We start from the raw sequence: 49,974 nt of genomic DNA, 5'->3' as shown, positions 1-49,974 counted from the left end.
TAGCTGCACTCGTGCACCCGAATCACTTACTTGAGTAAGCTCATCGGGACTTGCTTACCCGAATGACTACTTGAGTCAGTCATTCGTGGTCAGCTTAGTCTTGATTGACCCGGAAAATATTATCTAAGCGGCTTACACCTAGTCCATTGACTTTCTTCACTTTTATTTGCACCGGAATTCTCTCTTTCATGGCCTCAACGTGGCTGATGACTCCGATGGTTTTGCCCGATGCATTCAGGCTATCAAGTGCATCCAGCGCAGTATCCAGCGTTTCTGCATCCAGCGTGCCGAAGCCTTCATCGAGGAACAGTGAGTCAATGCTGGTTTTATGGCTGACCAGATCCGACAGCGCGAGTGCTAGCGCCAGACTAACCAGAAAACTTTCACCTCCCGATAGTGTGCGGGTATCGCGTATGGCATCGGCTTGCCATGTATCCACCACTTGTAACTCCAGTGCATCACTGGTTTTGCGCTGCAACAGATAGCGGCCATGTAAGCGGTTGAGTTGGTTATTTGCCAAATAGACCAGATGATCGAGTGTCAGCCCCTGGGCAAATTTGCGGAACTTATCACCTTCTTTGGAGCCAATTAAGTGATTGAGATAGCTCCAGTCATCATATTGCTGCTGGCTACGTTCAATTTGTTCAAACAGTGCATGTTGGTTGTGACGGCGAGCCGCGTCACTTTCTAGCTGATTGCGTAGTTCACCTTGGCGCAGTGTATTGGCTTTTAGCTGTGCCAAGAGTTGATCCGACTGCTGCTGCAATACTGCTAATTCAGACTCCTGATCGGCGCCCGGTGGACACTGTTGTAAATGTTGTTCCAGCGCTTCGTTGATTTGCTGCTGGCGAATATGGATTTGTTGTTGCCGCTCACTCAATTGTTGTTGCAATTGCTGCAAACGTTGTCTCTCTTCTTCGCTCAGTAAAGCGGCAGTCAGGGCGGCTTCATCTTCGAACGCACTGATCTCCAGTGCCTGCTGTAACTCAGCTTGAGCTGCTGCCGCACGCTGCTGATTATGCTGATATTGCTGCTCTAATCCCGCCAGTTCACCGGATAACCGATTGAGCTGGGATTGAGTTAGTTGTAGAGCTTCTGCTGCGTTTTGCTGTGCCAGATCCACCTGCTGCTGCTGTAGGCGTAACAACTGGCGCGCCTCGCTAACACTTTGGTTGCCAAACAGGGCATCGCGCTGCTGCTGATATTGTTGTAGTAGGACTTCAGCCTGTTGATGCTGCTGAGTCAGCTCAGCTAATTGATCTACATACGCTTGCAAATGGTGGCGCGTATCTTCAATCCGCGTCTCTAGTGCTTTTTGCTCCAGCACCCGTTGTTGTTGTTCTTGTTGATACTGCTGCCAGCTTTGGCTCTCTTCTTCCCGCAGTGCCAGCCAACTCGACTGTTGGTCAGCGTCAGGTGTTGTGAGCGATAATTCAGCCAGCGCATTATGCAAACCCTGACGCATCAGTGCTAACTCATCCTGCTGGCGCTGATGCTGTGCTAATAACTTCTGGTGAGATTGCTGGGTATCATGTTGGCGCTGCGTGATTAATGCCAACTGTTGCAGATGTTTTTGCTGCTGTTGTTCAGCTTGAGTCAGAACATCCTTAGCTTGCTGATATTGTTGATTGAAACGCTCATACTCGGCCAGTTTTAGCTGACATTGTTGCTCTAACTGTTCCTGCTGTTCCAGCCAGGCCACTAAAGCTGCAGGTTCATTCAAGGCAAAAGTCAGTGCCAGTGGCTGTGCCAGCGTTTGCCAGCGCTGTTGATATTCAACTAGTTGCTGGCGATGGTGCTGTAACTCTTGCTCCACACGCTGATACTGTTGTTGCACACTTTCTACCTGAGTGCGCAATTCCGTTCCGGCGGTGAAGAGTTGTTCGACTTGAAGGCGAAGTTCTTCAACGCGTTTAGCCGTTTCTGAGGGTTTTACCGCCTGATACGCAGTAACGGCGGGATGATCTAGCGCCCCACATAGTGGGCAGGCTTCTCCCGATTGTAGTTTGGCCCTTTCGGCCTCTAATCCAGCTATCTGTTTTTCGCGTTCCCACAAGCTTTCCAGATCTGTCAGATGCTGTTTTTGCTGTTTATATAACTGACGTTTTTCTGCCAACTGCTGTTCAAGCAGCTTTAACTGTTGCTGCAGGCTAACGGATTGCTGTTGTTGTTTATCAAGCAGTGTCTGAACTTGTTGCGCCAAAGGCGATAATGCCGCTAATTGTTGCCGTGTGGTCCGTTGTTGCTGGAGTTCGCCCCATTGCTGGCGTAGCTGTGCTGAAGGCTGTTGTTGTTCAAGCACTGATAATTGCTGCTGGATGCTACCCGCCTGCGAACTTGCTTGTATCAATGTTGCTTGCTGTTGCTTGTCTTGCTCATTCAACGTGGTGATTTGTTGTTGTAACGTGTTCAGCAATGTGACCTGTTGCTGTCGCTGCTGTTCACTTTCAATCGACTGTTGTTGCAGTATTTGCAATTGGCGGAACTGTTCACGCCATAAAGGAAGATTTTTCTCCCAGTGTTGATGGTGGGTATGCAGGTGTGCATATTCCGCCAATTGTTGTAGGCGCTGATGGGTTTTTAGTTGTTGCTGCTCATTGAGCTCAAGTTGTTGTCTCTCTTGTTGTTCTTTGCCCTGTAGCTGTTGCAACTGCGTAGCCAGTTGCGCCAAGGTGTGCCGCTGCTGCGCAATAGTGTTATCCAGTGGGACGACTTTTTGTTCGATCACTGCTTCTTGTTCATGCTGCTTAGCCGCCTGCTGTTGGCGAGCCAAATTGGCTTGCTCTAGTGCTTGAGCCAGCGGTGTCAGTTGAGTCTGAAGTTGCTGCTGTTGTTGGGTCAGTGTGGTGATACGCAGTTGTATCTGTTGCAAATCTTGCTGGCTACGTGAGCGTTCCCGCAGCAAGGGGCGCAACTTTTCAGCGGGTTCACTTCGGGCTAGTCGTTGCAGTTCCGGCTGAGCTTGCTGTAGAGTTTTCTCAATCAGTTTTTGTTGCTGCTGATATTCCAGCGCGCTCTTTTGCTGCTGTTGCCAATGGGTTAGCCAGGTTATTTGGTGTTGATTGACTAACTGTTCTGCGGCGAGCTGTTTCTCTTGTTGATTGAGCAAATCTATCTGCTGCGATAGAGCTGATCGTTGTTCTTCATTTAGCAATTCAATACCGGTTGCCCGTTGGTGCAAGGTATCCAGATCGGTTTTGGCCTGCTTATGCTGTTCGAATACATGTTCTGATAGACGCCCATAGATGTCGGTGCCCGTTAGCTCTTCCAATAGCTCCGCGCGGTCATTGGCGTCGGCATTGAGAAATGCGGCAAATTGCCCCTGTGACAGCATCATGGATTTGGTAAAACGGCCAAAATCAAGACCGGTTATCTCAGCAACCATATCGAGTTTATCACGCACTTTATCGGCCAGAATTTTGCCGCTTTCGCATAACGCAAGTTCAACTTTAGGCGCTTGCAGATTCCCTTCGGGGCTATTTTTTGCGCGACGTTGACTCCAAAATGCGCGATAGCGGGTGCCTTTCACCTCAAATTCAACTTCGGCCAGTGATTCTGCGGTATGGCGTGTCATCAGCTCATTTTGGCTGGGCGTGACATTCAGACGCGGTGTTTGGTGGTACAGCGCAAGACAAATCGCATCTAATAGTGTGGTTTTCCCTGCCCCAGTGGGGCCGGTGATGGCGAATAAGCCGTTGCTGGCAAAGGGCTCAGCAGTGAAATCTATCTTCCACTCCCCTTGCAGAGAGTTAATGTTTTTTAGCCGCAGGCTTAAAATTCTCATATAGATTGCTCCTCTGCGGCATCTTTACCTTGCGTGATCTCTTCCACCACCTGACTGAACATTTGGCGCATCCGCTGCTGGCGTGGTTCGGCTAAATCTGCCTCCTGTGCGAGTCTACGTTCAAATACATCGGCGACACTCAGCTCATTGAGTGTCTCTTTCTCTTGCCGCTCAATGCTGTTGTTGCGCTGCTCTTTACTGCGACGTAATAGTACGACCTCAACGGGTAGATCTACGGCTAGTGCTTGAATCCGCCTTTGAATATCAGAGAGATAGTCTTGGGTGGCAACTTCAATATCCAGCCAGACCGGTAAGCCCTGATGATCAACAAATTTAGCCAACTGCTGCTCTATTTGCAGCAAATCCCCTTTAATGAGCTGCATCGGCTGAAATTGCGGTATGAATAGCGGGGTCACGGATGCCAAGGTCTGTTGGGCAAACTCCACCAGATAGACACTTTTCTCTTTGCTCAATTCATCAAAACTCAGGGCAATGGGGGAACCGCTGTAACGGATATGCTCTGTTTTAGCCACTTGCTGAGCCCGGTGGATGTGGCCCAACGCGATGTAATCTGCTGGTGGAAATGCTTGGGCGGGGAAAGCATCCAGTGTGCCGATGTAGATATCACGAACCGAGTCTGAGGTGGTGACACCCACGGTGGTGAGATGCCCGGTGGCAATAATAGGTAGAGGCAAATCCAGCTCGGTGCGCAGTTCAACGGCTCGTTGATATAACGCCTGATAGTGGCCAGCAATGGCTTCTTGCAGTGCCAGCTGTTTTTGCCCGCCAGATTCACCGGCTTGACTGGTCACCAAATCTCGTGGACGCAAAAAGGGAATGGCACAGAGTAAGGCCGCAGGTTGTTGCTGACGGTTTTTCAGCGTAATGATTTGTTGTTCGAGATTGTGACTGGCACAGGAGATCACCGTGGTATTCAAATAGGAAAGCAAACCACGTGATTCATTTAGTGTTGAGACTGAATCGTGATTTCCCCCTAGAACAACCAACTGGCAGCCCGTGGGTTGGAGTTCAACCACGAAACGGTTATAGAGCTCGCGCGCATAGCTAGGTGGGGAGCCGGTATCAAAAATATCACCGGCGACAATCAGCGCATCTACCTGATTTTCTTCGATCTGCCTAATGAGCCAGTGTAGAAATGCCTGGTGTTCGGCAGCCCGGCTTTTGGTGAAGAAGTGTTGGCCTAAATGCCAATCAGAGGTATGGATAATGCGCATAAATCTCCCACACGGCAGGTTATCAGTCAAAGAGAGTGGCGCTGATTATAAACGCTGACCGCAGGATGTCGCGGCTAAAACAGTCGCTTGAAGTAAATCTCCGAGACGTCTCGCAAACTTGGCTGCTGCATTTTGCAATTACTGTAAAATTTATCACTATGCTTATTGCGGGTAGAAGCGCGATGTTTTTCATAAAAATGTCACAAAACTGACGCATAATGACTCTCGAAATCAAATAGTGACCACTAACTTACTGGCAGGGTTGATGATGGCAAGACGCATATTGGTGGTGGAAGATGAAGCGCCAATCCGTGAGATGGTGTGCTTTGTGTTGGAACAGAATGGTTACCAACCATTAGAAGCCGAAGATTATGACAGCGCAGTCACTCGTCTGTCGGAGCCTTTCCCTGATTTAGTGCTGCTGGACTGGATGCTGCCGGGTGGCTCGGGTATCCAATTTATTAAGCATATGAAGCGCGAAGCATTGACCAGAGATATTCCGGTGATGATGTTGACAGCTCGTGGCGAAGAAGAAGATAGAGTCCGCGGTTTGGAAGTGGGGGCTGATGACTATATTACCAAGCCTTTTTCGCCGAAAGAGCTGGTGGCGCGCATCAAGGCGGTTATGCGCCGGATATCGCCAATGGCGGTGGAAGAAGTGATTGAAATGCAAGGGCTAAGCCTTGACCCCTCCTCGCATCGGGTGATGGCCAACGAGCAAGCTCTGGATATGGGGCCGACCGAGTTTAAACTTCTGCACTTCTTTATGACCCATCCTGAGCGTGTTTACAGTCGTGAACAGTTGCTTAATTATGTCTGGGGCACTAACGTTTATGTAGAAGATCGGACGGTTGACGTGCATATTCGTCGACTACGCAAGGCGCTTGAAGTTGATGGTCATGACCGCATGGTACAAACTGTCCGGGGAACTGGATACCGTTTCTCAACGCGCTACTGAGTTTTCAGTGCCGGAGAATTCGTTGTGTTAGAACGTTTATCATGGAAAACGCTGGCTTTAGAGCTGGCTCTTTTTTGTTTGCCGGCATTACTGCTGGGTGCTTTTATCGGGTATCTCCCCTGGTTATTGCTGGTATCCGTGCTCGCGGCGCTGGTCTGGAACTTCTATAACCAACTCAAGTTATCTCACTGGCTGTGGTTAGACCGCAGCATGACACCGCCTGCTGGCCGTTGGAGCTGGGAGCCGCTATTTTACGGCTTATACCAGATGCAACTGAGAAATCGTCGGCGTCGGCGCGAGTTGGCATTACTCATCAAGCGCTTTCGTAGCGGTGCCGAATCACTGCCGGATGCGGTGGTTATCACCACCATTGATGGCAATATCTTCTGGTGTAACGGCCTGGCTCAGCAATTACTTGGGTTTCGTTGGCCGGAGGATAATGGTCAGCATATTCTCAACTTATTGCGCTATCCGGAATTCAGCCAATATCTGCAACAACAAGCCTTTTCCCGCCCACTGACCCTGCAATTGAATAATGGTTATTACGTAGAGTTTCGCGTGATGCCTTATTCAGAAGGGCAATTACTGATGGTCGCCCGTGATGTGACCCAAATGCGTCAGTTGGAAGGGGCGAGGCGTAACTTCTTTGCGAATGTCAGTCATGAGCTGCGCACCCCGCTGACAGTATTGCAGGGCTATTTGGAAATGATGCATGACCAGGAGTTAGCCGGGCCATTGCGGGACAAAGCGCTAGGGACGATGCAGGAGCAGACCAAGCGCATGGATGGGTTGGTTAAACAGCTATTGACGCTATCGCGTATTGAAGCTGCACCTAATGTGGATATGAATGAGCGGGTGGATATTCCGTTGATGTTAAAAGTATTGCAGCATGAGGTGCAGGCACTGAGTAGTGGTCGTCACGAGATTACTTTTCGGGTGAACGAGCAGTTAAAGGTGTTTGGCAACGAAGACCAACTGCGCAGTGCCGTCTCGAATCTGGTCTATAACGCGGTCAACCACACCCCTGATGGCACCAAAATTGAGGTGTGTTGGCAGCAAACACCACAAGGCGCACAGTTTCAGGTCAGCGACAACGGACCGGGAATTGGCCCGGAACATGTGCCACGGCTGACGGAACGTTTCTATCGGGTGGATAAAGCGCGATCACGGCAAACGGGCGGCAGTGGGTTGGGGTTGGCGATTGTGAAGCATGCATTGAGCCACCACGATGCACGTTTAGAGGTGATGAGTGAAATTGGGCTGGGCACACGATTTATTTTTACCTTGCCGAATCGGTTGATTGTTCCCGCAGTTTTAGTCGAGAATGCAGTCAAATCCTAACACTGCATGGATACTAAGCTGATGAGATGGGGAAAATGGGCGCTGTTCACAGCTATGCTAGGGTTTAGCTGTGGTGTTCTTGCGCAACAGCTGGTGTTATCACCGATGGTGGCCAGGCACTCATCACCGCCAGTTTCAACAGCTCATACCTTGTCAGGTAATCTTTCCAGTGTCGGCTCTGATACTTTAGCCAACTTGATCTCCTTGTGGGCTGATGATTTCAATCAGTACTACCCCGGTGTTAATTTGCAAATACAGGCCGCAGGATCTTCCACTGCGCCTGCCGCGTTGGCGGCTGGGGCTGCCCAACTTGGCCCCATGAGTCGGCCAATGAAAGGCGGTGAAGTTAGCGCATTTATCCAACGTTATGGCTATCCGCCGCTGGCGATCCCTGTGGCCGTCGATGCATTGGTGGTTTTTGTTCATCAAGATAACCCACTGAATAAACTGACCTTATCGCAGTTAGATGCTATTTTCTCGCAAAATCGCCGCTGTGGGGCACCTCGCCCGATTCAGCGCTTTGGTGAATTGGGGTTAGCAGGTGATTGGGCAAATCGCGCTTTGCAACGCTATAGCCGTAATTCAGCCTCAGGAACCTATGGCTATTTTAAGCATCGAGTGCTGTGTGATGGGGATTTTATGAATAATGTTAATGAGTTGCCTGGTTCAGCTTCCGTGGTGCAAGCAGTGGCGGGGTCATTAAATGGTATTGGTTATGCCAGTATTGGTTTTCGTAACAGTGGCGTTAAGCCATTGGCTCTGGCGGCCACTGGGCAGGATTTTGTCTTGCCGACACCCGAAAATGTTAAAGATGGCCGCTATCCCTTGTCGCGCTATCTCTATATTTACATCAATAAGGCACCGGGTCAGCCATTGGAACCGCTGACTGCGGCATTCCTTGAGCGAGTTTTATCGCCTGAAGGGCAAAAACGAGCTACCCATGATGGCTATTTGCCTCTACCTCCTGATGTATTGACTGATACCCGAAAATCATTGGGCTTTGCTGGCTAGCCTGTTTTCAATATCACTTTTCCTCCATGTAATCGGGTGCTATTTCCTGCGAATAAAACTTTTGAGTTACCGATGATATTTTCATCCAATAAGTGGAAGGGGGTGGGTGAGATTGACCATAAATTGTTAATGATTGGGTATAAATGATACAAATCTTGTGGTGCATATTTCTCTAAATCTGGCACGATTAACTGGTTTGGTGAAATTATCTGGATGATGACTCTGCTTTTATGATCCTCACTTGCCTTTCTCCGCTATAAACTGTCTACTTACCGCCGTTGTTGGCCTATTCCACCTGCAAATAACTTCAAAAATACTGCATACTGACGAAATAGATTGCTTATTAACCGCCGGAGTTTGCGTTTATCAGAGCTTTGTATCGTTTCGATCACGTCGGAAAGACCGCAACGTAGGACTTTTTCTTTTGGTCATTCTAACTAGGCAACACACATCACTATGAGTTATCGTTTATCGTCTAAAGATATTATGGCATTAGGTTTTATGACCTTTGCTCTATTCGTCGGGGCTGGCAATATCATCTTCCCGCCGATGGTGGGTTTACAATCGGGTGAACATGTTTGGATGGCAGCACTCGGCTTTCTGATTACCGCGGTTGGATTACCGGTAATTACAGTTATCGCGCTGGCACGTGTCGGCGGTGGTATTGATGCTCTGAGTACCCCGATTGGCCGCGGTGCCGGTCTGGTACTGGCGACGGTTTGCTATCTGGCGGTCGGCCCACTGTTTGCTACCCCCCGTACCGCTACTGTCTCCTTCGAAGTGGGTATTGCCCCTTTGACCGGTGATGGCCCATTGCCACTGTTTATCTATAGCGTGGTTTATTTCGCGCTGGTTATCGGAATCTCGCTATATCCCGGCCGCTTGCTGGATACGGTCGGGCATATTCTGGCGCCACTGAAGATTTTAGCGCTGGCGATCCTGGGTATTGCCGCACTGATTTGGCCTGCAGGCCCATTGATTCCCGCCACAGATGCCTATCAGCAAGTCCCGTTCTCCTCCGGTTTCGTTAATGGATATCTGACCATGGATACCTTGGGGGCCTTGGTCTTCGGTATCGTTATCGTCAATGCCGCCCGTTCACGTGGTGTGGTTTCCTCACAGTTGCTGACGCGTTATACCATTTGGGCTGGATTGATTGCCGGTGTCGGCTTGACGTTGGTCTACCTGAGCTTGTTTAAGCTGGGTTCAAGCAGTGGCGCTCTGGTGCCTGATGCCCAAAATGGGGCGGTGGTGTTACATGCTTACGTTCAGCACACCTTTGGTGGGTTGGGAAGCGTATTCCTGGCTGCCTTGATATTCATCGCCTGTATGGTGACAGCGGTAGGCCTGACCTGCGCCTGTGCTGAATTCTTTGCTCAATACTTGCCGTTATCTTACCGAACACTGGTGTTTATTCTCGGTATCTTCTCGATGATGGTGTCGAATCTGGGGTTGAGCCATCTGATTCAGATCTCCATTCCGGTTCTGACGGCAATTTATCCGCCATGTATCGTGCTGGTACTGATGAGCTTCACTCTACGCTGGTGGCATCACGCCTCACGGATCGTCGCTCCGGTCATGTTGGTCAGTTTACTGTTCGGTATCCTTGATGCGGTGAAAGCCTCCACCTTTGCGCACTTCTTGCCCGAATGGACGCAGCATCTGCCGCTGGCGGCACAGGGTCTGGCATGGTTATCACCTTCGCTGCTGGTATTCGTCGTCGTAGGGTTGTACGATCGCCTCTGCTGTCGTCAGGAAGTTGCTGCTAAGCAATAACGGCACAGCGATAGGATTTTTTTAGCCACGGCTCACCCCCGTGGCTTTTTGCTGAAAAAAGACGGGGCTTTATTCATGGAATTACCAGTCAAAAATAAGCTAAAACGCGGCCTAACGACACGCCATATCCGTTTTATGGCATTGGGGTCAGCAATAGGTACAGGCTTATTCTATGGTTCGGCTGATGCAATAAGAATGGCGGGGCCAAGCGTATTATTGGCATACCTGATTGGTGGCGTGGTGGCATTTATCATCATGCGCGCCTTGGGCGAAATGTCAGTGAATAACCCGCAGGCCAGCTCGTTCTCTCGCTATGCACAAGATTATCTTGGGCCGATGGCTGGCTATATCACCGGCTGGACATACTGTTTTGAGATTCTGATTGTTGCGATTGCCGATGTGACCGCCTTTGGCATCTATATGGGGGTCTGGTTCCCGAATGTAGATCACTGGGTATGGGTGCTGAGTGTGGTTCTGATCATTGGCGCAGTCAATATGATGAGCGTTAAGGTCTTTGGCGAACTGGAGTTCTGGTTCTCGTTCTTCAAAGTTGCCACCATTATCATCATGATTTTGGCCGGTATCGGTATCATCATTTGGGGTATTGGCAATGGTGGGCAGCCAACGGGTATTCATAATTTATGGACCAACGGCGGTTTCTTCAGTAATGGTTTTGTTGGCATGATTTTGTCATTGCAACTGGTGATGTTTGCTTACGGTGGTATTGAGATTATTGGTATTACTGCGGGTGAAGCTGAGAACCCGAAAAGCTCCATTCCGAAAGCCATTAACTCCGTTCCGTGGCGTATTCTGGTGTTCTACGTCGGTACGCTGTTTGTCATCATGTCAATTTACCCATGGAACCAGGTTGGTACTAACGGCAGCCCGTTTGTACTGACCTTCCAGCATATGGGGATTACTGTTGCTGCGGGCATTTTGAACTTTGTGGTTATCACCGCCTCGTTATCTGCTATTAACAGTGATGTGTTTGGTGTTGGGCGCATGTTGAACGGGATGGCAGAGCAGGGCCATGCTCCCAAAGCTTTTGCGGCGATCTCTAAACGCGGTGTGCCGTGGGTTACGGTGTTGGTGATGATGGGAGCCATGCTGACGGCGGTTTACCTGAATTACATCATGCCGGAAAATGTGTTCCTGGTGATTGCTTCACTCGCGACCTTTGCGACAGTTTGGGTGTGGATTATGATCCTGTTCTCTCAGATTGGTTTTCGCCGTTCACTGAGCAAAGAGCAAATTAAGGCACTGGATTTCCCACTGCGTGGTGGCACCTTTACCTCAGTTCTGGCTATCATTTTCCTGGTGTTTATCATCGGCCTGATTGGTTGGTTCCCAACGACTCGAGTCTCACTGTATGTCGGGCTAGTGTGGATTGCTCTCTTGCTGGTGGGGTATTACTTCAAGGTCAACCATCAGAAAAAACAGGCAGAGCCTGCGAAACAAGCGGAATAATGCTGAGTTGAACTGCATATCAAGCAGGGAGGTTTTATCTCCCGGAGGTTGCTGACAAAGTACCCGCGACGGAGAGAACAGGCAGATCGTAAAGACGCCGTAAATACTTCCCTGTAGGCTCGAGCCGCGCCATCCCTGGCGCGGACGCTTTACTCTTCTGTCTGTCCTCGCCGTTCAAGATCGAGTCATTGGGGTTTGTCAACGGTCTGAGGGAGATTTTATCTCCCGCTTTTTTTTTGCTCAATGTAATAGTGTTAAGCCTGCAATTTCATCACTCTGTAACTCAATAAGTCTCTCCGCCCCCGACCTCATCCCCGATATTTATGCGGATAGATGAGGGTAAGCCCCCCATAACGTGGCATTGTTTATACCGGTTACATTTAACAGGTGAATGTGTCTATTACAGGTGAATGTGTCGCGGCGTTAATGTCTGCACCAGATAGCCTTAACAGCAATCGTTTTGGTTAAAGCAGGAGAATTTTATGCTGAGTGGTTGGCATCTACCGGTCCCGCCGTTTGTCCGTCAGCGGGGCGACGCATTACACATCACACTATGGCTGCAAGGTGAAAACTTGCCCACACAGGTTTTCTTACGCTGCGAACCAGATAATGAAGAGTGGTTGCTCACCATGAAGAGGCAGCACCGTGATGGTTTCTGGTGTTATCGCGCGACTTTGCCACTGCATGAAGGCCAACCTACCCGGCGCTACTGTTTCAAACTGCTGTGGAGTGACGACCAACAGTGGTTTGGCCCGTTAGGATTTTCAGTGGTTCCCCCGGCGCAATTGGCGCAGTTTGCCATTGATCTGCCTGATAGCGGCCCTGATTGGGTGGCTGACCAAGTTTTCTATCAAATATTCCCCGATCGTTTTGCCAGTAGTCAGGGTGAGCATGGCGTGCAGGATGGCAGTTATACCCACCATGCTGCGGGTCATCCCGTCTCCCGCCGTGAGTGGCAGCAGCCGCTGGATGATGTGAATGCCGCCTCGACATTCTATGGTGGCGATCTGGCGGGTATTACGCAAAAACTCCCTTATTTGCAACAGCTTGGTGTGACTGCGCTGTATCTCAACCCGATTTTTACCGCACCCAGTGTGCATAAATACGATACGCAAGATTATTATCAGGTTGATCCCTACCTCGGCGGAGAGCCTGCTTTTCTACAACTGCGCGCGGCAACCCGAGATGCGGGAATAAAATTGGTGCTCGATGGGGTGTTTAACCACACCGGTGACTCCCATCATTGGTTTGATCGCCATCAGCAAGGCACCAATGGCGCTTGCCATCATCCGGATTCGCCCTATCGTGGCTGGTTTAATTTCTTCCCCGATGGGCGGGCGCTGGACTGGAAAGGCAATGCCAGTTTGCCGAAACTAAACTTCGCGAATGACGGCGTGGTGAATCAAATTTATCGCGGTGATGATAGCGTGGTGCGCTATTGGTTACGGCCCCCTTACAGCATTGATGGCTGGCGGTTAGATGTGGTGCATATGCTCGGGGAGGAGGGCGGAGCCTGCGGGAATTTACCGCATTTGGCCGGTATCTATCAGGCCGCGAAAGAGGAGAACTCGCAAGCCTATATTCTGGGTGAACACTTTGGCGACGCGCGCAATTGGTTACATGCTGGCGTGGAAGATTCGGCAATGAATTATATGGGATTTGCCTTGCCAGTACGCGGCTTCCTGGCGGGTATTGATGTGGCTTATCATCCGATAAAACTTAAAGCCGAGGATTGTGCCTACTGGATGGATGAGTATCGTGCCGGATTACCGCATGGTCATCAGTTGCGCTTATTTAATCAGTTGGATAGCCATGATACCGCTCGTTTTATCACTCTGCTGAATGGTGATAAAACCCGAATGCAAATGGCGCTGGTGTGGCTGTTTAGCTGGATTGGCGTACCTTGCTTATTTTATGGTGATGAGATCGGCTTAGATGGCGGCAATGACCCATTCTGCCGTAAACCCTTCCCATGGGATGAGTCCCAGTGGGACGCTGAGCTGCTGAAACTCTGCCAACGAATGGCGGCCTTACGCCACAAAAGTAGAGCGCTGCGCCGCGGTGGTTGTCAGGTGATCCACGCCAGTGATGATTCTCTGGTATTTATCCGCAGCGACCAGCGCGAGCGTGTGCTGGTGGCAATTCAACGTAATCATGACGTGAATGTATTACTGCCGACATCGCCGTTGCTCAATGTGGCGGAGTGGCAGCGTCTGGAGGGAGTATCCGGACTGGATGTCACTGAGGCAGGCGTCAATCTGCAATTGTTAGGTGAAAGTGTCACTTTGTGGCGTGGTCAGTCCTAGTTGAGCGCTATAGTGAGTGCTAACTTAGTAGTTAGTGCGCAGTAGAAGATATTCAAGCGGCTAAATGCCGCTTTCTCTTTGGGTGAGATACTATGTATATGACGGGTGTAAACAGTTGGTCGGTAAACTCACCAAAGGGAAAATGATATGAGCACAACTAAAAGACAGGCATTGATTATCGGTGCATCGCGGGGCTTAGGGCTGGGGTTGGTTGATGAACTTAATCGCCGTGGCTGGTCAGTGACGGCGACGACGCGCGGCGCGGCAAAAGATACCGCTGCACATGCAGCCCATTGGTTAACATTAGATATTAATCAGCCAGAGAGCATTAAGCAGTTCCTGCCACAGGTGCAGGGCCAGACGTTTGACCTGATATTTGTTAATGCGGGCATTTCGGGGCCAGAGCATCAATCAGCGGTGGATGCAAAACCCGAGGAGATCCTTGAGCTGTTCCAAACCAATGCAATTTCCCCCATCCGCATTGCTCAGCATCTGCTGGCGCAACGCAATCCAACCCATAGCGTATTGGCCTTTATGTCTTCGCAGTTAGGCAGCCTTGGTCACAATGCTTCCGGCCATAAGCCGCTGTATTCAGCCAGTAAAGCAGCACTGAATATGATGACCCGCAATCTGGTGGCTGAGGTAGCAGACCCAACACTGACCGTGCTATCTATTCATCCAGGTTGGGTAAAAACGGATATGGGCGGGGATGCGGCACCACTGACGATAGCGACCAGTGTCAAAGGGGTGGTTGACCAAATTGAACACGCTGCTGGCAAAGGAGGTCACGGTTTCATTGATTATCAAGGGCATACATTGCCGTGGTGATAGATGTGATTGTGATGTCAATCAGTGAATAATTTCCCCCATCGATGCGTTGATGGGGGATGTTTTACACGTCAATGCATCAGTTGTAGATGCTGGTTAGCCTCAGTCACAGTCAGTAACCAATAGCTGCACCCGCAGGGCGGCGAACATCGTTGGCGCCGTAGAGATAGCCTTCGCGCACTTTACCGGAGACGGCAGAGTCATTCCCCGAGTTGGCAGGGCTGACACCCTCAACGCCAGCCAGGCCGACGAGAATCAGCTCAGTAGCGCCCCACGGATCCTGTTCAACCATCTTATATCCCATATTTTTCAGCAGATTAAGAGTATCTGCTGAGACACCACGTTGCTCGTAATAAACTTCGTCGGGTAACCATTGGTGATGAATACGCGGGGCATCCACCGCCTCTTGAGGGGCCATACCGTGATCAATCACATTCAATGCGGTTTGTAAGGTAATAGTGATGATTCGCGAACCACCCGGTGAACCTAACACCATAAAGGTCTTACCATCCTTAGTCACCAGTGTCGGGCTCATGGATGATAGTGGGCGCTTACCGGGGGCGATGGCATTAGTTGCTCCCTGCACCAGGCCGTACATATTTTGTTCGCCCACTTTCACCGTAAAATCATCCATTTCATCATTGAGGAAGAAGCCGGTACCGGGTGCAATGACCACGGCACCGAAGCGACCATTCACCGTGTAGGTGGTTGAGACGGCGTTACCTTCATGATCGACGATGGAGTAGTGGGTCGTTTCCGGTTTTTCATGTGGCTGCATACCCGGCTGAACTTCTACCGATGGGGTCGCTTGGTTGGCGATAATCTGCTTGCGAATATCAGCGGCATAACTTTTGCTTAGCAGGCGGTCAATCGGGTTTTTAACATACTCCGGGTCGCCGAGGAAGGTATTGCGGTCCATATAAGCATGACGCATCGCTTCTGTCAGCGTATGAATGTAAGCGGCGGAGTTAAAGCCCATACTTTTCAGGTCATAGCCCTCAAGCACATTCAATGTTTCACATAAGGTCACGCCACCGGAGCTAGGTGGAGGGGAGGAGACAAATTTATAACCACGATAGCTACAGGTAATGGGCGCAGTTTCCGTGATTTTATAGTTGGCAAAATCGGCCGCCGTTAGGATCCCACCACCTTTTTTCGCTGCCGCTTCTACTGCCTGGGGTATTTTGCCCTGATAAAATGCATCTGTTCCCCGCTGTGAGATGGCGCTCAATGTATCCGCCAGATCTGTCTGAATCAGACGATCGCCCGGTTGCAGAGCTTCGCCATCTTTACGTAGGAAAATACGCGCAGACTCTGGGTCCTGACGAAAGCGTTTGACGGTGGTATCCAGAATGTCGGTATCGGCGCGGGTCAATACAAAGCCTTCGCGAGCCAACTTGATAGCGGGTGCCATGACTTGCTGGCGGGTCAGTTTGCCGTATTTCCTTTGTGCGCTGTCCATCCCCAAAACAGTTCCGGGAACCCCTGCAGCCAGATAGCCATACAAACTGGCATCTTTGGTCACTTTCCCCTCTTTATCCAAATACATATCTGCACTGGCAGCGGCTGGTGCGGTTTCACGGAAATTGATAAATGTATCGGTTCCATCAGCAAGGTGAATGGTCATAAAGCCGCCACCGCCGATATTACCGCAGCATGGATTCACCACCGCTTGCGCATATCCCACGGCAACTGCGGCATCAATCGCATTTCCACCCATTTTCAAAATATCGGTCCCTACCTGTGAAGCCAGATATTGGGAAGTCACAACCATGCCATTTTTCGCTTCTACTGCTGGTGTTGAAGCCGCATGTAGCGTGCCACTCACCAGTAACGCCAAAACAGCCAAGGGTTTATTCCATTTTTTCAATAGCATTCTGACTCCTGTGATTTCCTGCTCGCCAGGGATTACCCGGTCATTTTTGTCTGGCAGCTTAAAATCGCTGCTTATGGAATGTGCAAAACACACGCCAGTAATAATTAATAGCAGAATTAATGTTTATAGTGGCTAATTAATTGGTTCTGGAGGGCGGAATGATGAGTTATTGTCAGGCTGATAGGTGGCTTATTGTCCGGTCGGGATTAAATTAAGAGAAAGCAACTGATTGAAAATAAAGGAATATGATTAAGATAGAACGGCTGGGAATAGGAATGATTATTATATAGGCTCTGCGGCGGGTGCTTGAAGCTGTCTGCTTTGGGTGCTTAGGTCAGGCTGGAAGTAGACGGAAAAAAGCCTCGTATCAATGTTAATTAATACGAGACTCTCCCTAATGCACGACAACATTACGGTAGCTTTTTACCTGCCGAAAGGCAAGGAGGCTGAATATGCCACAAAATACGTTTGTTTGGTGCCTGCTCGGCTTCGGCATAAAAAAAGCCAGTCAGCGTGAACTGACTGGCTTGATATCCCCCGAGCTAATCAGGGGCGGTCTAAACAGTTATTACAGCTTAGAGGCGTTTTCAGACAGATATTTAGCCACGCCATCTGGAGATGCGCCCATACCTGCTTTGCCTTTTTCCCACTGTGCAGGGCAAACGTCGCCGTGCTCTTCGTGGAATTGCAGTGCGTCAACCATACGCAGCATTTCATCAATGTTACGGCCCAGTGGCAGGTCGTTAACCACTTGGTGACGAACTACGCCGTTTTTGTCGATCAGGAAAGAGCCGCGCAGTGCAACGCCTGCATCTGGGTGCTCAATGCCGTAGGCTTTCTGAATTTCACGTTTGATATCAGCAACCATTGGGTATTTAACTTCACCAATACCGCCGTTATCAACTGGGGTTTTACGCCATGCGTTGTGAACAAACTCGGAGTCGAAAGAAACACCAACAACTTCAACGCCACGTTTCTGGAATTCTTCGTAACGGTGGTCGAAAGCGATCAACTCTGAAGGACAAACAAAAGTGAAGTCCATTGGCCAGAAGAACAGGACGGCAGGGCGGCCGTTCAGGTGTTTTTTCAGGTTGAAGTTTTCAACGATTTCGCCGCTACCAAGAACAGCAGCTGCTGTAAAATCAGGGGCTTGACGAGTTACCAGAACCATAAATTACTCCTGTTAATAGGGATGGATTAACCAGTTGTCTTAAAAGTATCGGCACAGCATAGGTATTTAAGCGCAATGAATAAAGGGATAAATACCAATCGCTGTGATAGCTTTTACCTATCGTTATAACGATTTTAGTTTCGTAGTCTTGCTAAGATACCCATTTTGCCAAAAAGCGCAAGTGGCTTAGTGTCAATAAACATATATCGAAAAGTACTTTTAGCTAAATCTGCTGACGTTTCGCCTGCAACATCATTGCAGGGTAAAATGCTAAAAATAGTTGTTCTAACGGCTGATAGTGTTGCTTTATGTCGTAAAAAGAGCCGGCGAGCGCCGCCAGTTTGGGCCGCCGATTAGCCATACCCTGTAACACATCAGCGATAAAGGGTAATTCAGCATAACGTTCTAGCCAACGCTCTGACCACAAATAGGCGTTGAGGTTCTGAAAGCGCACGGGAGTCTGCTGCAAATGGGGCAAAATCTGGTTTTGCGCATGTTGGATAAAATCGGGCAGCGGACAGTCAGGCACCAGTTTATCCCAATGACGGGCGAGAAAGTGGTCCCACAGCACATCTAGAGTAATAGGGGCAACCCGACGATAATCGGCACTGAAATAGGTTCGCGCTTCTTTAACCAACGACAAGGTATCAGTCATCACATCAACGCGACGATGCATCATGATGCCCGCTACAATATCAGGGGCATATTCGCCCTGTGGATTGCCACGGACAAAATCTGCCAGCAGATTGCCGAGTAAAGAGCTGTCAGCCAGCGTGGCGAGATGGAGATGGGCGAGGAAGTTCATATCGCTGAGTATAATTCAAATGACCGCCAATTATCCTTATTTCTTGCAGCCTGCTCTTGAGGGCTCTAGACTAGCGGCCTGTTTTTGTATACCTGCCCATCATCTCTGTTGGTTCGGGTCTGTCCTGATATGAAGTGGAAAGCCATGCGTGTTGCCGATTTTTCTTTTGAGCTACCGGAATCTCTAATTGCCCATTACCCCCAGTCCCAGCGTAGCGGTTGCCGCTTATTGTCACTGGATGGCCCGACGGGAACCTTAACGCACGGCATTTTCACTGATTTGCTGGATAAATTAGAGCCAGGTGACCTGCTGGTTTTCAACAATACCCGGGTTATTCCGGCTCGTCTGTTTGGTCGTAAAGCCAGTGGCGGTAAGCTTGAAGTGCTGATCGAACGTGTTTTGGATGACCATCGTGTTCTGGCCCATGTTAAAGCTTCAAAATCACCTAAATCCGGTACTGAGCTGCTATTAGGCGATGATGAAAGTATCCGGGCCACCATGCTGGCAAGGCATGACACACTGTTTGAGTTGCGGTTTGACGATGAGCGGGATGTTTTTACCATCCTGAATGCAGTCGGCCATATGCCTTTGCCTCCTTATATTGATCGCCCTGATGAAGATGCTGATCGAGAGCTGTACCAAACAGTATATAGCGAGCGCCCAGGGGCAGTGGCGGCACCAACAGCTGGGCTGCATTTTGATGAGCCGATGCTGGCGGCTTTGCGGGAAAAAGGCATTGAGATGGCCTTCGTGACCTTGCATGTCGGCGCTGGGACCTTTCAACCGGTACGGGTTGACACCATCGAAGAGCATATTATGCATTCCGAATATGCAGAAGTGCCCCAAGAGGTAGTCGACGCTGTTCTGGCCTGTAAAGCCCGTGGCAAGCGCGTGGTTGCTGTCGGCACTACCTCAGTACGCTCATTGGAAAGTGCCGCCACAGCCACAGAGAACGGCCTAATTGCCCCCTTCTTTGGTGATACCTGTATCTTTATTTATCCGGGCTATGAATATCAGGTTGTGGATGCTTTGGTCACCAATTTCCATTTACCTGAATCAACATTGATAATGCTGGTTTCTGCTTTCGCAGGTTATAAAAATACCATGAATGCTTATCAGCAGGCTGTGGCAGAGCAATACCGTTTTTTCAGTTATGGCGATGCAATGTTCATCAGCCGTAATCCGCGGGCACCGCAAGAGACGGTTAACCCGTAAATTTCAGGTCACATAAGCTATATGTTTTCAGATGTATAGTGTGTGATCAGGCTAAAACAACATCAGACTGTATCTCTGATGCTGGAGGTTATGTGAAGTACGAATTACAAAAAACTGACGGTCGCGCACGTCGTGGTCGTCTAATATTTGAACGCGGTGTAGTAGAGACCCCTGCGTTTATGCCGGTTGGCACCTATGGCACAGTAAAAGGGATGACACCGGAAGAGGTCAAAGAGACCGGTGCGCAGATCTTGTTGGGGAACACTTTCCATCTCTGGCTGCGTCCAGGTCAGGAAATCATGAAATTGCATGGTGATTTACATGATTTCATGCAGTGGCATGGCCCGATTCTAACCGATTCCGGTGGTTTTCAGGTGTTCAGCCTTGGTGCGATGCGTAAAATCAAAGAAGAAGGGGTGACGTTCCAAAACCCAATCAACGGCGATAAAGTGTTCCTCAGCCCAGAAAAATCGATGGAAATTCAGAACGATCTCGGCTCCGATATCGTGATGATTTTCGACGAATGTACTCCCTATCCAGCGGACTGGGATTATGCCAAACGCTCAATGGAGATGTCCTTACGTTGGGCTGCCCGTAGTCGCCAACGCTTTGATGAACTGAACAATAAAAATGCACTGTTTGGTATTATTCAGGGTGGTGTTTACGAAGATTTACGTGATGTGTCCGTAAAAGGGCTGGTAGATATCGGTTTTGATGGTTACGCTGTGGGCGGCTTGGCGGTAGGTGAGCCAAAAGAGGATATGCATCGCATTTTAGAGCATGTTTGCCCGCAGATCCCTGCTGATAAACCACGCTACCTGATGGGCGTGGGGAAACCAGAGGATCTGGTTGAAGGCGTACGTCGCGGTATCGACATGTTTGACTGTGTGATGCCAACCCGTAATGCGCGTAACGGTCATCTATTCGTGACTGACGGTGTGGTAAAAATCCGTAATGCCAAGCATAAGAGTGATACAGCAACGCTAGATGAACACTGTGATTGCTACACTTGTCGCAATTATAGCCGTGCCTACTTGCATCATCTTGACCGTTGCAACGAAATACTGGGTGCGCGCCTGAACACGATTCATAACCTACGTTATTACCAGCGCTTAATGGCGGGTTTACGTCAGGCTATTGAAGAGGGTAAATTAGAGAACTTCGTCGAAGATTTCTATGGTCGGATAGGGAAACCTGTTCCACCATTAAACGTTTGATTCTAAAATTACCATCTTTACATACCCAAAAGAGTTCAAGCGCAGGAAGGTAGCAAACGAGAGTAGCTAAAACATCTGCGGTTTGAAAGATGACGGGTATTTTATAGATTGAACAGTTACGATTTACCGTTACTGATTTTATCGCACTGATTTCACACTACTGATATTGATAACAATGAGGGAATTTTAATGAGTCTTTTCATTTCCGATGCTGTCGCATCCGCTGGGGCTCCGGCTCAGAGCAGCCCGTACTCCCTGGTGATTATGCTGGTGGTATTTGGTCTGATTTTTTACTTCATGATCCTGCGTCCACAGCAAAAACGTGCCAAAGAACACAAAAAACTGATGGATTCTATCGGTAAGGGTGATGAAGTATTGACCACTGGTGGTTTACTCGGTCGTGTGACTAAAGTTGCGGAAACTGGCTATATTGTCATCGCACTGAACGACACCACTGAAGTGATGATTAAACGTGACTTCGTTGCTGCCGTTTTACCGAAAGGTACAATGAAGGCTCTGTAATTTTCGATTTTCCCGAAGGGAATTGCCGTGTTAAACCGTTATCCTTTGTGGAAGTATCTGATGCTGATCGTCGTGATCTTCATCGGTCTGCTATATGCACTTCCCAACCTTTATGGTGAGGATCCGGCTGTTCAAATCACTGGTGCGCGAGGAATCGCCGCCAGTGAAACAACGCTGGTCCAAGTCCGTGACGTTTTAGAAAAAGACAACATAGCGAGCAAGTCTATTGCACTGGAAAATGGTGCAATCCTGGCTCGCTTTAAAGATCCTGACGTCCAGCTGCGTGCCCGTGAGGCGCTTGTTGCTGCGATGGGGGATAAATACGTTATCGCGCTAAACCTGGCGCCGGCAACACCTTCCTGGCTTGCCAGGCTGGGTGCTGAGCCGATGAAGCTGGGCCTTGACCTGCGTGGTGGTGTGCACTTCCTGATGGAAGTGGACATGGACACTGCGCTTGGCAAACTGCAAGAGCAAACGATGGATACCCTGCGCACTGATCTGCGTGAGAAAAATATCCCGTATGCGACAGTGCGTAAACTCGATAACTATGGTGTTGAAGTGCGTTTTCGCGACGATAAAACCCGCGATGATGCTATCAGCTACCTCTCTTCTCGCCACCGTGATCTGGTGATTGGTTCTAATGGCAGCAATACCTTAAAAGCTGTGATGACCGATGACCGTCTGCGAGAAGCGCGCGAATATGCGGTTCAGCAAAACATTACGATCCTGCGTAACCGGGTTAACCAACTAGGTGTAGCCGAGCCGTTGGTTCAGCGCCAGGGTTCAGATCGTATTGTGGTTGAGTTACCGGGTATCCAGGACACTGCACGTGCCAAAGAGATCCTTGGTGCGACAGCAACGCTGGAATTCCGTCTGGTAAACAGCAATGTTGACGCCTCTGTGGCCGCCACTGGCCGTGTGCCGGGCGATTCAGAAGTCAAAAATACCCGTGAAGGCCGCCCGGTTGTCTTGTACAAACGCGTGATTCTGACCGGTGATCATATTACCGATTCAACCTCCAGCACCGACGAATATAACCAGGCTCAGGTTAATATTTCGCTCGACAGTGCCGGTGGTTCTTTGATGTCTAATTTTACCAAAGACAATATCGGCAAGCCGATGGCGACTTTGTTCGTAGAATATAAAGACAGCGGTAAAAAAGATGCTAATGGCCGCGCGATTCTGGTTAAGCAGGAAGAGGTTATCAACGTTGCGACCATTCAATCGCGCCTAGGTAACAGTTTCCGCATTACTGGCATTGATAATCCGGCTGAAGCTCGTCAGCTCTCCCTATTACTGCGTGCGGGTGCGTTGATTGCCCCAATCCAAATCGTGGAAGAACGGACTATCGGGCCAACTTTGGGTTCACAAAACATCACCCAAGGTCTGGAAGCCTGCTTGTGGGGCTTGGCGGTCTCTATTCTATTTATGGTGATCTACTACCGTAAATTTGGTGTGATTGCCAGTACGGCACTGTTGGCTAACTTGGTGTTGATCGTGGGTGTGATGTCCCTGCTGCCGGGGGCGACATTAACCATGCCGGGTATTGCCGGGATCGTATTGACGCTGGCGGTAGCAGTTGATGCTAACGTGCTGATTAACGAGCGAATAAAAGAAGAGTACCGAAACGGGCGGACGATCCAGCAAGCGATTCATGAAGGGTACAAAGGTGCCTTCTCAAGTATCGTTGATGCGAACGTAACGACGCTTATCACAGCAATTATTCTTTACGCTGTAGGTACTGGTTCGATTAAAGGCTTTGCTATTACAACGGCCATTGGTGTTATCACGTCAATGTTCACCGCAATAGTCGGTACTCGTGCCATCGTCAACCTGCTTTACGGCGGCAAGCGCATTAACAAGCTGTCTATTTGAGGAGTACGTTGTGGCACAGGATTATACTGTTGAACAACTGAACTATGGCCGTAGAGTCTATGACTTTATGCGCTGGGATAACGTTGCTTTCGGCATCTCGTTGCTGCTGTTGGTTGCATCGATTGCGGTGATGTCCACCAAAGGGTTCAACTGGGGTCTTGATTTCACTGGTGGTACGGTGATTGAAATTAACCTGGAAAAACCTGCTGATCTGGACCAACTGCGCGACACGCTAGAAAAGGCGGGGTTTGAGTCGCCAATTCTGCAAAACTTTGGTAGCACTCGTGATGTAATGGTACGTATGCCACCTGCAACCGGGACTGCCGGGCAGGAGCTGGGTAACAAAGTCATATCTGTTATCAATGAGTCAGTTGATAAGAATGCATCGGTAAAACGTATCGAATTCGTCGGGCCAAGTGTGGGTAGTGATTTAGCCCAGGCTGGTGGTATGGCGTTATTGGTGGCGTTGCTGTGTATCCTGGTTTATGTCGGTTTCCGTTTTGAATGGCGTTTGGCGCTAGGGGCGGTTATCGCTCTGGCCCATGACGTGATTATTACCATGGGGATCTTGTCGTTATTCCATATCGAGATTGACCTGACTATCGTCGCTTCATTGATGTCAGTTATTGGTTACTCACTTAACGACAGCATCGTGGTATCTGACCGTATTCGTGAGAATTTCCGCAAAATTCGCCGCGGTACGCCTTACGAAATCATGAACGTATCTTTGACCCAAACCCTAAGCCGTACCCTTATGACTTCTGGGACTACGCTGATGGTGGTATTGATGCTGTTTATCTTCGGTGGTGCGATGCTACAAGGCTTCTCACTGACGATGCTGATCGGTGTGTCCATCGGTACAGTTTCATCCATCTACGTCGCGTCCGCGCTGGCGTTGAAACTGGGTATGAAACGTGAGCATATGTTGCAGCAGAAAGTTGAGAAAGAGGGCGCAGATCAGCCTTCAATTCTGCCGTAATAGTCTGCGGTAGTACGAAATATAAGCCCTGATGCTGACTGTATCTTAGAGTGATTGAAGATACAGTCGGTGTTAGGGCTTTTTGTTATTAAGTCAGCGAGACTTTTTTTCACAGTAAAAAGATATCGATTAACTCTCTTCTTTATTTTCTCCATTCAATTATTACTTAACTTTATTTATTATAGTTACATTGATAGTTTTATTTTTGTATGTAAACACGATTTTGATTTGCGTGGCGAATGAATAAGAAAAATAAATTATTAAAGTGGACTATTTTGGGATTTACCCAACTTATTTGATAGGTTATCTAGTGGCTATCTACTACTCTCTCTCCTTAGATATAGGTATTCAAGGTTAAATATAAAATAATCCGAGAGTCACTAATAAGGAGGGCTTAGTGAAAAGTACAGGAAATAATACGATTGGAAATTCAGGAGTTGGTTCAGGGTGTTATAATTCTTATGAATATCATGATGTTAATTTAGATAATGATGGTGACTTATTTAATGAAGTCTATGCTAAGCTAGATAAGGCCTTAAGTGATGCAGGTTATATTGGAAGTAAGGGTGACTATCCTCACTTGAGAGGAAAAAAAAATAGTTCTAAGACGATAGATGAAGTTATTTTTAATCTAAATAATCATTTGAGAGAAAATAATACTTCAAAAGAATGTAAGAAACTCGTTGAGTTAATTAATAGTGAAGAAGGTTTAGGGATTAAGGATAACTATGATTTTAAGGCGTTTTGTGACCATTTCTACCTGAAGAATTCCGGAGTTACTGCTTGTTTGGGTAACCCATTTGCGGAGCAACCAGAGGAAGTGTCAAATTTGGTTAAGTTATATAATGATATAATGTCTAAGGAGTATAAAGGGAGTAAAGATATTAAGTTGAGAGATGGCCTTGGCACGATGGAAGATTTTTGTTGTGAAGTTAATCGTGTATATGATCTTATAAAAAAACCCACTTTCAGCACATTAAAAAAAGCGTTTAATAAATTCAGCAAGGATAATCATGTTAAACGCTTTATAAATAAAAGGGAGAATGATGAGGTATTTTATCAGTTAGTAAAGAAAAAAACAGATTCGGTTGAAGAACCACAAGATTCATTCGCCCCTGGTGATAATATTAAATATTCGCAATCGATTGTACCTACACCTGTCTTGCCACAAGCTGCCGTTGCGTCAATGCAGGTAACACCACCCAATCTGTTTTATGAGAATGCTCCACCAGAGCTAGTAGAGTTGAAAGCTATTTACTGTGCACTTGTTGAAGCACCATATAAAAGGCAACACGATAAAACGACTAAAACATTTAAGCTAGAAAATGAAAAAATTGGCACTATAGATGAATTTTGTCGGGCACTTAATGAGATAAAAAATTCTACTAGTGGAACTGATTCAAGTTCTCGCTATCAGTTGTTAGTTAATTTCGTCAAAGATAAAGAGGTCGCAAAGTCAATTGGTATAATGGAAGGTGCTCCAAAGGATTTTTATATTAAACCTACAAAAGGTCTTTGTAATAATGGATTGCTATTGCAAGGTATGCTAAATGAATATATCAATGCAAAAACACCTGCGCTACAAACTGGACATGTTGAAAAAATAACAGAAGATTTAAAAAACAAAACGCTCAGAGATAATATATTGATTGAGTTGAAACCGAATGGTCCTGTGAATGTCATAAACTTCCCTGATAATAATGAAAAAATAGCTTTAGTTCTTAGCAGGTTGCTAGAAAGCCATCAAGCTGATGGTACATTTAGTAAAAAAATAGCAGAGTATTTGAAAGTTTCTGGTCTGGGAGCTTATATGCAATTACAACCCCTACCAGGTAACAAGTCACATGTGGTATTTAATCATGACACGCCTGATTCGGTAAATGATAAAATAAATGATTTAACTGATTTAATGGATTTTATGCGTAAACATCTGAAGCATATTAATACAGTGTTAGGTGATTTAGGCACAAGACCAGTAAATGCTAGCCTTGAGCAGTTGCAGGTATATTATTACCAACAAATGTTGGCTTTTGATATTCGTTCGTCCACATATACCGAGCCACCGGGTAGTCTCATGTTCGCTCAACGCTGGATACAGGCTAATTGGGATAAACTCTTTGGTAATGCTAGTACACAAACCCATTTTGGTGTCGCGGGTGAGAGCCCAATAGTCACGATAAAAAAGCTGCGGCAGTCTTTTAATACAAATCTACAAACTCAGAATTACGAAAAAAGCGCTAGGAAGAGCCCTGAATATAAAATTGTTGATCAAGGGCTCGATCGTATAGAAAAACTGGCCCAAAGATTAGAGGATCTGATTACTAAAAACACTATCCCAGCGGATATAACGAAGAACCTCACACTAGCTCTGCGCTATGCAATGGCATCTGAATGTGTTGAGCTCAAACAACAATCGAAATCAATAAATTTCAATCGATTTTTTAGTAAGGCTAAGCTTGTTGTCCCTGTGGTAGCCGCGCTTTCAATCGGTGTTTTAATTGCAGGTAGCTCAAGTGTCGTCTTAGCACCACTAGCCCCCTTTATTGCTATCGGGATATGCTGCGCCGCTGTCTACTATCTTTTCACTAAATGTAAACCCAAGTTGGAATCTAGTGGAGTGAGCGAGCAACTGACCAAGGCGATGAAAGGCTTGGTACCCCAAGGTGATTTCCACTTAGCTAGCCACGATGTAAGTTGGAGGGAGGCGTGGAAATATCGCATGGGCCCGATTATACAAGCGTTCAAAACTTGGTGGTCTGGGTCAGTGGCACCAATGCCAAATTTACCTGAACCGCCAAATCCAAGCCTGCATTGATAGTCGACAACAACTGATCCACCCTTTGTTGTCGCGGCAGTTCGCGGTAAACTGCTGCTAAGTTTAAGTTCACTTATCAGGAAGCGCTATGCATTGCCCGTTTTGTGCCGCTGTGGATACCAAAGTCATTGACTCCCGTCTGGTGAGCGATGGTTCGCAAGTGCGCCGTCGCCGCCAGTGTTTAGATTGTAATGAGCGTTTTACCACGTTTGAAGTCGCGGAGTTGGTACTGCCGCGCGTGATTAAAAGTGATGATGTACGTGAACCCTTTAATGAAGATAAATTGCGCCGTGGTATGCTGAAAGCATTAGAAAAGCGGCCGGTTAGCTCTGATGACGTTGAAACCGCGATAAGTCATATCAAATCCCAGTTACGCGCCACGGGTGAACGTGAAGTGCCCACCAAGATGGTCGGCAATCTGGTGATGGAAGCGCTGAAACGTTTGGATAAAGTGGCTTATATCCGCTTTGCCTCGGTGTATCGCAGCTTTGAAGATATCCGCGAGTTCGGCGAAGAAATTGCCCGTTTGCAAGATTAATCAGCGCGTTACCCCTATCTTCTATTGCAGCGTATTTATTGTAAGGTAAAACTACCCTGCATCAAATATAAGGAAAGCCATGCCGCCCGATGAATTCTATATGGCTCGCGCCTTCGAATTGGCGCGAATGGGGCGCTTTACCACGCCACCTAACCCTAATGTCGGCTGCGTGCTGGTTCGCGATGGTGAGATTGTCGGTGAGGGCTATCACTTGCGAGCCGGAGAGCCGCATGCTGAAGTGCATGCTTTGCTTATGGCCGGTGAGAAAGCGCGCGGTGCCACCGCCTATGTCACCCTCGAGCCATGTAGCCACCATGGACGTACACCGCCCTGTGCTGATGCCTTGGTTGCTGCGGGGGTCATTCGAGTTGTCGCGGCCATGCAAGACCCCAATCCACAGGTTGCTGGGCGCGGGTTATATAAATTGAAGCAAGCGGGTATCGCCGTCGATCATGGCTTAATGTTGGCGGAGGCTGAGGCGGTTAATCTTGGTTTCCTAAAACGAATGCGCACGGGGTTCCCCTATCTGCAATTAAAAATGGCCGCATCCCTGGATGGGCGAACCGCGATGGCGTCGGGGGAAAGTCAGTGGATTACCTCGCGGCAGGCGCGGCAAGATGTGCAACGTTTTCGGGCTGAAAGTGCAGCAATTCTGAGTACCAGTGCCACTGTCTTGGCGGATGATCCTTCACTCACTGTGCGCTGGGATGAGTTAGATAGCGAAACCCAGGGCTGGTATCCGCAAGCCAGGTTGCGCCAGCCGATCCGGATTATACTCGATAGCCATAACCGCGTAACTCCACAACATAAAGTGATACAGCAAGATGGCCCATGCTGGTTGGCCCGTGTTGAGGCTGATGAGCAGCAGTGGCCCGATAATGTAGAGCAACTATTACTACCTCGCCATGGTAATGGTGTGGATTTAGTGTTGTTGATGATGCAACTGGGTAAGCGGCAGATTAATTCAGTTTGGGTCGAGGCGGGGCCACAGCTGGCAGGAGCACTGCTGCAGGCCGGCGTAGTTGATGAGCTAATTCTGTATGTTGCACCAAAACTATTGGGCAGTAATGCACGCGGATTATGCGAGCTGGCTGGATTAACGAGTTTGGCACAAGCGCCCGAATTTGTATTCAGTGAGGTGCGGCAGGTGGGGCCAGATCTGCGCTTGCGCTTGAAACCGAAGTATTAATTAATTTATCTGGCAGGGATCCCCTCTGCTAATCACCAGCTTGCCTGCGTTTTACAAATGCGCAGGGGCGGTGCGTGAAAGAATATGATAGAATCCGCCCCCCTGCGGGGTATGAACCCATATTGAGGAAAGCTATGAACGTTATCGAAGGTGTTGTTGCTACTCCTAATGCCCGCGTGGCGATTGCAATTGCGCGTTTTAACAACTTTATCAACAACAGCTTGCTGGAAGGTGCAATCGATGCCCTGAAGCGGGTTGGTCAAGTATCCGATGACAATATTACTGTTGTTTGGGTGCCAGGGGCTTATGAGCTGCCGTTGGTCGCCAATGTATTAGCAAAAACAAATCGTTACGATGCGGTAATTGGACTGGGTACTGTGATCCGTGGGGGGACTGCGCACTTTGAGTATGTTGCTGGTGAAGCGAGTTCTGGCTTAGCGAATGTCGCCATGAACAGTGATATCCCAGTGGCTTTCGGTGTGCTGACCACAGAGAGTATTGAGCAAGCCATTGAGCGTGCGGGTACTAAAGCCGGTAATAAAGGTGCAGAAGCTGCCCTGACCGCGCTTGAAATGATTAATGTAATCAAAGCTATTAAAGGCTGAATTTAGTTAAGTTAAGGGGAATTCCGTGAAACCTGCTGCTCGTCGCCGCGCTCGTGAGTGCGCTGTTCAAGCGCTTTACTCTTGGCAGTTGTCTAAAAACGACATCGCTGATGTTGAATTACAGTTCCTGTCGGAGCAGGATGTCAAAGATGTCGACATCGCCTATTTTCGTGAATTGCTCTCCGGGGTTGCTGTTAACGCCGCATCTCTGGATGCGTTAATGGCACCCGTGCTTTCTCGCCAGCTCGAAGAATTAGGTCAGGTTGAAAGAGCGGTTCTGCGTATTGCGCTGTTTGAATTGAGCAAACGTGAAGATGTCCCTTATAAAGTGGCGATCAATGAAGCTATTGAACTCGCCAAAACTTTCGGCGCGGAAGATAGCCATAAGTTTGTCAACGGAGTGCTGGATAAGCTAGCTCCGACAGTACGTAAGAAAAAATAATCTACCGGTGTGATTAAGGCCGGCTACTGGCCTTAATCATATATCGGTTAACATTTCTGGAATTGTATTATGGCATGTGGCGAATTTGACCTCATTGCCCGCTACTTTGACCGGTTCAGAAGTAATCGCCGGGATGTAGAGCTGGGTATTGGAGACGACTGCGCACTTCTTACAGTGGCAGAGAAACAGCTGTTAGCCATCAGTACAGATACACTGGTGTCTGGCGTTCACTTCCTGGCGGATATCGATCCCGCCGATCTGGGTTACAAATCTTTAGCGGTAAACCTGAGCGATTTAGCGGCTATGGGTGCCGATCCTGCCTGGTTATCTCTTGCTTTGACCCTACCTAATGTCAATGAAGATTGGTTGCAATCCTTCAGTGACAGCTTATTTGATCAGCTTAATTATTACGGGATGCAATTGATTGGTGGTGATACCACCCGTGGGCCATTGAGTCTGACGCTAACTATTCAAGGTTTGATACCGGAAGGACGGGCATTGACCCGTGCCGGTGCGCGGATTGGCGACTGGATTTATGTTACCGGTACTTTGGGTGACAGTGCAGCGGGTTTGGCTATCTTACAAAATGAGCTGCGTGTTGATGATGAAGCTGACCGAGCGGCATTAATTCACCGCCACTTGCGGCCACAACCTCGCGTATTACAGGGCCAGGCGCTACGTTCACTCGCCAGCTCTGCTATCGATATTTCTGATGGGCTTATCTCTGACCTGCAACATATCCTGAAAGCCAGTCATTGCGGTGCGCGCATTGAATTGGATCACTTGCCATATTCTGATCCGTTGAAAAATCAAGTTGATGCGGAGCAAGCGCTGCGCTGGGCATTGAGTGGTGGCGAGGATTACGAGCTGTGCTTTACGGTACCAGAAATAAACCGTGGTGCATTGGATGTTGCGCTCAGTAATACCGGCGCAGGCTATACTTGCATTGGTCAGATTGGGCCACAGGCGGAAGGGGTTAAATTCTTTCGCGAAGGAAAAGTGGTTGATCTTAATTTCCGTGGTTTTGATCACTTCTCAGCGGGTAAATCCCATGGATGAAGCCAAAGGGCGCTTGCGGTTATCTAATCCCTGGCACTTATTGGCCACCGGTTTTGGTAGCGGTTTATCACCGTGGGCACCGGGCACCATGGGTTCTATCGCGGCTATCCCCTTCTGGCTGTTATTGATTCAGCTACCCTGGCAGCTTTACTCCTTGGTGGTGATGTTCAGTATCTGCATTGGCGTTTATATTTGCCATCGCACCGCGAAAGATATGCAAGTTCATGACCACGGCAGCATTGTCTGGGATGAGTTTGTCGGAATGTGGATTACCTTGATGGCGTTGCCGGTGAATGATTGGCAATGGGTCGCCGTCGGTTTTGTCGCTTTCCGCATTTTTGATATTTGGAAGCCCTGGCCTATTCGCTGGTTTGATCGTAATGTTCACGGCGGGATGGGGATAATGATTGATGACATTATTGCTGGGGTGATTGCCGCTGCGATTATTTTTGTCATCGGGCATTACTGGCCAATAAATCTATTCTATTAAATAGCCATTAGATTAAGGGCATAACCGAGTGGTTATGCCTGATATGCTATTACGCCAGCCAGGCTTCAATCTGGCGCTGTATACCTGCGGCGTCTAAACCAAATTCAGCCCGCATTTCATCTTGCTCACCTTGTGGAACGAAATGATCAGGTAAGCCGATATTCAGCACCGGTACTAACTGCCGTTTCGCCATCAACAGTTCATTGACCCCACTACCAGCCCCCCCCATGATGGCGTTCTCTTCCACGGTGACCAAAAACTCATGGCTGGCTGCCATCTCTTGCACCAATTCTTCATCCAATGGTTTCACGAAACGCATGTCCACCAGTGTGGCATTCAGGTTATCGGCCACTTGTTGCGCCTGTGCCAGCAAAGTGCCAAAACAGAGAATGGCCACTTTTTCACCTTCGCGGCGTACTATCCCTTTACCAATAGGCATGATCTCTAATGGCTCAAGTACTGCACCTGTACCATTACCACGTGGGTAACGCACTGCCGCTGGCCCATTATGGTGATAACCGGTGTGCAGCATTTGACGGCACTCATTCTCATCACTTGGGGTCATGATGACCATGTTTGGAATGCAGCGCATGAATGAGAGATCAAACGCGCCTTGATGGGTTTGACCATCTGCCCCCACCAGGCCGCCACGGTCAATTGCAAACAGAACCGGTAGATTCTGGATGGCAACATCATGAATTAATTGATCATAGGCCCGTTGCAGGAAAGTCGAGTAGATGGCCACGATCGGTTTATAGCCGCCAATCGCCAGACCTGCTGCAAAGGTCACTGCGTGTTGCTCAGCTATCGCCACATCAAAATATTGCTGCGGATATTCGCGGGAGAAGCGCACCATCCCTGAGCCTTCGCGCATTGCCGGGGTCACAGCCATCAGTTGGCTATCTTTGGCGGCGGTTTCACATAACCACTCACCAAATATTTTGGAATAAGTCGGTAGTACGCCCTGGCTCTTCGGCAAAGTACCTGAGGCGGGATCAAACTTTGGTACTGCATGCCAACCGATAGGGTCTTTCTCCGCCGGTGCGTAGCCTTTGCCTTTTTTGGTCATGATATGAAGGAGTTGCGGGCCTTTCAGGTCACGCATATTTTTTAGCGTCTGCGTCAGTGCCTGCACATCGTGACCATCGACTGGGCCAATATAATTAAAACCTAACTCTTCAAATAAGGTACTCGGTACTACCATGCCCTTCAGGTGCTCTTCGGTACGTTTCAGCAGATCTTTAATCGGCGGTAACCCGGAAAACGCCTTTTTACCGCCTTCACGCAGGCTGGTATAGAGTTTCCCCGATAATAGCTGAGCTAAATGATTGTTTAGGCCACCCACGTTTTCGGAGATAGACATTTCGTTATCGTTAAGGATAACCAGCATGTCTGAGTGAATATCACCTGCATGGTTCATGGCTTCGAAAGCCATACCGGCAGTAATTGCTCCATCACCAATGACACATACGGTGCGACGCCCTTTACCTTCCCGCTCGGCGGCAACTGCCATCCCTAAACCCGCGCTGATTGAGGTGGAGGAGTGGCCGACAGAAAGCACATCATATTCACTCTCACCGCGCCAAGGGAACGGATGTAAGCCATCTTTCTGGCGAATAGTTCCAATTTGTTCACGGCGGCCGGTCAATATTTTATGTGGATAAGCCTGATGACCGACGTCCCACACCAGGTGATCAAAAGGTGTGTTGTAGACGTAATGCAACGCGACAGTGAGCTCAACCACGCCCAATCCAGAAGCAAAATGCCCACTGGAACGGCTGACAGACGCGAGCAAATACTGCCGTAGCTCATCACATAACTTCGGCAGACTATCTTTTGGCAACATGCGCAGCTCTTCAGGATTATCCGCAAGTGCCAATGTCGGGTATTTGGCTATATCAAGGCTCATTCGATGCTCATATCAAAAGTGGTTATATACCCTTGGTCATTGAAGTTGCAGGGGAATTCGCTGGCTATTTATCTGCAACTCTAACTGCTTTGGGCATATCAGGCGTCTATTAACGACCAATATAATTCTAGTTATCGCGCTCAATAATAAAGCAGGCTAATGCTTGCAAGGGCGCTATATTATAGGATTGTGCTGAAAGGGCATTCAGGGCGCTGAGCGCTTCCTGATACAGATCCATAGCTTTAGCTTTAGCGCAATCTAACCCCAGAAGTGCGGGATAGGTGCTTTTCCCAAGTTGCTGATCTGATCCCTGACGTTTACCAATTGTAGCTGTATCACCAATAACGTCTAAAATATCGTCCTGCACTTGAAAGGCCAGGCCGATCGCCTCGGCGTAACGATCAAGTAACGGTAATGCTGCGCGCCCACGGGTACCGGCTGCCAATGCACCGAGGCGCACTGCCGCGCGGATCAATGCACCAGTTTTATGACGATGGATCTGTTCAAGGTCGGCCAGTGAGATCTGGCGGGCTTCGGCTTCCAGATCCAGCGCCTGACCACCACACATCCCTGCAACACCGCTGGCATGGGCTAATTCAGCCACCATCGCCAGGCGATCTTTATCTGCCACATTGGGCATCTCTGCTTCGGCCAAAATGGCGAAGGCCAGCGTTTGCAGGGCATCACCCGCCAGAATGGCGTTAGCCTCACCAAATTTAACGTGGCAAGTGGGCTGTCCACGGCGTAAATCATCGTTATCCATCGCCGGTAAATCATCGTGAATCAATGAATAAGCATGGATACATTCAATTGCCGCCGCAGGGGCATCTAAAGTGGTCAGCGAGAGGCCAAACATTTGACCTGTGGCATACACCAAATAAGGGCGCAACCGCTTGCCGCCTAACACGGCACCATAACGCATGGCCTCGACCAAATCGCTATCACCAAAGGGCAGAGGGGCGATAAAGTTCAGTAGCGCCTGATTCACTCGCTGCTGGTGCGCGGCAAGTTGCTGGCTAAAATCGATGGATGAGTGGGCGTTAGACATAAGACTTACTCAGCATCTGGCGTGAAAGGGGCTAATGGCGCATCAACATCGTCGCTCAGAAGAACCTGCACACGCTGCTCGGCTTGTAATAAGGTCTGCTGCCCAAGACGCGCCAACTGCACGCCCCGCTCAAACTCATTTAGCGCCTCTTCTAGCGGGAGTTCACCGGACTCCAGGCGAGTCACAATCTGTTCCAGTTCGCTGAGCGATGTTTCAAAACTGGCTGCTTTGGTTTCGGATGATGCGGCTTTTTTCGGCATAGTTTTTTATTCGACTCACTATTTTTATAAAACGTAACCTTGATGGCCGGTCACGTTTTCCTGCTTGCTGGGAAACACTTTCAGGTGAAAAACTTATTACCGCCTATTCTAGCGGATAATGCGGGGGAAATCGTGGCGTTTAAGTCTGGTTTTTAGTACGCAGCGGGGCATCATATAGTGATATACTCCACGGCTTGCATCTTTTTGCTAACGTCTATTGACTGTTGCTGCCAATAGCAACGCCATCACTCCATAACCAGACAACTAAAAACCGCCATGAAGTTTATCATTAAATTGTTCCCAGAAATCACCATCAAGAGTCAATCGGTGCGATTGCGCTTCATCAAAATTCTCACCACTAATATCCGCAACGTACTGAAAAACCTTGAGGATGACAGCCTTGCTGTTGTCCGTCATTGGGATCATATTGAAATCCGCACCAAAGATGACAATTTGGGTCCACAGATTTGTGATGCGCTGACTCGCGTGCCGGGGATTCACCATATCCTCGAAGTAGAAGATCGCAACTACACCGATATGCACAATATTTTCGAGCAAACGCTGGAAGCCTACCGCGAGACACTGGTCGGAAAAACGTTCTGTGTGCGGGTGAAGCGCCGCGGTAAGCATGAGTTTACCTCTGGTGATGTTGAGCGATATGTTGGCGGCGGTCTGAATCAGCATATTGAAACTGCCAAAGTCAAACTGACCCATCCACAGGTCACCGTGCATCTGGAAGTTGATCAGGACAAACTGACGTTGATCAAAGCGCGTCACGAAGGTCTGGGTGGTTTCCCGATTGGTACGCAGGAAGATGTTTTATCATTGATTTCAGGCGGTTTCGATTCGGGTGTCTCCAGCTACATGCTGATGCGCCGTGGTTGCCGCGTGCACTACTGCTTCTTTAATCTCGGCGGTTCAGCCCATGAAATTGGGGTTAAGCAAGTGGCGCATTACCTGTGGAACCGTTTCGGCAGCTCCCATCGGGTGCGTTTTGTTGCCATTGATTTCGAACCTGTCGTGGGCGAAATTCTCGAAAAAGTCGAAGACGGCCAGATGGGCGTGGTACTAAAACGCATGATGGTGCGAGCGGCGTCGCAGGTTGCAGAACGTTATGGCGTTCAGGCACTGGTTACCGGTGAAGCGCTGGGGCAGGTCTCCAGCCAGACACTCACTAACTTGCGCTTAATTGATAATGCCTCGGATACCCTGATTCTGCGCCCACTGATCTCCCATGATAAAGAGCACATCATCAATTTGGCGCGGAAAATCGGCACCGAAGATTTCGCTAAAACCATGCCGGAGTATTGTGGCGTGATTTCAAAAAGCCCGACGGTGAAAGCGGTTAAGGCGAAGATTGAGGAGGAGGAGGCTCACTTTGATTTCTCCATCCTGGATCGGGTGGTTAGTGAAGCTAAAAACGTCGATATCCGTGAAATTGCAGAGCAGAGTCGTGAGCAACTGGTGGAAGTTGAAACCGTTGCAGAGTTGGGCGAGAGCGATGTGCTGCTGGATATCCGCGCGCCGGATGAGCAGGAAGAGAAGCCGCTTAAGTTGGAGCAGGTGACGGTAAAATCGGTGCCATTCTATAAGTTAAACTCGCAGTTCGCCGATCTGGATCAGAGCAAGAGTTACCTGCTGTATTGTGATCGCGGAGTGATGAGTCGTTTGCAGGCACTTTATCTGCGTGAGCAGGGGTATACCAATGTGAAAGTTTATCGACCATAACTAGGTTTAGGTAAATATTAGCTGCTGTTTTAAATAATCTACCCCCGATATATTTTAAATATATCGGGGGTATGGATGATAATCAATACGCGAACTCTAATTGTATTGATTTTGGTTACTGCTGGGTAAATAACTATTTTGAGTCTTATTGATATTATTTATTTGAGAGAAAGATATTATTTCTTTTTCGCCGTTTATATCGCATGACGCTGATTTCAGGTTGTCAATGTTATCAGTGGATTCTTCGCAAGGGATTAAATCATCACCGCTTACATTTTTAGGCCCAAATTCGGCACTGAGTATTTTATATTCCTCCTTGTTTTTCATATTGTTCATCTTTGCAATGAAATCATCATAATCTTGATGGCTTTGTTCATTGCTTAATTCTTCTTTGGCCACTTCCAACTTATCTCGTTCATCATGATATTCCTTCATCAGTATATCAAATTCAGCTTTTAATGCGGCATACGCAGAGCTGTCTTTTTTATTCATGGTTTCAGTAAGCAATTTTAAATCCTGTTCTCGCTGCTCTCTGGGACTGTCACCTTCCATAAAGAGTTCTAATAATGAGTAATTCAGATTACCTAATGGTTCTGGGAAGTGAATTCTTGAATTATTTATATATTCTATCAGGTTATTTTCGCAATTATTATCCGCAAATACACTTTTGGCATTTGTAAGCATTTCTTGTGCTTGCATTGCTTTTTTTTCATTTTCCTTAAAATTTAGGTAGCTTTGCGAAGTATGGAAGTTATCTTTTATCTTCTGTATCCTGTATATATTACTCTGCAAACTTCTCAATTTTCTCTTCGCAGCTTTACTTCTCAACCCCGTCATTGGGTGTGGAGTTTTCTTTATATAATCTCTTTGCGCTATTACTAATTCTAGATTTTTATTAATATTATCATAGTCATCGTTTTTTACTTTTTCTGCTTTACTTTTTTCTTCTATTGCTGAATTTAAGTTGCTAGTTAAGTTATTTAAAATTAACTTTTCAAATTCATGGTAAGATCTTCCCTCTTTAAACTTATTTTCTTTGGAAATTAAATCTCCTATTTGATTCTTTATTAGATTAAATGTGCTTTCTTTGTTATTTATGCGAGAAGGAGAAGTTGCTTCTTTTTCACTTTTATTGTCAGACAACGTAAATATCTTGTAGTCTATGCCATAATCGTATGGTTGAATAAGGGATTCACTATTAAATCTTTCATGTTCAGGTGCAAGTTCGCTACTGAAATAAAAAAACATTTCTTTGCCTGACACTCCGTCGTTATCTAAAATTAAATTATTTTCATGCTCCAATGATATTATATTAAATTTATTTTTTAATTTGACAGGATCAGTGCCGTCTTTTTCATAGATGGCTTCTGTAAGCAATTTCATAAACTCTGTCAGTTCATTTTTGTATTTATCGTCCGCAAATACACTTTTGACATCTGTAAGTATTTGTTGTGCCGTTATTATTTTTCCTTCTATTGCTGAACTTAAGTTACTAGTTAAGTTATCTAAAATTAACTTTTCAAATTCATGGTAAGATCCTCCAGTCGTAAATTCATTTCCTTCTAAAATTAAATCTATTATTTGATTCTTTATTAGACTTAATGTGATTTCTTTTATGGCTGTAGACATAAGTTATACCCTATTGGTTGTTGATAGTCACCATCCAGTACTGACTGATCCGGATAGTTATGTCGTTAATTGGTAGGACAACTTAGCCGTTGATAGATGAAAATAAAATCTCATTAATATTAATTATAAAATAATGAGATCTTTTAGGAATTAGTCTCTGTAGTTATAGATCCCCGGCGGTAGTACTAGTTGCCAGGCTACCTCTTCAGCTTTTTCACGTCCGAGTAGCAGGAAAACAATTTTCAACGCGAAATCAATGGCGGTTCCTGGCCCCTGGCTGGTAACTAAATTCACCCGCCGATCATAGACCACGCGCTGATCCATCCATTTGGTGGCATTGATTTTATCTTTCAGCGCCGGGAAGCCGGTCATATTGCCGACGGGGAATAAATTATGATGCTCAAGAACCAGTGCGGGGGCGGCACAAATTGCCGCGACCAGACGGCCCTCATTGTGGGTTTGGCGCACAGTGGCGACTAACAGCGGACTATCGCGGAAGCACTCGGCACCTTTGATACCGCCGGGAAGCACTACCACATCAAACTTCTGATCAGCCACATCCACTAAGCGCGTATCGGCCAGTAACCGCACGCCGCGCGAACAGACAATCTCTAATGCGCCATCACTGGCAACACTCGCTGTCGTAACCTCAATACCTGCGCGCACCAGAATATCAATCGTGGTGACTGCCTCGGTCTCTTCGCTACCAGGAGCCAGGCAAACCAGCGCCGATACGCTCATACTCATTTTCCTTACGTTTAATTAAGTCATATAGCCGGGTATTTTCTGGCAGAGTCATGCCATGACTACGCGCACGGCGCAGTAAATAGCCGGTGATGTAATCTATCTCGGTGTGCCGCTGGCAGCGTAAATCCTGCAACAGCGAAGAGATGTTATCTGCCGTGCTTTGGATGACATTGTTAACATAACTGAGCAGGCTATCTGTTGAAGTATGGTAGCCCTCCATCTCCATCACGCTGGCAACCTCGGCGCACAAACGTTCGATAAGTTCAGGGTAGCGCTGCAAATCACCATTACGGCAGCCATACAGGCCGGTCAGCGGATTAATCACGCAATTTACCGCCAGTTTTTGCCAACAGGCAGCTGAAATATCGTTATGCCAGGCCACATCAGGTAATGCCTGATGCAGGAGATCAGCCAGGTGACTGATGTCTATCGCAACTGGCGACATCGGGCCAATATGGGTAATGCCGCTGGCGACATGGACAATCGTGTTGCCGTCCCGACGCGCAGCATGGGTGGTCACACCGTGCAGGAAAATATGCTCATCCCGAGGTAGCTCCTCCTGTGTTCCCATGCCGTTATGTAACAGTAAAATCTGGCATTCAGGGTGAAGTTTAGGTAGCAATGCGGTCACTGCACTGGAGACCTGCCACGCCTTTAAGCAGACCAGCAGCAGTTCACTTTTCGACAAATGATCAGGATCGTTAGTCGGCAGGTTTTGGTTGAATGCCTCGCCGTTTAGCATGATGACATTGACCGGACAAAAGGGCTGTGGCACACGAAGCCAGCCTTGTACATCATGACCTTGCTGGTAGAGCGCTGACAGCCATAATTGCCCTAAAGCTCCGCAACCAAGCACAGTAATTTTCATTGAGACCTCCTTGGTATGAGCGGAAAACTTACTTCTTCTTTCTGCGTGTTATGCTTTGATTATAGACTTTTTAGCCATTAAACGCAGGGTTGGCGATAACTGGGGGTTAGTTGAGCAATTGTCAGCGGCTTGGCTTTGTCTGTGGGGGATAAAGCGGTTATTATGCTCACCATTCATCTTATCAGGAGGAGGGAATATGCCATCTTTCGACATTGTATCTGAAATCGATATGCAGGAAGTGCGTAACGCCGTTGAAAACGCCACCCGTGATCTGGCAAACCGTTGGGATTTCCGTAATGTCCCGGCGAGTTTTGAGTTAAATGAGAAGAACGAAAGCATCAAAGTGGTCAGCGAATCTGATTTTCAGGTTGAACAACTGCTGGATATTTTACGTGCTCAACTGACCAAGCGTGGGATTGAAGGTGCGGCACTGGAGATCCCGGAAGAGATGGATCGCAGTGGTAAAACCTACAGTGTGGAAGCCAAGCTGAAGCAAGGGATTGAAAGTGTGCAGGCCAAGAAGCTGGTTAAACTGATTAAAGATAGCAAGCTGAAGGTTCAGGCACAGATTCAGGGTGAGCAAGTTCGGGTAACCGGCAAAGCGCGTGATGATTTACAGGGCGTAATGGCATTGATTCGCGGTGCTGATCTGGGTCAGCCATTCCAGTTCAATAACTTCCGCGACTGATATTCAGCGGGATCTGTTATTAATCGAATCAGGTACAAAAAATTTGTACCTGATTTAGGCTTATATCGCGTTGACCAACTCTTCTAGCTGATTACGATTGGTTTTTTTGGTATCCACTTTGACGTAAGCACTGTGTTCGGCTCTCACCACGACCGCTTCAGTGACACCCGGTTGTGCTCTGATTCGCTCTTCTAAAGCAGAATCTTTTACCGCCAACTCTGACAAAGTAATTCGCAGGCTACTGACATAAGGTGGTTCTTGCATAGTGGCGCTGACCGCAAACCATAGTAGTGCGATAACTGCGCCAGCAGCAAACACCATACTTGCCCCTCCCATACCAAAAATAACACCACCTAAACTACCGCCGATAGCGACGCCAATAAATTGGCTGGTGGAGTAAATTCCCATTGCTGTACCTTTGTAACCTGCGGGAGACTCTTTGCTGATTAATGAAGGTAATATGGCTTCCATCACATTGAAAGCAATGAAAAATAACTGCACGCCAGCAATGATAACCCACAACTGTTGCCCAGCGGACCACAGCACCACTTCTGCGGCAAACAGCACTGCCACACAGCCCATAAAGACCTGCTTCATCCGGCGTTTGACTTCAGCATAAATAATGAACGGAACCACGGCGGCGAATGAAACCAACATGGTGACCAGATAGACAATCCAGTGCTGAGCTGGAGCTAATCCTGCGCTAGCCATAATCTGCGGTAATGCCACAAAGCTCGACATCAACAAAATATGCAGGCACATGATGCCAAAATTAAGTTTAAGCAGCCGACTGTTGTTGAGCACTTTGCTCACACTGCCTTTTACGATGCTGGATTCACGATTAAGTATATGGCTATCGGCGTCCGGTACTACGGCTAACGTAATGACAATGCCTAACAGCGCCAGTATGGCAATTGCCCAGAACAGGGCTTGCAGGCCAAAAGCATGGGTGACGATGGGGCCGAGTACCATCGCGATAGCAAAAGTGACACCAAAACTGACACCGATGAACGCCATGGCTTTTGTGCGGTTTTGCTCACGGGTCAGATCTGACAGTAGCGCCATCACTGCTGCCGCGATTGCACCAGAGCCTTGTAATGCACGACCCAGAATAATGCCCCAAATAGAATCGCTTAGCGCGGCAATGACACTGCCTAAGGCAAATATCAGCAGACCACCGACGATGAGCGGTTTACGACCAATACGATCGGAAACCAGGCCGAACGGGATTTGGAAAATGGCTTGAGCCAAACCGTAAATACCAATCGCAATACCAATCAGCGCTTCACTGGCACCGGAAAGTGCCATGCCGTAGGTGGTGAGAACCGGCAAAACCATAAACATGCCTAACATGCGCAGTGAGAATACTGTCCCCAGTCCCCAGGTAGCCCGAAGCTCTAGCGGGGTCATTTTATTATCGTTCATTACCACCTCAAAAAAACATTCTGCACCATTGTAATGATGTTAGGCCCGGTGGGTAAATCTATTGATGTTTAGAATGTATTACAGGCAATATTTTAAGTAAAACTCGGGGCTGAATGACCCGAACAAGAACAGTCGGTGAAATAAATAGCTCTAACTGTTATAGGTGCCAGTGAAACCCGAAAGAGACGGAAAGATAAACGGATGAACGAAGAGAAGCAGGGGAGGGCAGAAAAAAGTGGCTGGCAGGTATTTTCCGCCAGCCACTCTCTATATCAACATCAGCTTGATATTACCCGACGTAAGTCAGTAATCCTGCCGAGGAAGGAACATTGAAATCAACCGACATCATCACGCTTAATGACGTAATGGCAATGATGGAGAAGATAAAGAGTTTTCTCGCCCATACGATGTCATTGGTTGCCTTGTAACCGCGCAAGGCCATGCCCAACCACCAGACACTCACCGCAGCAGCGACAACCAGGTATTTATAACCGGCATAGCCACTCAGTGTCAGCATCAGGGTTGCTACCATAAATGCCAGAATATAAAGGGTAATATGGTTTTTGGTGACCGATATTCCTTTTATGACCGGCAGCACCGGAATGTTGGCTGCCTGATAATCCTTAAAGCGGAAAATCGCGATGGCATAAGAGTGAGGCATTTGCCACAGGCTGAAGATCAGCAGCAGTATTAATGCCCCCATATCGAACTGCCCGGTCACGGCACAGTAACCAATCACCGGTGGCGCAGCACCTGACAAACTGCCAATCAAAGTGCCGTAGACTGATTTCCGCTTCATGTAGAGGCTATAAACCCCCACATAGATAACGAAACCAATGACTGCCAGCAGCATTGCCAATAGATTGGCGGCGACATAGAGCAACAGCATGCCAGCAATACCCAGCACTGAAGCATAAATCAGGCTCACTTTCGGATCGATAAGCCCTTTTACCAGGACACGATTCTTCGTTCTCTCCATGATACGGTCGATATCACGGTCGATATAGTTGTTAAACACACACCCGGAGGCAACAACTAGCGAGACACCGAACAAGGTGGCGAGAAAAAGGGGGTAATCAATCACGCCTTTGGAAGCGAGGAGAAATCCCCCAACGACAGAAATTAAATTGCCGAAGATAATTCCTGGTTTAGTTACTTGCAGGTATTGCTTAATCATCACATGCAGCTCTTCAGTCAACCATCATATTGATGTTGAGGTTGTACATAATCCAGAGTGAGCCCACAACAACGATTGCAATAATCATAGCGGTGAACAGGAACGCCACCAGATTCCAACGCTCTTCGGACGATCCATTCATGTGCAGGAAGTACACTAAATGTACGATAATCTGCACAACGGCTAAACCGACCACTGTGGCCAGAATAGTGGTATGAGAGGCAGTGCCGCTCATCACCATCGCAAATGGAATCACTGTCAGAATGACCGACAGAATGAAGCCAATAAGGTATGACTTCAAGCTACCGTGGCTGGCTCCACCGTGAGTCGTTGTTGGGTGACTCGATGTTGGATGACTCATTACATGGCTCCTAACAGATAGACAACGGTGAATACGCAGATCCAAACCACATCCAGGAAGTGCCAGAACAAGCTCAGACACATCAGGCGGGTTCGGTTCATTTCATTCAGGCCGCGTTTTGCTACTTGAATCATCATAATGATGATCCAAACCAAGCCAGCGGTAACGTGAATACCGTGGGTGGCAACCAGCGCGAAGAAGCTGGACAGGAACGCACTGCGATCCGGGCCGTAGCCTTCAGCAATCAGGTGATGGAATTCATAGATTTCCATTGCCACAAAGCCCAGACCGAACAGGAATGTCAGACCCAACCAGGTATTCACCTGGTTTTTATTGCCTTTATTCATGCCCAGCATAGCGACGCCGTAAGTAATGCTACTGAACAGCAACAGGAAGGTTTCGACCAGAACAAAGTTCAAGTCGAAGATATCCTTGCCTGAAGGACCGCCAGCGGTCCCGTTTACCAGCACTGCATAGGTTGCGAACAGAGTCGCAAACAAAATACAGTCGCTCATCAGGTAGATCCAGAAGCCGAATACTTTGGTGGCTCCTGCATCGTGATGCCCATGCTCTACATGGGCGACGTTATGGTTAGTCAGAGTTTCAGTTGACATGATTCACGCCTGCTTTGCTGATTTGTTCATGATGAAGATCTTCAATGCGCTCAACTTCTGCAACCGGCACATAGTAATCAACATCCTCGTCGAAGCTTTTCACAATCCAGGTCACAATCATGCCGACGAAGCCAACAATGGCCAGCCACCAGATATACCAGATCATGGCAAAGCCGAAGATCAAGCTGAAGCCAGCAATAATCACACCTGCCCCGGTATTTCTCGGCATGTGGATCTCTTCGTATTTCGCCGGGCGTTTATACGCTTCACCTTTCTCTTTCATGTCCCAGAATTCGTCACGGTCAGTCACGACAGGCACAACAGCGAAGTTATAGAACGGCGGTGGAGAAGAGGTAGACCACTCCAGCGTACGACCACCCCATGGGTCACCAGTCAAATCGCGATTCTGTTCACGGTCACGGATACTGACGAAGACCTGAATAACCTGACACAAGATACCACATGCAATCAGTGCTGCACCGCCAGCGGCCACCATTAACATCGGGTGGAATTCTGGATTGATATCTTGGCTCAAACGGCGGGTCATACCCATAAAGCCCAGTACGTACAGCGGCATAAAGGCAACGAAGAAGCCGATAATCCAGAACCAGAATGCACGGATGCCCCATTTCTCATTCAGCGTAAAGCCGAAGGACTTAGGCCACCAGTAGGTCAGGCCAGCGAAGCAACCGAATACCACACCGCCAATAATCACGTTATGGAAGTGTGCAATCAGGAACAGGCTGTTATGCAGAACAAAGTTTGCACCTGGAACGGCCAGCAGAACACCGGTCATCCCACCGATAGAGAAGGTGATGATGAAACCAACAGTCCACAGCATTGCGGAGTTAAGCTGAATTCGGCCTTGGTACATGGTGAACAACCAGTTGAATATTTTCACCCCTGTTGGGATGGAAATGATCATCGTGGCAATACCGAAGAAGGCGTTAACGTTGGCACCGGACCCCATGGTAAAGAAGTGGTGCAGCCAAACGATAAACGACAGAACGGTAATCGCGATGGTAGCCCAAACGAGTGAGGTGTAACCAAACAGCCGTTTTCTTGAGAAGGTCGCAGTAACTTCGGAGAACACGCCGAATACTGGCAGGACCAGAATGTACACTTCCGGATGGCCCCAGGCCCAGATCAGGTTGATGTACATCATCATGTTGCCACCCATATCATTGGTAAAGAAATGGGTGCCAAGGTAACGATCCAGGGTCAGTAACGCGACGGTGACGGTCAGAATCGGGAAAGAGACGATAATTAAAATGTTGGTGCAAAGTGCTGCCCATGTGAAGACCGGCATCTTCATCATTGACATGCCAGGTGCGCGCATCTTCAAGATAGTGGCGAAGAAGTTAACACCAGTCAGCAAAGTCCCCAAACCGGAAATCTGTAGACTCCAGATCCAGTAATCGACCCCAACACCTGGGTTGTACTCTTTACCTGACAGCGGCGGATAGGCCAGCCAGCCAGTTTGCGCGAATTCACCGACCCCCAGAGAGATGTTGATTAACACCACCCCGACGACGAAGAACCAGAAGCTCAGTGAGTTCAGGAACGGGAAGGCAACGTCACGAGCACCAATTTGTAGCGGTACAACCACGTTCATTAAGCCCACCACAAAAGGCATCGCCATGAAGAAAATCATGATGACGCCATGAGCGGTGAAGATTTGATCATAGTGGTGAGGCGGTAGGAACCCAGCCTCGCCAGCAGAAGCAAGTGCTTGCTGGCTACGCATCATGATGGCGTCGGCAAAACCACGCAAAAGCATGACCATGGCGACCAAAATGTACATGATACCGATTTTTTTATGGTCAACAGAGGTCAGCCATTCGCTCCATAACCACTTCCATTTGCCGAAATAGGTCAGGAGGGCGACAAGTGCCAGCCCGCCTAGAACGATTGCAGCAACGGTAACCATAATGATTGGTTCGTGTAGCGGAACCGCATCAAGTGTTAATTTTCCCAACATCGTTTTATTCCTCGGCTCCGGCGTGAGCGGCGTGTTCGCCCATATCCATGCCCTGGCTCATATCCATACCTTTATGGGTATCATCGCCTTTCTGGTGCATGTTCATATCGCCCATAAATTTGCCAATAATCCCTTTAAACAGCTCCGGTTTAACACTGGAGAAGTACTCAACCGGATTATTTTCGCTCGGTTCAGCCAGTTTATTGAAATCGTCAGTGGTATTCAGGGTGTTCGGCGATTTTTTCACCTGTGCGACCCACTGGTTAAACTCTTCCTGCGTCGGTGTTGCAATCGCAGTGAATTTCATACCAGAGAAGCCCTTACCGCTGAAGCTGCTGGAAATACCATTGTATTTACCGGCTTCGTTGGCAATCAGATGCAGCTTGGTTTGCATCCCGGCCATCGCATAGATCTGCCCGCCTAACTGAGGGATAAAGAACGAGTTCATTACTGAGTTAGAGGTGATTTTAAAGTTCACCGGAACATCAGTAGGGAAGGCTAGTTCATTTACTGTAGCAATACCTTGTTCTGGATAGATAAACAGCCATTTCCAGTCAAGGGAAACCACTTCAATAGTGATAGGCTCTTTGCCTGCCACTTCAAGCGGTTTGAACGGGTCAAGTTCGTGAGAGGTTTTCCAGGTTATCGTCGCCAAAATAGCGATGATAATGATTGGAACAGCCCATACAACAAGCTCAATTTTGTTGGAATGGGACCAGTTTGGGGTGTAGGTCGCACTTTTGTTGGATGCGCGATACTTCCATGCAAAAGCGAACGCCATAAAAATAACCGGAACTACGACGATCAACATTAAACCGATAGCAGTAAGTATCAGTGTTTTTTGTTCGACTCCGATTGCGCCTTTGGGATTCATCAATACCATATCGCAACCACTAAGCATTACCGTGGCTGCAAATAAAGACAACATACCCATATTTTTAATGTATTTCTTAAGTCTCATCTAACGACCTCAATTACAAAAGGGCTCTATTGTCGTTTCATGTGTGCGGGCATTTTACGGGAAGGTTGCAGGACTGTAAACATGCTTAAGATTGTGTCAGCGGCTTGTTGACACTTTATGTTAAGGGGGTCACAGATGTTGACTGGCGTGACAATTTACTAATGGCAACAATATGTTGGCGAGATGATTTAGTAGCAAGGCCGGGATGTTAAGGAAAAACAACGGTAATTAGGGCTTTATTCAAGGGAAGTACTGATTTTTAATTCGTATGTAAGCTTATTTTGTGTGAAAAATATGTAATGCAAAAGTAAATTAAAATATATTCCGAGGTGACGTAAATAGGCACCCCGGAATCATTTAGTTAGAAATTATATTTAACTGAGTAAATAATAGCGTCTTGTAAAAAGTCTTCACCCAACTTGTTATACGCGTAACGGTACTGAATACCGGTGGTAAATTGCTTAATCGGTGTCCACCAAAGTGCGATGGCACCGTTAACCCCATTACGGCCACCATTGCCTGCGGCATAGCGCTCCGCACGGTTGAATTCCAGTTCATTCCAGTTGGTGATGCTAAATTTCTCATCAAATGCGGTAAAGTCATAACCTGCAACCCAACCCACAACATAACCGTTATTGCCTGAGTAATAGGTCTGGTCAACATAGTGCAGCGCCACGAAAGGTTTCATCCACACGCCAGCCACCGTTGCGTTATAGCCGATACCATACAGAGTGTTCACTTCGTGGAAATTACTGTAATCGTTGCCTTCAGCGCTTGGCAGCGAGTAGGTGCCATAAATGTGACCATACAGATTGAAGCCGGTGTCACCCAGGTAGTAGCGACCGGTGGTTTTGAAAGTGTAACGTTGGTTGTCACCCGGTTGCGCCGTTTTGGAATTGAACGGATTTTCTAAATCAAAGAAGCCGTAGATCTCGCCCCAGCTATAACCTGCACCACCTTCCAACTCGATATAAGCAAAGTCGTCTTTATGCGAGGAGTTACCTGATTTATGCGTAGTACTTCGGGTCCAGTCAAGATAGTTCATGCTGATATTACCGAAACCCCACTGGTATTCAGCTTGTGCGGCGGGAGCCAAAGTGACCGTGGCCAGCGCGATAGCGCCGATAAGAGTTTTACGCATAAATGCCTCTGTGTAGTTGAAAGATGTCAGGAGAAACAAAAGGACACAGTCCTTAACAAAAAGTGCGCACATCATAGTCTTACCGCACAAAAGGATAAAGCCCGCAGGGTGATGCAGATCTCGCTTTTGGAAAAATATTTTGCAACTGTTACTGATATATGTGACTTGATTCACTAATTTTGCGGGGTGGTTTCAAAATTGTTTATGGGGCGGAATAATTTCTTTAGCTAATAAATACAAAAAAGGCCGGCATTAGTGCCGGCCTTTGAGTGTTAACTCAGGTGATTACGCTAGTTTTTCCCGTCTGAGCGCCAGATAATCCAATAGCCCCCCCAGAACCATACCGACCACGCTGAGTTGGATGCCGCGCAGTAGCAAGGTATCGGCTATTTGTGGTGCTGCGGTCCAGTTCAGTGAGTTGCTTATCAGCAAAATCAGCCATGCGGCTAACAAAATGCAGCCAATAGTTAAGAAGCGTAATGCCCAACGGTAAGCGGTTTTAAATGCGGTTCGGGGCATAAATTCATCGGTTTTCTGGGTGTGTTCCAGCGTGTGACGGCAGATATAAAGCAGTAATAAGCCGGGAATGGCTGCGGCAATAGAAAATAGGTAGAACAGCGGCCAACCGTGTGTTTCGACAAACCAACCCGCAATCGGGCCGACATAAACGCGACCGACTGCGGATAGTGCAGATAACAATGCAAACTGTGTGGCGGAGAAAGACTTGTTACAAAGGGTCATTAACAGTGCGACAAACGCCGCAGTACCCATACCCCCGCAGAGATTCTCCAGGAATATAGCGCTACCCATGGAAAATATATTTTTATCAGTGATGGATAAAAGCCAATAACCCACATTGGAAATTGCTTGTAAAATACCGAATATCATCAATGCCCGGAATAAGCTCAACCGTTGCATCAATAGGCCGCCATAGAGCGCGCCAATAATGGTGGCAATCAATCCTAATGTTTTATTGACCAGCCCAACTTCACCCGCGTCGAACCCGACGCCACGGATTAAGAAGGTGGTACTCAGGCTGGCGGCAAAAGCATCCCCCATTTTGTACAACACGATCAGCAACAGAATCAGCCACGCATTGTTGCGACCAAAAAAATCACGTAATGGGGCAACAATCGCCTCTTCCAATGTTTTTGGGGGTGCAATGCGGATGTCAGGCTCAGGGGCAAATAGGGTGGCGAATACCCCAATTAACATCAATCCGGCCATTAACCAGTATGTGGATTGCCAGCCAAGGTAGCGATCGGCTATCCAAAGTGCCAGCCCGCCAGAAACCAACATCGCCAGACGGTAACCCAGCACTGAGACTGCTGCCCCAGTACCGCGCTCTTCGGCTGTGAGTAAGTCGGTCTTATAGGCATCAAAAACAATATCTTGCGACGCAGAACAGAATGCGACCAATACCGCGATAGCCGCCAGCCACCATAGATGCTTAGCCGGCTCCATAAAGCCCATGGCGATAATTGCAACGATGAGTAATAGCTGGCTAATCAGCAACCAGCCACGTCGGCGGCCAAGAAATGAGGGGGTATAGCGGTCCATCAATGGGGACCAGAGGAACTTAAAGACGTAAGCCTGACCAACCAGAGAGAAAATACCAATGGTTTTCAGATCGACGTTTTCAACCGTCATCCACGCTTGCAGCGTACCACCAGTAAGGGCTAAAGGAAGACCCGAAGCAAACCCCAACAACAGGAGAATAAGCGAATTACGTTGGGTAAAAAGGTTTGAATAGCGATTGGACATGTGAGACCTACATGCTCCACCCGATGTTCAGGGGGGAGCATTCTGTTAAGCAGTAATAATGATGTTAAGCAAACGGCAGATTAGCGAGCGTTTTGTTTGATAAAGCTGCTGACACTGGTGTCTTGCGCCATATCTGCAATCACATCGCTTAACACGGTATTAACGGCAT

At 48.0% G+C, this 49,974-nt stretch carries 41 protein-coding genes (1 of these 41 only partly in view); 21 read left to right on the top strand and 20 right to left on the bottom strand.

From position 1 onward, the window contains the following. Positions 1 to 94: 94 nt before the first annotated feature. Both AACW11_RS11325 and sbcD read right to left on the bottom strand, forming a co-directional pair. Positions 95 to 3,784: an AAA family ATPase gene (locus AACW11_RS11325; RefSeq protein ID WP_212584353.1), complete on the bottom strand. Its 3,690-nt coding sequence runs from the start codon at positions 3,782 to 3,784 to the stop codon at positions 95 to 97. Continuing rightward, positions 3,781 to 5,019 carry an exonuclease subunit SbcD gene (gene sbcD / locus AACW11_RS11320; RefSeq protein ID WP_212584352.1) on the bottom strand — a complete coding sequence of 413 codons (1,239 nt, stop codon included), beginning with the start codon at positions 5,017 to 5,019 and terminating at the stop codon, positions 3,781 to 3,783. The genes AACW11_RS11325 and sbcD overlap by 4 nt, the downstream gene beginning before the upstream one ends. A 268-nt stretch (positions 5,020 to 5,287) precedes the next feature. Here sbcD and phoB point away from each other — a divergent pair, with 268 nt between their 5' ends. The 7 genes from phoB to AACW11_RS11280 all read left to right on the top strand — a co-directional run bounded on the left by phoB (position 5,288) and on the right by AACW11_RS11280 (position 14,706). Continuing rightward, positions 5,288 to 5,977, top strand: a complete 690-nt coding sequence (gene phoB, locus AACW11_RS11315) for a phosphate response regulator transcription factor PhoB (protein WP_032899207.1) — start codon at positions 5,288 to 5,290, stop codon at positions 5,975 to 5,977. A gap of 24 nt (positions 5,978 to 6,001) precedes the next feature. Continuing rightward, positions 6,002 to 7,318 carry a phosphate regulon sensor histidine kinase PhoR gene (gene phoR, locus AACW11_RS11310; protein WP_212584351.1) on the top strand — a complete coding sequence of 439 codons (1,317 nt, stop codon included), beginning with the start codon at positions 6,002 to 6,004 and terminating at the stop codon, positions 7,316 to 7,318. Positions 7,319 to 7,339: 21 nt separating this feature from the next. Beyond that, entirely contained in the window at positions 7,340 to 8,329 is a 990-nt protein-coding gene (locus AACW11_RS11305) for a PstS family phosphate ABC transporter substrate-binding protein (RefSeq protein WP_249192714.1), read from the top strand. A gap of 456 nt (positions 8,330 to 8,785) precedes the next feature. Continuing rightward, positions 8,786 to 10,105 carry a branched-chain amino acid transport system II carrier protein gene (gene brnQ, locus AACW11_RS11300; RefSeq protein WP_212584349.1) on the top strand — a complete coding sequence of 440 codons (1,320 nt, stop codon included), beginning with the start codon at positions 8,786 to 8,788 and terminating at the stop codon, positions 10,103 to 10,105. A 75-nt stretch (positions 10,106 to 10,180) separates the two neighbouring features. Further along, positions 10,181 to 11,572, top strand: a complete 1,392-nt coding sequence (gene proY, locus AACW11_RS11295) for a proline-specific permease ProY (protein ID WP_212584348.1) — start codon at positions 10,181 to 10,183, stop codon at positions 11,570 to 11,572. Positions 11,573 to 12,054: 482 nt separating this feature from the next. Then, positions 12,055 to 13,878 (top strand): maltodextrin glucosidase, encoded by a 1,824-nt coding sequence (gene malZ, locus AACW11_RS11285; protein ID WP_212584347.1) that lies wholly within the window; start codon positions 12,055 to 12,057, stop codon positions 13,876 to 13,878. A gap of 147 nt (positions 13,879 to 14,025) precedes the next feature. Then, entirely contained in the window at positions 14,026 to 14,706 is a 681-nt protein-coding gene (locus AACW11_RS11280; protein WP_212584346.1) for an SDR family oxidoreductase, read from the top strand. Positions 14,707 to 14,818: 112 nt separating this feature from the next. On the opposite strand, the gene ggt is transcribed toward AACW11_RS11280, so the two are convergent. The 3 genes from ggt to AACW11_RS11265 all read right to left on the bottom strand — a co-directional run bounded on the left by ggt (position 14,819) and on the right by AACW11_RS11265 (position 18,558). Continuing rightward, a complete protein-coding gene (gene ggt / locus AACW11_RS11275; RefSeq protein WP_212584345.1) occupies positions 14,819 to 16,582 on the bottom strand; it encodes a gamma-glutamyltransferase in 1,764 nt (587 codons plus the stop codon). 568 nt (positions 16,583 to 17,150) lie between these two features. Beyond that, positions 17,151 to 17,753, bottom strand: coding sequence for a peroxiredoxin C (locus tag AACW11_RS11270; protein WP_004873480.1), 603 nt, complete (start codon positions 17,751 to 17,753; stop codon positions 17,151 to 17,153). A gap of 223 nt (positions 17,754 to 17,976) precedes the next feature. Further along, positions 17,977 to 18,558 (bottom strand): ACP phosphodiesterase, encoded by a 582-nt coding sequence (locus tag AACW11_RS11265; RefSeq protein ID WP_212584344.1) that lies wholly within the window; start codon positions 18,556 to 18,558, stop codon positions 17,977 to 17,979. Between the two features lie 144 nt (positions 18,559 to 18,702). Between AACW11_RS11265 and queA the strand changes: the two genes are divergently transcribed. The 12 genes from queA (at position 18,703) to pgpA (ending at position 31,504) form a co-directional block, all read left to right on the top strand. After that, positions 18,703 to 19,773: a tRNA preQ1(34) S-adenosylmethionine ribosyltransferase-isomerase QueA gene (gene queA / locus AACW11_RS11260; RefSeq protein ID WP_212584408.1), complete on the top strand. Its 1,071-nt coding sequence runs from the start codon at positions 18,703 to 18,705 to the stop codon at positions 19,771 to 19,773. Between the two features lie 92 nt (positions 19,774 to 19,865). After that, positions 19,866 to 20,990, top strand: coding sequence for a tRNA guanosine(34) transglycosylase Tgt (tgt, locus tag AACW11_RS11255; RefSeq protein ID WP_212584343.1), 1,125 nt, complete (start codon positions 19,866 to 19,868; stop codon positions 20,988 to 20,990). Positions 20,991 to 21,179: 189 nt separating this feature from the next. After that, complete coding sequence (yajC, locus tag AACW11_RS11250; protein WP_005166605.1) at positions 21,180 to 21,512, top strand: preprotein translocase subunit YajC; 333 nt, start codon at positions 21,180 to 21,182, stop codon at positions 21,510 to 21,512. Positions 21,513 to 21,539: 27 nt separating this feature from the next. Beyond that, the gene (gene secD, locus AACW11_RS11245; protein ID WP_212584342.1) at positions 21,540 to 23,387 is read left to right on the top strand and encodes a protein translocase subunit SecD; all 1,848 of its coding nucleotides are present in this window, start codon (positions 21,540 to 21,542) and stop codon (positions 23,385 to 23,387) included. Between the two features lie 10 nt (positions 23,388 to 23,397). After that, positions 23,398 to 24,366 carry a protein translocase subunit SecF gene (gene secF / locus AACW11_RS11240; RefSeq protein WP_005272774.1) on the top strand — a complete coding sequence of 323 codons (969 nt, stop codon included), beginning with the start codon at positions 23,398 to 23,400 and terminating at the stop codon, positions 24,364 to 24,366. 397 nt (positions 24,367 to 24,763) lie between these two features. Further along, complete coding sequence (locus AACW11_RS11235) at positions 24,764 to 27,181, top strand: MFS transporter permease (RefSeq protein WP_249192713.1); 2,418 nt, start codon at positions 24,764 to 24,766, stop codon at positions 27,179 to 27,181. An 88-nt stretch (positions 27,182 to 27,269) separates the two neighbouring features. After that, positions 27,270 to 27,719 carry a transcriptional regulator NrdR gene (nrdR, locus tag AACW11_RS11230; RefSeq protein WP_004707531.1) on the top strand — a complete coding sequence of 150 codons (450 nt, stop codon included), beginning with the start codon at positions 27,270 to 27,272 and terminating at the stop codon, positions 27,717 to 27,719. Positions 27,720 to 27,798: 79 nt separating this feature from the next. Further along, on the top strand, positions 27,799 to 28,908 hold the full coding sequence (gene ribD / locus AACW11_RS11225; RefSeq protein ID WP_212584341.1) for a bifunctional diaminohydroxyphosphoribosylaminopyrimidine deaminase/5-amino-6-(5-phosphoribosylamino)uracil reductase RibD: 1,110 nt from the start codon (positions 27,799 to 27,801) through the stop codon (positions 28,906 to 28,908). 134 nt (positions 28,909 to 29,042) lie between these two features. Beyond that, positions 29,043 to 29,513: a 6,7-dimethyl-8-ribityllumazine synthase gene (ribH, locus tag AACW11_RS11220; protein WP_005272766.1), complete on the top strand. Its 471-nt coding sequence runs from the start codon at positions 29,043 to 29,045 to the stop codon at positions 29,511 to 29,513. 25 nt (positions 29,514 to 29,538) lie between these two features. Next, positions 29,539 to 29,955 carry a transcription antitermination factor NusB gene (nusB, locus tag AACW11_RS11215; RefSeq protein ID WP_005272763.1) on the top strand — a complete coding sequence of 139 codons (417 nt, stop codon included), beginning with the start codon at positions 29,539 to 29,541 and terminating at the stop codon, positions 29,953 to 29,955. A 69-nt stretch (positions 29,956 to 30,024) separates the two neighbouring features. Beyond that, positions 30,025 to 31,014, top strand: coding sequence for a thiamine-phosphate kinase (gene thiL / locus AACW11_RS11210; RefSeq protein WP_212584340.1), 990 nt, complete (start codon positions 30,025 to 30,027; stop codon positions 31,012 to 31,014). Continuing rightward, entirely contained in the window at positions 31,007 to 31,504 is a 498-nt protein-coding gene (gene pgpA / locus AACW11_RS11205; protein ID WP_212584339.1) for a phosphatidylglycerophosphatase A, read from the top strand. Before thiL ends, pgpA begins: the two co-directional genes overlap by 8 nt. A 49-nt stretch (positions 31,505 to 31,553) precedes the next feature. Here the strand turns inward: pgpA and dxs are convergent, their stop codons facing one another. The 3 genes from dxs to xseB all read right to left on the bottom strand — a co-directional run bounded on the left by dxs (position 31,554) and on the right by xseB (position 34,721). Then, positions 31,554 to 33,413: a 1-deoxy-D-xylulose-5-phosphate synthase gene (gene dxs, locus AACW11_RS11200; protein ID WP_212584338.1), complete on the bottom strand. Its 1,860-nt coding sequence runs from the start codon at positions 33,411 to 33,413 to the stop codon at positions 31,554 to 31,556. Positions 33,414 to 33,540: 127 nt separating this feature from the next. Further along, complete coding sequence (gene ispA / locus AACW11_RS11195) at positions 33,541 to 34,461, bottom strand: (2E,6E)-farnesyl diphosphate synthase (RefSeq protein WP_212584337.1); 921 nt, start codon at positions 34,459 to 34,461, stop codon at positions 33,541 to 33,543. 5 nt (positions 34,462 to 34,466) lie between these two features. After that, positions 34,467 to 34,721, bottom strand: a complete 255-nt coding sequence (xseB, locus tag AACW11_RS11190) for an exodeoxyribonuclease VII small subunit (RefSeq protein WP_212584336.1) — start codon at positions 34,719 to 34,721, stop codon at positions 34,467 to 34,469. 276 nt (positions 34,722 to 34,997) lie between these two features. Here xseB and thiI point away from each other — a divergent pair, with 276 nt between their 5' ends. Beyond that, positions 34,998 to 36,449, top strand: coding sequence for a tRNA uracil 4-sulfurtransferase ThiI (thiI, locus tag AACW11_RS11185; protein ID WP_212584335.1), 1,452 nt, complete (start codon positions 34,998 to 35,000; stop codon positions 36,447 to 36,449). Positions 36,450 to 36,545: 96 nt separating this feature from the next. On the opposite strand, the gene AACW11_RS11180 is transcribed toward thiI, so the two are convergent. From AACW11_RS11180 to panE, 3 genes are all read right to left on the bottom strand, one after another. Beyond that, complete coding sequence (locus tag AACW11_RS11180) at positions 36,546 to 38,078, bottom strand: hypothetical protein (protein WP_212584334.1); 1,533 nt, start codon at positions 38,076 to 38,078, stop codon at positions 36,546 to 36,548. Between the two features lie 150 nt (positions 38,079 to 38,228). Then, positions 38,229 to 38,819, bottom strand: a complete 591-nt coding sequence (yajL, locus tag AACW11_RS11175) for a protein deglycase YajL (protein ID WP_212584333.1) — start codon at positions 38,817 to 38,819, stop codon at positions 38,229 to 38,231. Continuing rightward, positions 38,782 to 39,693, bottom strand: a complete 912-nt coding sequence (gene panE / locus AACW11_RS11170; protein WP_212584332.1) for a 2-dehydropantoate 2-reductase — start codon at positions 39,691 to 39,693, stop codon at positions 38,782 to 38,784. The genes yajL and panE overlap by 38 nt, the downstream gene beginning before the upstream one ends. A 196-nt stretch (positions 39,694 to 39,889) precedes the next feature. Between panE and AACW11_RS11165 the strand changes: the two genes are divergently transcribed. Beyond that, complete coding sequence (locus tag AACW11_RS11165; RefSeq protein WP_032897217.1) at positions 39,890 to 40,381, top strand: YajQ family cyclic di-GMP-binding protein; 492 nt, start codon at positions 39,890 to 39,892, stop codon at positions 40,379 to 40,381. 60 nt (positions 40,382 to 40,441) lie between these two features. Here the strand turns inward: AACW11_RS11165 and AACW11_RS11160 are convergent, their stop codons facing one another. The 9 genes from AACW11_RS11160 to AACW11_RS11120 form a co-directional block, all read right to left on the bottom strand. Further along, on the bottom strand, positions 40,442 to 41,806 hold the full coding sequence (locus AACW11_RS11160) for an MFS transporter (protein WP_212584331.1): 1,365 nt from the start codon (positions 41,804 to 41,806) through the stop codon (positions 40,442 to 40,444). 289 nt (positions 41,807 to 42,095) lie between these two features. Further along, the gene (gene cyoE, locus AACW11_RS11155; RefSeq protein WP_212584330.1) at positions 42,096 to 42,983 is read right to left on the bottom strand and encodes a heme o synthase; all 888 of its coding nucleotides are present in this window, start codon (positions 42,981 to 42,983) and stop codon (positions 42,096 to 42,098) included. A gap of 13 nt (positions 42,984 to 42,996) precedes the next feature. Next, positions 42,997 to 43,344, bottom strand: coding sequence for a cytochrome o ubiquinol oxidase subunit IV (locus tag AACW11_RS11150; protein WP_032812973.1), 348 nt, complete (start codon positions 43,342 to 43,344; stop codon positions 42,997 to 42,999). After that, complete coding sequence (locus AACW11_RS11145; protein WP_032897215.1) at positions 43,344 to 43,958, bottom strand: cytochrome o ubiquinol oxidase subunit III; 615 nt, start codon at positions 43,956 to 43,958, stop codon at positions 43,344 to 43,346. Before AACW11_RS11145 ends, AACW11_RS11150 begins: the two co-directional genes overlap by 1 nt. Further along, a complete protein-coding gene (gene cyoB / locus AACW11_RS11140) occupies positions 43,948 to 45,939 on the bottom strand; it encodes a cytochrome o ubiquinol oxidase subunit I (protein WP_004873454.1) in 1,992 nt (663 codons plus the stop codon). Before cyoB ends, AACW11_RS11145 begins: the two co-directional genes overlap by 11 nt. 4 nt (positions 45,940 to 45,943) lie before the next feature. Then, a complete protein-coding gene (gene cyoA, locus AACW11_RS11135) occupies positions 45,944 to 46,900 on the bottom strand; it encodes a cytochrome o ubiquinol oxidase subunit II (RefSeq protein WP_005272742.1) in 957 nt (318 codons plus the stop codon). Between the two features lie 361 nt (positions 46,901 to 47,261). Then, entirely contained in the window at positions 47,262 to 48,041 is a 780-nt protein-coding gene (locus tag AACW11_RS11130; protein WP_212584329.1) for a nucleoside-specific channel-forming Tsx family protein, read from the bottom strand. A 285-nt stretch (positions 48,042 to 48,326) separates the two neighbouring features. Then, the gene (gene ampG, locus AACW11_RS11125; RefSeq protein ID WP_212584328.1) at positions 48,327 to 49,805 is read right to left on the bottom strand and encodes a muropeptide MFS transporter AmpG; all 1,479 of its coding nucleotides are present in this window, start codon (positions 49,803 to 49,805) and stop codon (positions 48,327 to 48,329) included. Between the two features lie 80 nt (positions 49,806 to 49,885). After that, a protein-coding gene (locus AACW11_RS11120) for a lipoprotein (RefSeq protein WP_048619467.1) crosses the window boundary here: on the bottom strand, positions 49,886 to 49,974 show its 3' portion. Its footprint extends 490 nt past the window's final position; 89 of the gene's 579 nt are visible here — the last part of the coding sequence; its start codon lies off the right edge, out of view — the gene reads right to left on this strand; the stop codon is at positions 49,886 to 49,888.

Origin of the sequence: Yersinia sp. Marseille-Q3913, assembly GCF_963892745.1 — a bacterium.
In the GTDB taxonomy this organism is placed as follows: Bacteria; Pseudomonadota; Gammaproteobacteria; order Enterobacterales; family Enterobacteriaceae; genus Yersinia; species Yersinia bercovieri.
Note: the sequence above shows the minus strand (reverse complement) of the source record. Positions and strands in the feature narration are given on the sequence as shown.

Excerpts from the sequence above, each read along its gene's own strand:
- AACW11_RS11325 (WP_212584353.1), bottom strand. The coding sequence starts at position 3,784 with ATGAGAATTTTAAGCCTGCGGCTAAAAAACATTAACTCTCTGCAAGGG.
- sbcD (WP_212584352.1), bottom strand. The coding sequence starts at position 5,019 with ATGCGCATTATCCATACCTCTGATTGGCATTTAGGCCAACACTTCTTC.
- phoB (WP_032899207.1), top strand. The coding sequence starts at position 5,288 with ATGGCAAGACGCATATTGGTGGTGGAAGATGAAGCGCCAATCCGTGAG.
- AACW11_RS11305 (WP_249192714.1), top strand. The coding sequence starts at position 7,340 with ATGAGATGGGGAAAATGGGCGCTGTTCACAGCTATGCTAGGGTTTAGC.
- brnQ (WP_212584349.1), top strand. The coding sequence starts at position 8,786 with ATGAGTTATCGTTTATCGTCTAAAGATATTATGGCATTAGGTTTTATG.
- proY (WP_212584348.1), top strand. The coding sequence starts at position 10,181 with ATGGAATTACCAGTCAAAAATAAGCTAAAACGCGGCCTAACGACACGC.
- malZ (WP_212584347.1), top strand. The coding sequence starts at position 12,055 with ATGCTGAGTGGTTGGCATCTACCGGTCCCGCCGTTTGTCCGTCAGCGG.
- AACW11_RS11280 (WP_212584346.1), top strand. The coding sequence starts at position 14,026 with ATGAGCACAACTAAAAGACAGGCATTGATTATCGGTGCATCGCGGGGC.
- ggt (WP_212584345.1), bottom strand. The coding sequence starts at position 16,582 with ATGCTATTGAAAAAATGGAATAAACCCTTGGCTGTTTTGGCGTTACTG.
- AACW11_RS11270 (WP_004873480.1), bottom strand. The coding sequence starts at position 17,753 with ATGGTTCTGGTAACTCGTCAAGCCCCTGATTTTACAGCAGCTGCTGTT.
- AACW11_RS11265 (WP_212584344.1), bottom strand. The coding sequence starts at position 18,558 with ATGAACTTCCTCGCCCATCTCCATCTCGCCACGCTGGCTGACAGCTCT.
- queA (WP_212584408.1), top strand. The coding sequence starts at position 18,703 with ATGCGTGTTGCCGATTTTTCTTTTGAGCTACCGGAATCTCTAATTGCC.
- yajC (WP_005166605.1), top strand. The coding sequence starts at position 21,180 with ATGAGTCTTTTCATTTCCGATGCTGTCGCATCCGCTGGGGCTCCGGCT.
- nrdR (WP_004707531.1), top strand. The coding sequence starts at position 27,270 with ATGCATTGCCCGTTTTGTGCCGCTGTGGATACCAAAGTCATTGACTCC.
- ribD (WP_212584341.1), top strand. The coding sequence starts at position 27,799 with ATGCCGCCCGATGAATTCTATATGGCTCGCGCCTTCGAATTGGCGCGA.
- ribH (WP_005272766.1), top strand. The coding sequence starts at position 29,043 with ATGAACGTTATCGAAGGTGTTGTTGCTACTCCTAATGCCCGCGTGGCG.
- thiL (WP_212584340.1), top strand. The coding sequence starts at position 30,025 with ATGGCATGTGGCGAATTTGACCTCATTGCCCGCTACTTTGACCGGTTC.
- pgpA (WP_212584339.1), top strand. The coding sequence starts at position 31,007 with ATGGATGAAGCCAAAGGGCGCTTGCGGTTATCTAATCCCTGGCACTTA.
- dxs (WP_212584338.1), bottom strand. The coding sequence starts at position 33,413 with ATGAGCCTTGATATAGCCAAATACCCGACATTGGCACTTGCGGATAAT.
- ispA (WP_212584337.1), bottom strand. The coding sequence starts at position 34,461 with ATGTCTAACGCCCACTCATCCATCGATTTTAGCCAGCAACTTGCCGCG.
- xseB (WP_212584336.1), bottom strand. The coding sequence starts at position 34,721 with ATGCCGAAAAAAGCCGCATCATCCGAAACCAAAGCAGCCAGTTTTGAA.
- thiI (WP_212584335.1), top strand. The coding sequence starts at position 34,998 with ATGAAGTTTATCATTAAATTGTTCCCAGAAATCACCATCAAGAGTCAA.
- AACW11_RS11180 (WP_212584334.1), bottom strand. The coding sequence starts at position 38,078 with ATGTCTACAGCCATAAAAGAAATCACATTAAGTCTAATAAAGAATCAA.
- yajL (WP_212584333.1), bottom strand. The coding sequence starts at position 38,819 with ATGAGCGTATCGGCGCTGGTTTGCCTGGCTCCTGGTAGCGAAGAGACC.
- panE (WP_212584332.1), bottom strand. The coding sequence starts at position 39,693 with ATGAAAATTACTGTGCTTGGTTGCGGAGCTTTAGGGCAATTATGGCTG.
- AACW11_RS11165 (WP_032897217.1), top strand. The coding sequence starts at position 39,890 with ATGCCATCTTTCGACATTGTATCTGAAATCGATATGCAGGAAGTGCGT.
- AACW11_RS11160 (WP_212584331.1), bottom strand. The coding sequence starts at position 41,806 with ATGAACGATAATAAAATGACCCCGCTAGAGCTTCGGGCTACCTGGGGA.
- cyoE (WP_212584330.1), bottom strand. The coding sequence starts at position 42,983 with ATGATTAAGCAATACCTGCAAGTAACTAAACCAGGAATTATCTTCGGC.
- AACW11_RS11150 (WP_032812973.1), bottom strand. The coding sequence starts at position 43,344 with ATGAGTCATCCAACATCGAGTCACCCAACAACGACTCACGGTGGAGCC.
- AACW11_RS11145 (WP_032897215.1), bottom strand. The coding sequence starts at position 43,958 with ATGTCAACTGAAACTCTGACTAACCATAACGTCGCCCATGTAGAGCAT.
- cyoB (WP_004873454.1), bottom strand. The coding sequence starts at position 45,939 with ATGTTGGGAAAATTAACACTTGATGCGGTTCCGCTACACGAACCAATC.
- cyoA (WP_005272742.1), bottom strand. The coding sequence starts at position 46,900 with ATGAGACTTAAGAAATACATTAAAAATATGGGTATGTTGTCTTTATTT.
- AACW11_RS11130 (WP_212584329.1), bottom strand. The coding sequence starts at position 48,041 with ATGCGTAAAACTCTTATCGGCGCTATCGCGCTGGCCACGGTCACTTTG.
- ampG (WP_212584328.1), bottom strand. The coding sequence starts at position 49,805 with ATGTCCAATCGCTATTCAAACCTTTTTACCCAACGTAATTCGCTTATT.